Here is a 55,003-nt window from a genome sequence, read left to right as displayed (position 1 = left end):
GCGGCGGCGCGGGCGTGGCGGGCACGGTGCGTGAGTTCGACTACCTCCTCTCCCTCCGCAGCCTCTCCACCCGGGGCACCGACGCCACACCCTCGCGCTTCCAGCGCGACACGCGGGAGAAGGACGGCTTCCGCGGCACCACCGCCACCGCCCGGCTGGGCTGGACGCCGAGCGACCGCTTCCGCCTGGAGGGCCTGGCCAACTGGCGGGAGAACCATGGCGGGCTCGACAACGTGCCGGAGGACGACCCCAACTACTCCTTCGAGGACCGCCGCTACACCGGCCAGATCCGCGCCGAGGGCAAGCCGATCGATGCCTGGACCACGGGCTTCCGCGCCGCCCGCACCGTGGACCGCCGCCGCTACTCCAACCTCGCCGACAGCCTCGACCTCTCGACGACGGACGATCTCTACCGCGGCGAGCGCACGGTGCTCGACTGGGGCAATCAAGTGAGGCTGCCCGATGCCGGCATCCTGGACGCCAGCCAGCTCGCCTTCGGCGTGACGCATGAGCGCGAGGAGGTGCGCCAGGCCTCCGGCAGCGCCTTCTTCCGCACGACGGTGGACGCGGATGCGACGAGCACCGCGGGTCATGCGGGATACCAGGTGCGGCTGTTCCGCCGCCTCGACCTCTCCGCCGGCTTCCGCACGGATTCGGCCGAGGACTACGGCACCCACACCACCTGGCGCCTGGGCGGCGTGCTGGCGGTGCCGGAGGTTTCCGCGCGCCTCCGCGCCTCCTACGGCACGGCCTTCAAGGCGCCCTCCCTCTACCAGCGCTACGGCCGGATCGAGGGCTTCTTCCAGGGCAACCCGAACCTCCAGCCCGAGACCTCCCGCGGCTGGGAAGTGGGGGTGGAGTTCGACATCCCGCTCGCGCAGCAGCGCGACGCCGTGACGCTCGGCGCCACCTATTTCAGGAATCGCGTGCGCGACCTCATCAACTTCAACGCCGGCTTCGACACGCTGGAGAACGTGGACCGCGCGCGCATCAAGGGGGCGGAGTTCACCGCCACGCTGCGCCCCGCGCGCTGGCTGACGGCGAACATCGCCTACACGATCACCGACGCGCGCGACGCCCTCACCGGCGAGCGCCTGGCCCGCCGGCCGGAGCAGCAGCTCGCCCTCAATGCGAGCATCCGCCCGGTGGAGGGCGTGACCATCGCGCCGGAGCTGATCCTCTACGGCCGCTCGCGCGAGGGCGCCTTCGCCTCCTATGCCGACAACGGCACGGCCTTCACGGCGGCGCGGGACAACAAGGCGGGCGCGGTGTTCAACCTAACCGCCACCTGGCAGGTAACGGAGCCGGTGGCGCTGTTCCTGGAAGGGCGCAACCTGACGGACAGCGACTTCGAGCCGGCGAACGGCTTCGCCATCGCGGGGCGAACCGCGCTGGTGGGGACGCGCTTCCGGTTCTGACCGGCCCCGGGACGGGGAGGCGCAGCCTCCCCGGAACCGGCGCCACGGACCATCCGGAAAGGTGGGAGGCCGCGCGGTTTCAGAACGCCTTCCTACTTTTCTTCTCAAATCGGAACTTTTTGCTCAGCCTCGACGCGGATCATTGCAAGCGCGCGAACGACACCTGGGGGCACCAGATCGGGGAAGCGGTCCTGCGGCTGGTGGCGAAGTATCTCGACGCGCAGATGCGCCCGAGCGACCTCACGGCCCGCTAGGGTGGCGAGGAATTCGCTGTTCTCCTGCCGGGCACCGCCCTGGATCGCACCGCAAGGGTGGCGGAGCGCGTTCGCGGGGCGGTGGCCGCGAGCCGGTTAGCGGTTTGGCAGCATCGGCCGCGCTACGACGGGCAGGATGCGCCGCCCTCGATCCGCCGCCCTGGCCCTCTTCCTCCTCGTCCCGGCCGCGGCGGGGGCGCAGGAGGTGGCGGGCGACGTCTTCCCGCACCGCGCACCGCCCATGCTCGTCTGCAACGCGGCGCGGGAGGGCATCGTGGCCTGCCTCGCGGGAACGCTCTGCGCGTGCCGCTTCGAGCGCGGCGGAAGCATCGTGGGGCGCCCTGACGGCTTTCGGTGGGATTGCGGGGCCCTCCGCCCGGGTTGCGGCCCCGCGCCCGCCGACCTCGCCGCGCCGCCCCTGCCCATGACCATCTTCCCGCAGATCACGGTGCCACAGCCCGGCGGCTACCCGGACCTCCCACCCGGCTTCGGGCGCTGATCCGCCCGGCGAGGCCCGCTCCCGGCGGGGCAGGCCTCCGCCGCACCGGGATCAAAGGGTCTCCAGCAGCCCCACGATCACCTGCCCGCGCGGGGCGAGGTCCCGCCAGAGGATGTGCTCGTTCGGCGCGTGCGCGCCCGCGCCGGTGCAGCCCAGCCCGTCCAGCGTCGGGACGCCCATGGCGGCGGTGAAGTTGCCGTCCGAGCCGCCGCCGCGATGCTGCTTCGGCAGCTCGTAGCCCGCCTCGCGCGCCAGCCTCCGCGCGCGCTCGTAGAGGTTCAGGATATCCGGGTTCTCGGCGAAGGAGGGGCGGTTCATGCCGCCCTCGATGGTGATGGTGATGCCGTCCCTCTCCCCGGCCAGGGCCATGATCTCCCGCTCCATCCGCTCCCCGTCCGCCACGGTGGCCACGCGGAGGTCGATCTCGCAGCCGGCCTCGGGCGGGATGACGTTGGGGCGCGTGCCGCCCCAGACCGGGGCGACATTGGTCGTGGTGCCGCCGGCCAGGTCCACCATGGCGTGGACCTTCCCGATCAGCTCGGCCAGGGCCACCACGGCGCTGCGCCCCTCCGTCCAGTTGCCGCCGGCATGGGCGGAGACGCCCTGGATCTTCACCACGAACCGCCCCACGCCCTTGCGCGCGGTGACGCAGGCGCCGCCCGGATTGCCCGCGGGCTCGGGGATCAGCACGGCGGCGGCGCCGCGCGCCTCGCGCTCGATGATGTCGCGCGAGGTCGGGCTGCCCACCTCCTCGTCCGGGGTGAGGAGCAGGGTGATCGGGCTGCGCGTGGCGACCCCCTGGCGCAGGATCTCGCGCAGCGCGTGGAAGGCGAGGAAGGAGCCCGCCTTCATGTCGTAGATGCCGGGGCCGTAGGCGCGCTCGCCCTCGATCTTCCAGGGCATGGATGAGGCGAGCGTGCCGTTGTCCCACACCGTGTCGAGATGGCCGGCAATGACGACGGGCGGGCGGTTGCCCGTCGCAGGGTTCGGGGGCGTGCGGGCGATGAGGTTGTCGCCGTAGCCGTCCCGCCCGGGAATGCGCTCCACCACCGCGCCGGCGGCGCGCAGCTCGGCCTCGGCCCTGTCCATCAGCCCGTTCACGGCGGCCGGGTCGGTGGTCGGCGTCTCGTACAGGACCCAGCCGCGCAGCTCCTCCAGCAGGGCCTCGCTGGTGCCGATCCGGGTCTGGGGCATGGGCGCGTCGTCCTTTCGCGTGGAGGGGGTCCGTGGGTGGCGGCGGTTCTCGCGCCGGGGCTGGCGCTTGTCCATGCCGCCCCCCTCCCATTCGTTCCCCCTCCCCGGCTGGATAGCGGCCTTCCGCGGTGCCACATTGGCCAGATGAGCATCGAGATGAAGAAGGTCTGCGTCTTCTGCGGCGCGAACCCCGGCACCGACCCCGCCTTCGCCGAGGCCGCCCGGGCGCTGGGCCATGAGATCGCCGCCCGCGGCCTCGGCCTCGTCTATGGCGGCGGCAAGGTCGGGCTGATGGGCGTGGTGGCCGATGCCGCGCTGGAAGCCGGGGCGGAGGTGGACGGGGTGATCCCGGAGCACCTGATGCAGCGAGAGCTCGGGCACGGCTCCGTCACCCGGCTGCACGTCGTCTCCTCCATGCACGAGCGCAAGGCGCTGATGGCGAAGCTGTCGGACGGCTTCGTGGTGCTCCCCGGCGGCTTCGGCACGCTGGAGGAGGCCTTCGAGGTCCTCACCTGGTCCCAGCTCGGCCTGCACCGGAAGGGAACCGTGTTCCTCGACGTGAAGGGCTACTGGTCCGGGCTGAACGACATGCTCGACGGGATGGTGACGGCGGGCTTCGTGCGGGCGGAGCACCGCCTCCTTTCCCTCACGGCGGACAGCCCGGCGCAGTCGCTCGACATGCTCGCCGCCTTCCGCCCGCCGGAGGTGACGCGCTGGATCGAGCGCGTGGCGCAGGCCTGACCCTTCCGGCCATGACTTGTCATGTCTGGACGGACTGGCGCGCGCTGCCGCAGGCCGCGCGGGGCGGGACCGTGGCCCTGGGCAATCTCGACGGGGTGCACCGGGGGCACCGGGCGGTGCTGGCCGCCGCCCATGGGGGCCGGCCGGACCTCCCCCTCGCCGCCCTCACCTTCGAGCCGCATCCGCGCGAGCACTTCCGCCCGCAGGACCCGCCCTTCCGCCTGACCCTGCTGCCCGCCAAGGCAGCGGCCCTGGCGGCGGCGGGATGCGCCCATGTCCATGCCGTTCCCTTCGATTCCGCCCTCGCGGCCATGGAGGCGGAGGAGTTCCTCGACGCCGTGCTGCGCCGGGGGCTGGGCGCGCGCCACCTGGCCTGCGGGGCTGATTTCGCCTTCGGCCACCGGCGCGGCGGCGACGTGGCCTTCCTGGCGGGATGGGCGGAGCGGCACGGGATCGGCCTCTCCGTCGTGCCGCCGATCGCGGATGCGGCGGGCCCGATCAGCAGCACCCGGATCCGCCGCGCCCTGCAGGACGGCTATCCCGAGCGCGCCGCGGCCCTGCTCGGGCGCGACTGGGAAGTCCGGGGAACGGTGTTCCACGGCGACCATCTCGGGCGGGAGCTGGGCTGGCCGACGGCGAATATCTGGCTCGGCCGCCACCTGGAGCCGGCGCGCGGGGTCTATGCCGTCCTCGCCTCGCTGCCGGACGGGTCGGTCGTGCCGGGGGTGGCGAATGTGGGGCGCCGCCCGACCCTGGGCGGCGATCCCGAGACGCGGCTGGAGACGCATCTCTTCGACTGGTCCGGCGATCTCTACGGCCAGGAGATCGGGGTCCGGCTGCACCGCTTCCTTCGCGAGGACGCCGTCTTCGCGGGGCTGGACGAGTTGAAGGCGGCGATCGCGGCGGATGCGGCCCAGGCCCGCGCCGTGCTGGCGGGGACAGCTCCGTCAAATGGCTGACCGGGCCGCCGCTCAGGCCGCCTCGGCCAGGCTCGCGCAGTTCCGGCCGCCCGCCTTCGCGGCATAGAGCGCCGTATCGGCCCGGGCGAGCAGGATGGCGGGACTGCCCGCCTCATCCGGCACGAGGGAGGCCACGCCGACGCTGACCGTGACCCGGCCGAAGGGCGCGCTCGGATGCGCGATCCGCAGTTCCTCCACCGAGAGCCGAAGCCGCTCTGCGATCCCCATCGCGGCCTCCGCGTCCATGCCGGGCAGGAGGACAGCCATCTCCTCCCCGCCATAGCGCGCGACGATGTCGCCCCCCTGCCGCACGGCGCCCTGCAGCGCCTGGCCGAGGGCGCGCAGGCAGGCATCCCCCGCCGGGTGGCCGAGCCGGTCGTTGAACTGCTTGAATCGGTCCACGTCGATCAGCGCGAGGGCGAGATGGCTTCCGTCCTGCGCGGCGCGGCTCCAGAGGGCCTGCAGGGCGGTGTCGAAGCCGCGGCGATTCGTCAGCCCCGTCAGCGCGTCGGTGCTCGCGATCGCCTCCAGCCGGGCGTTCGCCTCGGCCAGCCCGGCATTCGCGCGGCCGATCTCCCGGACCAGTTCGGCTTTCTCCTCGTTCGAGAGGAGGAGCCCCACCGTCTGCCTGCCGAGGAAGCGGGCCACGCCGATCCCTGCCATGAGGTGCAGGAAGACGAAGCAGCCGAGGAGGAGGTAGGTCGGCTCGCCGTTGACGAGGCAGGCGAGCAGCATGGGCCCGAGGCCGAGGGCGAGGGTTCCCTGCGCGGCGGCCGGCAAGGGGCTGTTGCGCGCGGCGGCGCCGGCGAAGAAGCCGCCCTGCACCGCGAGGACGAGGAGATGCGTGAGCGGATCGCCTTCCGTCACCATGACAACGCTGATGACGGCCCAGAGGATGCCCGTGCTCCAGGCGCCGATGGTGAAGCGCCGGGCCCAGAGTTCCGGGTCCTGCCGGGGTTCCTGCCGCCAGTAGGCGCGGGCCAGCAGAAGGCGCGCGAGGAGGACCACGAGGGTCGCGGCCGACCATCCCGCCAGCCAGGGCGCCCCGGTCCGGACATAGCAGGCGGTGCCGAGCATGGTCATGGCCAGGCTGCCGATGACCAGGGAGCCCGGCTGCCCGAAGGTGGCGTCGGTGCGGCGCCAGGCAACGACCTCCGGCAGCGGCTCGGATTTCCGGATTCGCGCCCCGATCAACCCTTTCGCCCCCCGCTCTCTCGCCTGGCCTCAGGCTAGGTTGGGACTGGTTATCAAATAATGGAGAGCACGTGGGAATGGTGCGCCGCCTCCGCCCATCGCGGGTGGCTACTCTCTCCGCAGGATGAGGATGCGCGCCGCCCCGTGCGCCCGCTCCGCGAGAAGCCGCCAGTCCGGAAGCGGCGGCGGCGCCTCCTCCCTGCCGATCTCCAGGCAGGCCAGCGCGCCGGGCGCGACCCAGCCCGCGCCGCAGAGGGCGGCCAGGGCGGTGCCGCCGAGATCCCGGCCATAAGGCGGATCGAGGAAGACCAGCCCGCAGGGCGCATCGGCCCGCGGCGGGCGGCGGAGATCGCCGGGGATGACGCGTGCGAGGGGCTCGGCCTTCAGCGCGGCGATGTTGGCGCGCAGTGCTGCCAGGGCCGCGCGGTCCTCCTCCATGAACACGGCGCGCGCCGCCCCGCGGGAGAGGGCTTCCAGCCCGAGCGCGCCCGTCCCGGCGAAGGCGTCGAGCACCGTCGCGCCCTCGATCGCGCCGCGCCCGGCCCAGGGAGCGTGCCAGAGCGAATCGAAGAGGGCCTGGCGCACGCGGTCGGCCGTCGGCCGGGTGGTGGCCCCCGACGGCGCCTGCAGGGCGCGGCCCCGCCAGCGGCCGGAGACGATCCTCACGGCCCGCCTCCCGGGCGTGCGCAGGGGAGAGACAGGCTCACTCCGTGCGCGGCTTCGCGCCCCAGGGCGTCCGGTGCGGGTCGCCGGCGCGGCGGGCGCGCGGCGGCCGGGCGCGGGGCGGGGCGGGCTCGGGCGGCAGTTCCGTGCGCTCGGTGCCGCGCTGGATGCGGGGCGCGGCGGAGCGGATGCCGAGCTGCTCGCGCATGGTGCGGGCATTCACCTCCTCCACCGCGCCGGGCGGCAGGGTGCCGAGCTGGAAGGGGCCGTAGGCCACGCGGATGAGGCGCGTCACATGCAGCTCCAGGTGCTGCATCACGCGGCGGATCTCGCGGTTCTTGCCCTCCTGGAGGGAGACGGTCAGCCAGGCATTCGTCCCCTGGCGGCTGTCCAGCCCCGCCTGGATGGGGCCGTACTTCACGCCATCCACGGTGATGCCGCGGGCGAGCCAGGCGAGCGCGCCCTCGTTCACGCGGCCATGCACGCGCACGCGGTAGCGTCGGAGCCAACCGTTGGAGGGCAGCTCCAGCCGCCTTGCCAACGCGCCGTCATTCGTCAGCAGCAGCAGCCCCTCGCTCGTCAGGTCCAGCCGGCCGACGGAGACGAGGCGGGGCAGGCCGGCGGGCAGCTTCTCGAACACCGTGGGGCGGCCCTGCGGGTCCTTGTGGGTGGTCACCAGCCCGTCCGGCTTGTGGTAGCGGAAGAGGCGCGTGGGCTCGGCCGCCCCCACGCGCTGGCCGCGGACGAGGACGACATCGCCCTCCGCGACGAAGGTGGCGGGCGTCTCCACCCGGCGGCCGTTGAGGGTGACGAGGCCCTCCTCGATCAGCGCCTCGGCGTCCCGGCGGCTGGCCACGCCGGCGCGGGCCAGCCACTTGGCGATGCGCTCGCCGCGCTCGGGATTGCCCGTGTCCTCCTCGCTCATGCGGCGGCGGCCCGGGCGGCGCCGGTGTGGCGGGCGGCCTCGACGAAGGCGTCAAGGATCGCCTGGTCCCGGGGGTCCACCGTGTATTCGGGGTGCCACTGCACGCCGAGGCAGAAGCGGTAGCCCGGGTGCTCCAGCCCCTCCACCACCCCGTCCGGCGCGCGGGCGTTGACGATGGCGCCCTCCCCCGGCCGGTCCACGGCCTGGTGGTGGGCGGAGTTCACCGCCATGGCGGGCGCGCCGATGATGCGGGAGAGAAGGGTGCCGGGCGTCAGCTCCACCTCGTGCCCGGGCTCGGTGCGGGGATTGGGCTGCTCATGGGCCAGGGCGTCCGGCACCGCGTCCGGGATGTGCTGGATGAGCGTGCCGCCCAGCGCCACGGCCAGGAGCTGCTCCCCGCCGCAGATGCCGAGCACGGGGATGTCCCGCCGCAGCGCCCCGCGCAGGATGGCGATCTCGAAGGCCGTGCGCCCCTCCTTGAGCACCACCGTGTCGTGGCGGGGGCCGCCGCCATACATGGCGGGGTCCACGTCGAAGGCCCCGCCGGTGACGAGGAGGCCGTCGAGCCGGTCGAGATAGTCGTCGGCCAGCGCCGCGTCGTGCGGAAGGGCGATGGGCAGCCCTCCGGCGGCGGTGATGGCCGCGAAGTAGTTCTGGCGCAGCGCGTACCACGGCAGCTTGGAGTATCCGCCGGGTTCCTCGGCATCGAGGGTCAGGCCGATCAGGGGTCGTGCGGTCATGGAGCGGTTGGTAGAGCCTGGAAGGGCGCGGCCACAAGCCGCGCGTGCGGGGGAAGGCGCGGAGGGGAGCGATGGCGGAGGGGGCGCCGATGGCGCTGGCGATGGAGGAGGCACGCGCGGCCGCCGCGCGGGAGGAGGTTCCGGTGGGCGCGGTGGTGACGGATGCGCGCGGCGCCGTGCTGTCCCGCGCGGGCAACGAGGTGGAGGCCCGCCACGATCCCTCCGCCCATGCCGAGATGCTCGCCCTGCGCGCCGCCGCGGCGGCGAGGGGGCGCAAGTGGCTGGAGGACTGCACGCTCTGGGTGACGCTGGAGCCCTGCCCCATGTGCGCCCAGGCGGCCTCCTTCTTCCGGGTGAGGCGCGTCGTCTTCGGGGCCTATGACCCGAAGGGCGGGGGCGTGGAGCACGGGGCGCGGGTCCTCTCCGCCCCCTCCTGCCATCACGCCCCGGAGGTGGTGGGGGGCGTGAGGGAGAGCGAATCCGCCGCGCTGCTCCGGGAATTCTTCCTCGCGCGGCGGGGCGGGACGGGGGTCAGCGGAGGCTGAGCTCCGTCAGCGTCATGCTGAAGGGCTGCACGGGGCAGAACAGGATCGCCCGGTAGGAGTAGCCGACGTCCTGCGCATTGCCCGGGGCCGCGCCACCGCCCTCCGAAGGCGTGAACTCCACGACGTGAAACGAGGGCTCGGGGCCGAGGGTGACAGGGCTGCCGGGCACGTCCACCACGGCATCGCCCGGGCCGATGCGGCGAAGCGTGGAGTTGAGCACCAGCGGCTCGGGCGAGCTACCCCGCAGGAGAAGGGAGAGCTTGCGCTTCACCCTTACGGCGGCCGCGCTCCATTCCATCTCGATCGTCACCCAGCCGCTGCTCGTGCGCTGCCGCAAGGTGATCTCAAGCGCTCCCTCCGCTGCCGGGCGCAGCTGGAGGTCCGGCCTGGAGTCCTGCTGGAAGCCGAAGATGATGCCGGGCACCAGCTCCTCATAGGGCTGCGACAGGCGCCGGGGGCCGGTGGCGGCGAGCGAGGCGGCAACGGCCCGCGCGAGGTTCGGCGTGGCGGCATCGGCCCAGTGCCCCGCCTGCGCCACCTCGCGCTTGAGGGCGAGCACCATCTCCAGGAGGTCGTCCACCCGGTCGCTGATACGGTGCGCCATGACCACTCCTGGGATTCGATGCCGGACAATTCTACATCGCAACGAGAATGGCCGCAAACGGGCGGGGCGGCACGGGTCCTGGCGGCGGGGCGGGCGGCGTGGCATGGGCGGCGAGCCCAATGGGCCGTGAGGGAGGGGTCGCATGCGTGTGCTGGGGCTGGACGGGGCGCTGGCGCGCGCCTCCGCGGCGCTGTGGCAGGACGGCTCGGTGCTGGCCGAGGCGCGGCGGGACGGCGCGCGCGGGCAGCCGGCCGCCCTGCCGGCGCTGGTGGACGCCGTTCTCCGCCAGGCCTCCCCTCCCCTCCCCGATGCGGTGGCCGTGTCGGTGGGGCCGGGCGGCTTCACCGGGATTCGCGCCGCGATCGCGCTCGGGCGCGGCCTCGCGGACGGGTGGGGCGTGCCGCTGCTCGGCGTGACGACGGGGGAGGCCCTGGCCGAGGCGCTTTTCCCCGCCCTCTCCGAGGGCCGGGCCGTTTGGTCCGTCACCTTCGCCGGGCGCGGCGGGCTGGTGCTGGAGCGCGCCGGCGAGCCCCCGGTGATGCTGGAGGAAACCGCCCTTCCCCTCCCCGCCGGGCCGGTGGTGCTGGTGGGCGATGCGGCGGCGCCGGCCGCGGCGAGGCTGCGGGCAAGGGGCGCGGACGCCCTGCTCTCGGGCGAACGCCTGCCCGCCGCCGCGGCGGTGGCGAGCGCCGCCGCGCGGCGGATGGCGCGGGGCGAGGCGCCGCGCGCCGCGGTGCCGCTCTATGCCGAGCCGCTGGCGCTGCGGGCCGAGCCGCTGGCGCTGCGGGCCGCCCCGGGGTGAGCGCCCCCTCCCCGCCGGGGGCCGCGATCCGGCCCGTCGCCGCCTCGGACCTGCCGCTGCTGGCCGCCCTGCACGCGCGCGCCTTTCCGCCGGACGAGCGATGGGGCGTGGTGGCGCTGGGGACGATGCTGGGGCTGGAGGGCGGATTCGGGCTGGTGGCGGGGGACGGGGCGCCCCTCGGCTTCGTCCTGGCGCGCAGCCTGGCTGGGGAGGCGGAAATCCTCACCATCGCCGTCGATCCCGAGGCGCGGCAGCGCGGGCTGGGCACGGCGTTGCTGGCCGCGGCGGCAGGGGAGGCCGGGCGCCGGGGCGCTGAGGTTCTCTTCCTCGAAGTCTCGGAGGCGAACGCGCCGGCGCGCGCCCTCTATGCCCGCGCAGGGGCTGCGGAGGTGGGACGGCGGCGGCGCTACTACACCGACGGCACCGATGCGCTGGTCCTGCGCATCACCCCGCCTTCCTGATCCAGAGGCGCGCGGTTCCGTCCGGCCCCTCCTCCTCGGCCAGCACGGCATGGCCCTGCTCCGTGGCGGTGCGGGGTACGTTGCGGCGGGGCTCCTCGCCGCGGAGGGTAACCAGGAGAACCTCGCCCGCCGCCATGCGGTCGAGGGCGAGGCGGGTGCGGACGAAGGTCATGGGGCAGGTCTCGCGGGAGATGTCCAGTTCGCAAGTCGCGCCGTGGTTGTGTTCCATTCTGGACAGGGTCATTTCTTGCTCCTCATGGGGCAGCATTCAATCTTCTCTGTCCCGGTGTCCATAAAAGCGGTAGATCTTCTCCGAATCGGGCAGAGTGACAAGGGCTCGTTATTTCGGGGTGTCGTTTACCCCCGGGGTGCACTCACCCCCGGGGTGCATTCACCCCGCGCAATCGAGAGGAGTGGCTATGGCGGCGGACGGCGCGTCTTCGGCGCGGGAGAGCGCGGAGGGAAGTGTCCTGGGGCTGACGGCGCAGATCGTGGCCGCTCACGTCTCCAACAACCCCGTGCCAGTGTCGGAACTCTCCGGGCTGATCGAGAATGTGCACCGCACCCTCGCCGGCCTCGGCCGCCCCGTGGAGGTGGCGCCGCCGAGCCGGCCGGAGCCGGCGGTGTCCGTCAAGCGGAGCGTGACGCCCGAGTATCTCGTCTGCCTCGAGGACGGCAAGAAGCTGAAGATGCTGAAGCGCCACCTCAAGACCGCCTACAACATGACGCCGGAGCAGTATCGCGAGCGATGGGGCCTGCCGCCCGACTACCCCATGGTCGCGCCCGCCTATGCCTCGCACCGCTCCTCGCTCGCCAAGAAGATCGGCCTCGGCACGCGCCCGCGCTCGGCCCGCCGCGGCCGGGCGGCGAAGGACTGAAACCCGGACGGGCGGCAGGGCGCCCGGCCTCCCCCGCCGCGCAGCGGGCAGGAAGGCGCCCGCGGAGGCGCCTCCCCGGCCCGTTTGGCGCCGGAGCCATGGGCGATGTAGTCTGCGCCCGAACGGGATGACCATGGATCACGCCAGCCCAACCAGCGCCAAGGCGCCGCCGCGCAAGGACCCGCAGAAGGCCGACCCGACCCGGATCGAGCGGCTCTGCATCGAGCGCGGCCTGAAGATGACCGGCCAGCGCCGTCTGATCGCGCGCGTCCTCTCCGAGGCGGAGGACCATCCGGACGTGGAGGAGCTGTACCGCCGCGCCATCGCGCTCGACAGCAAGGTCTCCATCGCCACGGTGTATCGCACCGTGCGGCTGCTGGAGGAGAAGGGCATCCTGGAGCGGCGGGACTTCGGCGGCGGGCGCTCGCGCTACGACCCCGCCGACCGCGGGCAGCACCACCACCTCATCGACATCGAGACGGGCACGGTCATCGAGTTCGAGGACGAGGAGTACGAGCGCCTCGTCCAGTCCATCGCGGCGCGCTACGGCTTCACCCTCGTCCAGCAGAGGCTGGAGCTGTTCGGCCGCAAGGACCCCGCCCTCGCGGCGGCGGAGGCGAAGCGCCGCTCCGCCGCCCCGGCCTCGAAGAAGGACGGGGAATGAGCGAGCCGGCCCTCGCCTTCGAGGAACTCCGCAGCGGCAGCCTGGGCATCCGGATCGCGGAGAGCGCGGCGGAGGTGCGGGCGGCCCAGGCGCTCCGCTGGCGCGTCTTCTACGAGGAGATGGGCGCCCGCCCCGACGCCGTCACCGCCAGCACGCGGCTGGACGCCGATGCCTATGACCCCGTGGCCGACCACCTCCTCGTGCTCGACCATGCCCGGGGCGAGGGGGCGGAGGCGGTGGTCGGGACCTACCGGCTGATCCGCAGCCCGGCGGCGGAGCGGGTGGGGAGGTTCTACTCGGCCTCCGAATACGACCTCTCGCCGATCCTCGACCTCGATGGCGGGCTGCTGGAGCTCGGGCGCTCCTGCGTGGACGAGGGCTACCGCACGCGCGGCACGCTGCAGCTCCTATGGCAGGGCATCGCGGCCTATGTCTTTCACCACCGGATCGCCCTGATGTTCGGCTGCGCCTCCCTCCCGGGCACGGACCCGGATGCGCTGGCCGAGCCGCTGACCTACCTCCACGCGAACCACTTGGCGCCGCCCCATCTGCGTCCGCGCGCGCTGCCCGACCTCTACGTCCCGATGGACCGCATGGACCCCGCGGCGATCGATTCGCGCCGCGTGCTCGCTGATCTCCCGCCGCTGGTGAAGGGCTATCTCCGCCTGGGCGGCTTCGTGGGGGATGGCGCGGTGGTGGACCGGCAGTTCAACACCACCGATGTCTGCGTGGTCGTGAAGACTGATCAGGTCACGGCCAAGTACTACAGGCACTACGAGCGCAAGCTGGGCGGCACGGGCGAATAGCCCGCATCACAGCGGTCCGAGTAGCCCGTCGTCACGGCGGTCCGAATAGCCCGCGTCACGCCGGTTTCATCCGCCCGCCATGGACGTGCCCCGGGCACCGGGCTAACCCGGACGACATGGACGCCGCTATCCGCGACCCTGCCGAGGCCCTGGTCCCGCCGAGCCGGCTTCGCCGGCGCAAGCCCCTCCGCTTTCGCCGCATCGTGCCGGGCGGGCGCCTCTTCGACGTGATGGGGGACCGCCCGCTCGGCGGCCGCTTCCGCGCCATCAGGCGGATGATCATGGCAACGCTCTGGACCCTGCTCGCCATGCCGGTCCAGGCCCTGCTGATCGCCCTGCCCGGGCGGGGGAAGGTGGTCTTCGCCCGCGTCTACTGGCGGGTCTTCTGCTTCCTGATCGGGATGCGGATCCGCGTGGTGGGGGAGCGGAGCGAGGCGCCGCGCACCCTCTTCCTCGCCAACCACTCGTCCTGGCTCGACATCCTCGTCCTCGGCGCGACGCTGGACGCGGCCTTCGTCTCCAAGGCCGAGGTCGGGCGCTGGCCGCTGATCGGGCTGGTGGCGCGGCTCGGGCGCACCGTCTTCGTCTCCCGCTCGCGCGGGCGCACGGGGGACGAGGCGAAGGAGATGCGGGACCGGCTGGGCAAGGGCGATTCCCTCATCCTCTTCCCGGAGGGCACGAGCTCGGACGGCACGCGTGTGCTGCCCTTCCGCTCCTCCTTCCTCGCGGTGGCGGATGCGGCGGCGGCGATCCAGCCCGTCTCCGTCGCCTATGACCGGCTCGGCGGCCTGCCGGCCTGCCGGCGGGACCGGCCGCTCTTCGCCTGGTACGGGGACATGTCGATCGGCCCGCATGCCTGGCGCCTCTGCCGCCATGCCGGGCTGCGCGCGACGATCCTGCTGCACGAGCCGCTGGAGCCCGGCGCCATCCCGAACCGAAAGGCGCTCTCGGCCGCGGCGGAGGCGACGGTGGCGGAGGGCGCCGCCACCCTGCGCCAGAATCGCGAGCCGCATCCCCTTCCCGTGCGCACGGCGCTTCCGGCTTGACGGGAATCGTCCGGCCCCGCAACGCTCCCCCCATGGACGCGCCACTCACGCCGCGCCCGGGCTTTTCTTGACCTGGAAGGCCCAGCGCCGCACATCCCCCCGGCCCAGGACCCCCGGTTCTGGAACGAGAGGGTCTTTCTCCGCATGAGCAGCTCCACCGGCCCCATTCCGGCCGGTCCGGCCCCCGTAAAGGGGGCGGCCGCACCCGCCGGCAAATCCACCCGCAAGCTCCTGATCCGCACCTGGGGCTGCCAGATGAACGTCTATGACAGCGGGCGGATGGCCGACATCCTGGCCCCGCTGGGTTACGCGCCGACCGAGAGCGCGGAGGAGGCCGATATGGTCATCCTCAACACCTGCCACATCCGGGAGAAGGCGAGCGAGAAGGTCTTCTCCGATCTCGGCCGCCTGCGCGAGACGAAGAAGGCCCGCGCCGCCGAGGGACGCCAGACCGTGATCGCGGTGGCCGGCTGCGTCGCCCAGGCCGAGGGCGCGGAGATCACCGCGCGCGCGCCCTGGGTGGACATCGTGCTCGGCCCGCAGACCTATCACCGCCTGCCGGAGATGGTGGCGCGCGCCTCCCGCGCGGCGGGCGCGGTGATCGAGACGGACTTCCCGGCCGAGGACAAGTTCGACCACCTGCCCGAGGCCCGGGCATCCCAGGGCCCCGTCGCCTTCCTCACGATCCAGGAGGGCTGCGACAAGTTCTGCTCCTTCTGCGTGGTGCCCTACACCCGCGGGGCCGAGTTCTCCCGCCCGGCCGCGGCCATCATCGCGGAGGCGCGGCAGCTCGCGGCGGGCGGCGCGCGGGAGATCGCGCTGCTCGGGCAGAACGTGAATGCCTGGGAAGGAGAGTCGCCCGGCGGCAACAGCTGGCGCCTCGCGCGGTTGTTGCGGGAACTGGCCGAGATCCCCGGCGTTGCCCGTCTGCGCTACACGACGAGCCACCCGCGCGACATGGACGACGATCTCATCGCGGCCCACGGGGAGATCCCCGCCCTGATGCCCTACCTGCACCTTCCCGTGCAGAGCGGATCGGACGGGGTGCTGGCCGCGATGAACCGGGGGCACAAGGCGGATCTCTACCTCCGCCTCGCGGACCGGCTGCGCGAGGCCCGGCCGGACCTGGCGCTGACCTCCGACTTCATCGTGGGCCATCCCGGCGAGAGGGCGGCCGATTTCGAGGCGACGATGCGGCTGGTCGAGCGCGTCGGCTTCGCGGGCGCCTATTCCTTCAAGTACTCCGCCCGCCCGGGCACGCCGGCCGCCTCCATGGCGGGGCTCGTGCCGGAGGCGGAGAAGGACGCGCGCCTCCAGGCCCTCCAGGCCGTGCTGCGGGAGCAGCAGGACGCCTTCAACCGCGCCTGCGTCGGGCGCGTGGTGGATGTGCTCGTCACCGGCGCGGGGCGGCATCCCGGCCAGGTGGCGGGCCGCAGCCCGTGGCTCCAGCCGGTTCATGCAACCGGCGCAGCCCCGGTGGGCGCCGTGGTCTCGATGCAATTGCGGGCCGCGCTCCCCAATTCTCTCTCCGCAACCATGGCGCATGAGGAGTCCGCCGCCGCTTGACCCAGATCGCCGCCCCCGCCGGGGGGATCGCCCTCCGGCCCGAGCCCCGCTCGCCCGGTCTTCGTGACCTGGCCCGCCCCGGCTTCCCGCCGGACGCGCCGCGGACCGTGACCCTGAGCTTCGACGACAACGCGCTGTTGCCGATGCTCTACGGGGAGCACGACCGGCACCTCTCGCGCATCGAGCAGCGATTGGGTGTCCGGATCGCGTCCCGCGGCAACCGGGCGACGATCAGCGGCGGGGCCGAGGCGACGGGGCTGGCGGAATCGGTGCTGCGGTCGCTCTGGCAGCGAATCGAGAGAGGGGACGTGACGGGAATGGCCGAGGTCGAGGCGGCGCTTCGCATGGCGGACGGGCCCGCGGAGGACCCGCGGCTGCCGCTGGCCGACATGCCGGCGATCCGCACGCGCAAGGGCGCCATCGCCCCGCGCAGCCGGACGCAGGCGGGCTACATGGACATGCTCCAGAACCAGGAGATGGTCTTCGGCGTCGGGCCCGCGGGCACGGGCAAGACCTACCTGGCCGTGGCGCAGGGCGTCGCGCTGCTGATGGCGGGGCGCGTGGACCGGATCATCCTCTCCCGCCCCGCGGTCGAGGCCGGGGAGCGGCTGGGCTTCCTGCCCGGCGACATGAAGGAGAAGGTCGATCCCTATCTCCGCCCCCTCTACGACGCGCTGCACGACATGATGCCGGCCGACCAGGTGGCGCGCCGCCTCGTCTCGGGCGAGATCGAGATCGCGCCGCTGGCCTTCATGCGCGGCCGGACCCTCGCCCACGCCTTCGCCATCCTGGACGAGGCGCAGAACACCACGCCGGCCCAGATGAAGATGTTCCTCACCCGCATGGGCGAGGGCACGCGGATGGTGATCACGGGCGACCCCTCTCAGGTGGACCTGCCGCCGGGGCAGAAGTCCGGGCTGGTGGAGGCGCTCTCCATCCTCGACGGGGTGGACGGCATCGGCATCACGCGCTTCGGGGAGGCGGATGTGGTACGGCATCCCCTGGTCGGGCGGATCGTCTCGGCTTATGGCCGTGCGGAAGCGGAGGGGCGGATCAGCTCCTCCGACAGCCGCCCCGCCCCGCGCGGGAAATTCAGGGAGTAGGGAAGAGGTGGGCAGTCGCCCGCCCGGCGGTGAAGCCGCTGGGCCGATCTACGGAGCACCCGGCGAGGATGCCGGGTGCGGTTTCGACATCGAGGTGGTGCTGGAGGACCCCGCATGGCGGTCCGCCGTGCCCCGCGTGCAGGAGGTCGCGCGCCGCGCGGCCGCGGCCGCCTTCGCCGAGGGCGGGCCGGATGAGGACGGCATCGCTGCCGTCACCGTCCTGCTGACGGGCGATCACCAGGTGAAGCGCCTGAACGGCGATCACCGGGGCAAGGTGAAGCCCACCAACGTCCTCTCCTTCCCCCCGCTCCATCCCGGCCTGCCCGGGGACGTGGCGCTGGCGCTCGGCGTCGTCCGGCGTGAGGCGCGGGTGGCCGGGCGGAGCGTGATGGCGCATCTCTCCCATCTCGTCGCCCACGGCGTGCTGCACCTGCTGGGCCACGATCACCTGCATGCGGGCGAGGCGCGGCGTATGGAGAGGGCGGAGGCGCGGATCATGCGCCGGCTCGCCTTGCCCAATCCCTGGAGGGGCGTGGCATGAGCGATCGCCAGGCACCGGACCGCAACAGCCTGCTCTGGAAGTTCCAGGGCCTGCTCCGCCGGCGCGAGGCCGAGAGCGTGCGCGACCAGGTGGAGGCGCTGGTCGAGGGCGAGGAGGAGGGCGAGCCCACCGCCGACGCGCTGGACATGAACGAGCGCGTCATCCTCGGCAACGTGCTGAAGCTGCGGAACAAGACCGCGGTGGACGTGATGATCCCCCGCGCCGACATCATCGGCATGCCCTGCGACCTGACGCTGGACGAGGCGATCCGGCTGATCCAGCGCGAGGGCCACAGCCGCTTCCCCGTCTATAACGGCGATCTCGACGACATCCGCGGCATGATCCACATAAAGGACGTCTTCGCCGCGGTGGGGCAGGATGGCGAGCCCTTCTCGCTGGAGGCGGTGCTCCGCCCCCTCCTTTTCGTCGTGCCCCAGGTGCCCGTGCTGGACCTGCTGCTGCAGATGCGCGAGGGGCGCACGCATATGGCGCTCGTCGTCGACGAGTACGGCGGCATCGACGGGCTGGTGACGATCGAGGACCTCGTCGAGACGATCGTCGGCGACATCTCGGACGAGCACGACGAGGAGGTGCAGCCCCAGTTCACCGAGCGGCCGGATGGCAGCCTCGACCTCGACGCCCGCATGAAGGTCGAGGACTTCGAGGCCCGGATGGGCGAGGTGCTGACGACCGAGGAGCGCAACCAGGACATCGACACGGTGGGCGGGCTCGTCTTCACCCTGGCCGGGCGCGTGCCCGCGCGGGGGGAGCTGGTCTCGCACTCCACCGGGCTGGAGTTCCGGGTGCTGGAGAGCGATCCGCGCCGCATCCGGCGCATCAGGGTGCGCCGCCCGGCCGCGCCGGCGGGTGATCTCTCCGGCGGCGCCGCACCGGGCCTCGCGGGCCCGGACGGGACGGGGCAGGCCGCGTCGCGGGCGGCGGAGTAAGCAGAGAGCCGTGCAGCGATTGATCCGGCACTTGGAGTCGCGCGCCGGCTGGCGCGGGCTCGTCACGGCTTTCGGCCTGGGCGGGCTGGCCGCGCTGGCCATGCCGCCGCTCCATCTCATCCCCTTGCTGCTGCTCGCCCTGCCCGGCCTGCTCGTCCTGCTCGGCCGGGCGGAGGGGTGGAAGCGCGCGGCGCTGATCGGCTGGGCCTTCGGATGGGGACACCACACCGTCGGCCTCTACTGGATCACCTACTCCATCCTCACGGAGGCGGAGCGGCTCTGGTGGCTCGTCCCGCTCGCGGTGCCGCTGCTCGCCCTCTGGATGGGGATCTACAGCGCGATCCCGGCGGTGCTCGCCTGGCGCGCCCGGCCGGGCTGGCCGCGGGCGCTGGTGCTGGCGGGCGGCTGGGTACTGGCGGAATTCGTGCGCGGCTGGGCCTTCACGGGCTTCCCCTGGAACCTGCTCGGCTCGGTCTGGGCCTTCGCCGCCCTGCCCGTGCAGGCGGCCTCGGTGATCGGCGCGCACGGGCTCTCCCTCGTCACCGTGCTGCTGGCCTGCACGCCGCTGCTCGGGCGGCGGGCGATGGCGGGCGGGCTGGCGGCGATGCTGGCCTTCGCGGGCTTCGGCGCCGCGCGGCTCTGGCCGGCGGAACCCGAGCCGCTCCCGGTCACCCTCGTGCTCGTGCAGGGCAATGTGGCGCAGGAGGCGAAGTGGCGGGAGGAGACGCGCTGGCCGATCTTCCGCCGCTACCTCGAGCTGAGCCGCGAGGGGGCGGAGGCGGCGTTGCGGGAGGCGCCGGGCACGCGCCCCGTCATCATCTGGCCGGAGACGGCGAGTCCCTTCCTCCTGGCGGACGATCCCGAGGCGCGGCGGATCGCGGCCGCGGCCCTGCCGCCGGACGGACTGCTGCTGGCCGGCACGGTGCGCGCGGAATGGGGCCCGGACCGGCGGGCGAGCAAGCTGTTCAACAGCCTCGTCGCCCTGGGGCCGGACGCGGAGGTGGCCGCGCTCTACGACAAGTCCCATCTCGTGCCCTTCGGCGAGTACATGCCGCTCTCCGGCCTGCTGCCGATCCGGGTAATCCGGGGCGGGGTGGATTTCGGCGCGGGGCCGGGGCCGGTGGCGCTGCCCCTGCCCGGCCTGCCGCCGGCGGGACCGCTCATCTGCTACGAGGTGATCTTCCCCGGCGCGGTGGTCGGGGCGGAGCGGCCGGGCTGGCTGCTGAACATCACCAACGACGCCTGGTTCGGCATCTCCGCCGGCCCTTACCAGCACCTCGCCGCCGCCCGGCTGCGCGCGGTGGAGGAAGGGCTGCCCCTCGCCCGGGCCGCACAGACCGGCATTTCCGCAAGTTTTGACTCCCGCGGACGGGAGGCGGCCCGCCTCCCCCTAGGCGAAACCGGCGTTGCACTCTCGCCCTTGCCAAGAGCGGGAGAGCCCACAGCTTTCTCCCGCTTCGGTCTGATAGTTCCCGCGGCGCTCACCCTGCTGGCCCTTCTCGGCGGCCTTCTCGCCTCGCGCCGCCGGGGGTGACTTAGACCTTCATTCCTAAATTAACGTCAAACACAAGGTCGTGTCCATTTATTTAGAATTCTCGAAAGAGTTGACAAATCGTTAGGACGCCCCCAATCTTATTAAGGATTGCAGGGTTCTATGGGGTGTGTGGCTTTGCTGCTTGACCCATGGTGTGCAGGACGTGCGCCGCTCCCCTGCCTGGTCAGACGAAGGAATGGCGCCAATGTCGGGTGAGGAGGCGCTTGAGCGCAATGAAAAGGTTGAGCATCGGCCGAGCCCGATCGATGTTCATGTGGGCAGCCGCGTAAGGCTGCGCCGCACCTTATTGGGGATGAGCCAAGAGAAGCTTGGCGAAGCGCTGGGGCTTACCTTCCAGCAGGTTCAGAAATACGAGCGCGGTGTTAACCGGATCGGTGCGAGCCGGCTGTTTGACTTGGCGCGCGTCCTCGATGTTCCGATCGGGTTCTTCTTCGATGACATGCCCGACAGCATGGGCGGGGCCGCCTCCGGCTTCCGGTCGCGCCTGGCGGGCTTCGCCGAGACCCAGGAAGGTTTCGAGGACGATACACTTCATAAGCGCGAGACGCTCGAACTCGTCCGAGCTTACTACCGGATTACCGAGCCGGCGGTGCGCAAGAGGGTCTTCGACCTCATCAAGAGCCTCGCGCCGACCGAATAGTTTCCCAAATCCGGGGCAGCGCGGCCCCGGAATCCTTCCCCTCAGCCGCGGGTCTGCGGATTGTCGAAAACCGGGCTGCGGTAGCTGTGCAGGGCTCTCTCGAGGGCCTGTGCGAGGTCCGTTTTGTTCTCCTCACCGAGGAAGTGCCCGATCTCCGTCGAGCGCGCCCGCGCGGAGAGGCGCAGCTCGCTCACCCGCCCCGGTCGAGGGGTGAGGGTGACCCGGGCCCAGTAGGCCTCGAACTCCAGCGCCTGCTGCCGGCCACGGCGATCGGTGCGGTCCACGCGCAGGCGGCCGTCGGCCAGGGTGATCCGCTCCGCCATGCGGGAGGACCATCGGCGGTGCGCGCGCAGCAGCCCGAGCACGAGCAGCACCTCCCCGCCCATGAAGCCGGCCACCGGCCAGGCGCCGAGGGACCAGAACAGCGCCGTCAGCCCGGCCGAGCCGAGCGTCACCAGCCCGGCAACGACCCGCAGCCCCGTCTGGGTGCCGGACTGGTGCGGGGTGCTCAGGGCCTCGAAGAGGGGACGTTCCTGCGCGCTGCTCATTGGCGATAGATAGCGTGCCCGGGCGGACTTCCTACGGGAAGCGGTGAGGCGTTATGGGAAGTTCCGTGAGCCGCCCCCCGCGCATCCCGCCCCCTCCCCTCCACGGCACCGCCCGCCAGCCCCGCCGGGCGAGGCGGATGGCGGCGGCGCAGGCGGCGGGGTTCATCCGCGCGCTCGCCGAGGCGAATCCGGCGCCGCAGCCGGAGTTGGAGTACCGGGATCCCTTCACCCTGCTGGTCGCCGTCGTCCTCTCCGCCCAGACGACCGACATCGCGGTGAACAAGGCCACCGCCACCCTCTTCGAGGAGGCGCCCGACGCGGCCTCCATGGCGGCGCTCGGGGCGGAGGGCATCGCGCGCCACATCCGGCGGCTGGGGCTGTGGCAGGCGAAGGCGAAGAACGTGGCGGCGCTCGCCTCCCTGCTGCTGGAGCGCCATGGCGGCGAGGTGCCGCGGGAGCGCGAGGCGCTGGAGGCGCTGCCCGGCGTCGGGCGCAAGACCGCCAATGTCGTGCTGAACGTCGCCTTCGGCGAGAACGCCATGGCGGTGGACACCCATATCTTCCGCCTGGGCAACCGCACGGGGCTCGCGCCCGGCGACACGCCGCGGGCGGTGGAGGACGCGCTGGTGAAGCGCTGCCCGCCGGAGCTGCTGCGGGACGCGCATCACTGGCTGATTCTGCACGGGCGCTATGTCTGCAAGGCGCGGCGGCCGGAGTGCTGGCACTGCGTCGCGCGCGCCTTCTGCAACTATCCCGACAAGGTCTCCGGGCCGAGCGACTAAGGGCGCGTCTCAGGCGGGCGGCTCGGCGCCGACCTGCTCCACGATGCGGCGATAGTGCTCGGGCCGGCGATGGGCGGCGAAGTTGAACATCTTCTCCTTGCCCTGGCGGGTGAGGTCGAGGTCGCAATCGGCCACCAGCACCTCGTCCCCCAGTGTCCGCGCCTGGGCGACGATGACCCCGTTCGGGTCCACGATCACCGAGCCGCCGATGAGGCCCGACCCGTCCTCATTGCCCGCCTTGGCCACGCTCACCGCCCAGGTGGCGTTCATATAGGCGTTGGCCTGGGCCGCGAGGGTGGAGTGGAAGGTGCGGATCTCCTCGTTCTCGGTTGAACCGCCATTGGGGTCATAGGCCGCGGAGTTGTAGCCGACCACCATCAGCTCCACCCCTTGCAGGGCATAGACGCGCCAGGCCTCGGGCCAGCGGCGGTCGTTGCAGACGAGCATGCCCATGACCGGCGCGCCCCATTCCGCCGGGCCACGGAAGGCGGGGAAGCCGAGGTCGCCATACTCGAAGTAGCGCTTCTCCAACTGCTGGAAGCGGTCCCCCGCGCGGGGCTCGACGGAGCCGGGGAGGTGGACCTTGCGGTACTTCGCCAGGACCGAGCCGTCGGGCGCCACCGTGATAGCGCTGTTGTAGCGCCTGCCCTCCGGCGTGCGCTCGGCATAGCCGACATAGAAGCCCACCCCGAGTTCCCGCGCCCGGTCGAAGAGCGGCTGCACGGCGGGGTTGGGCATCGCCGCCTCGTAATAGGCGTCCAGCTCCGCCCCTTCGAGCAGCCAGCGCGGGAAGAAGGTGGTGAAGGCGAGCTCGGGGAAGACGACGAGTTCCGCCCCCTCCCCAGCCGCCCTCTCCAGCAGCGCGATCATGCGGGTGAGGACTGCCTGCCGGGAATCGGCGCGCTGGTTCGGGCCCATCTGGGCGGCGGCGAGGCGGAGAATGCGGGGCATGGTCATGGGTCCTGCGCGGGTCGGGCCCGTGGCGGAGGGCCCGGGGAAGCGCTGCTCGCGATCCCCCGGGGATCGCGACAGAGATCCCCGGGTCTGGCAATCCCTATGCCGTCAGGCACGGCCCGTACTCAGGCAAGCCCCGGGCGGGTCAGTGGATCCGCCCGCCATCCTCCCCCATGCCGTGCGCCACGCCCACCGGATCGCGCCGGCCGATACCCAGGAGCTGGTAGAGCGCGATGGCCGCGATGGTGGCCGTGCCGATGCCCGCGATGGAGAAGCCGCCGATGGAGACGGTGAAGTTGCCGGAGCCGAGCACGAGGGAGGCGCCCACCGTGAGCAGGTTGCGGGGGTCGGAGAAGTCCACGCGGTTATCCACCCAGAGGCGGATCATGGCGGCGGCGATGAGGCCGAACACCACCACCGCGAGCCCGCCGAGCACGGGGCCAGGGATGGTGCGGAGAAGGGCGCCGAACTTGGGCGAGAAGCCGAGCGCGATCGCGAAGACGGCGGCGACCACGAAGAGCAGGGTGGAGAAGACGCGGGTGACGGCCATGACGCCCATGTTCTCGACATAGGTCGTGACACCCGTGCCGCCGCCGGCGCCGGAGACCATGGTCGCGATGCCGTCCCCGATGAAGCCGCGGCCGATATAGGGGTCGAGGTCGCGCCCGGTCATGGCGCCGATGGCCTTGATGTGGCCGAGATTCTCCGCGACGAGGATGAAGGCGACGGGGGCGATGAGCGCCATGGCGCCGAACTCGAAACTCGGGCTGCGGAAGGCCGGCATGCCGAACCATGGGGCGGCGGAGAGCTCGGCGAAGGAGATGGGCGGCAGCAGGCCCATGACGTTGCCGATGACGAGGTAGAGAGCGTAGCCGCAGGCGATCCCCGCGAGGATGGAGACGCGGCGGATGGCGAGCGGGGCGTAGACCGCGATCATCGAGGTGGCGACCAGCGTCGCGAGCGCCACCAGCACATGCGGGCCGGTGCCCTCGATGCCCTTCACCGCCACGGGGGCGAGGTTGAGCCCGATGGCGGCGCCGACCGCGCCGGTGACGGCGGGCGGCATCAGCCGCTCGACCCAGTTCGAGCCGGTGAAGGTCACCAGCACGCCGATGAGAGCGTAGAGCGCACCGCAGGCGATGATGCCTCCCAGCGCCGGGCCGATATTCGGGTTCGGCCCGGTCCCGGCATAGCCGGTGACGGCGATGACCACGGCGATGAAGGAGAAGGAGGAGCCGAGATAGCTCGGCACCCGCCCGCCCACGAGAAGGAAGAAGATAAGCGTCCCGATGCCGGAGAAGAGGATGGCAAGGTTGGGATCGAAGCCCATCAGCAGCGGGCCGAGGATGGTGGAGCCGGACATGGCCACGAGGTGCTGCACGCCGAGCAGGGTGGTGGTGCCCCAGGGCAGCCGCTCATCGGGGGGGACGACGGGGCCGCGGGCAAGGGGCCAGCTGGGGAAGAGGGACATGCGGGTGTGGGTCCTCGGAAACCGGAAGGGTGACCCATGCTGTCCCAGACGGGGTTGCTCCCCAAGCGGCCGGGCGGCGGAATGCCACAGGTGATGCTCTGATGTGACGCCGTTCCGGTTCAGCAACGGCAAGATCACCTCGTCTTCCGCGGCAGCTACGAAGCGGGTGATGGTGCGTGGGATCTGCAACGCGAGGGACCGGCCGGGAATGGGTGACGTTCTCGACGGCTATGCGGCGGCGGCAAAGGGCCTGATCGCGCGCTTCGAGGTTCTGGTGCCGGGCGCCGCCTTCGCGCCCGTGCTCGACCTGCTGCCGGTGCGCCCGGTGCGCGTCGCGGATCTCGGGGCGGGGACGGGCCGCGACGCGGCCTGGTTCGCGCGGCAGGGGCATCGGGTGCTGGCGGTCGAACCCGTGAGGGAGCTTCGGGAAGCGGGCGAGGCCCTGCACCGCGAGAGCGGCCTGACCTGGCTGGACGACCGGCTTCCCGGCCTCGCGGAGACGCGGGAGCGTGGCCCCTTCGATCTCGTCACCCTCTGTGCCGTCTGGCAGCACCTGGACGAGGCGGCGCGCGAGGCCGCGCTGGCGAGCCTAGCGGCGGTCACGGCGCCGGGCGGGATGGTGGTGATGTCGCTCCGGCACGGGCCGGGCGCCGCCGGCCGGCCCGTCTTCGAGGCACCGCCAGAGGCGACGGTGGCGGCAGCCTCCCGGGCGGGGTTCAGGCTCTTGCGCCGGGCGGAGGCGGAGTCCCTCCAGGCCGGGAACCGGGCGAGCGGGGTGCGCTGGACCTGGCTCGCCCTCGAAAGGCGCTGCTAGGCCGGCACGGCCGCCCGGGGAGGGCCGCTCTCTACGCCGCGCGCCGCACGGCGGGTACGCCGCGCAGCCGCCCGCCGGGTGTCCCACCCGGAACCTGCGCGGCGAGGTCGGCGGCTTCGAGCAGCCTGTTCCAGTCGATCCCCGTCTCCACCCCCATGCGGCGGAAGAGCCAGGCCACGTCCTCGGTCGCGACATTGCCGGTGGCGCCGGGCGCGAAGGGGCAGCCGCCCAGCCCGCCGGAGGCGGAGTCGAAGATGCGGATGCCCGCATCCCAGGCCGCGGCGACGTTGGCGAGGCCCATGCCGTAGGTGTCGTGCCCGTGGAAGGCGAAGCGCTCGCCCCAGGAGCGGAGCGCCTGCTCGCAAATCCGCCGCACCTGGTCGGGCGCCGCGTTGCCGGTGGTGTCGGCCAGCGCGATCTCCATCGAGGGGTCGATGGCGGTCACGCGCTCGATCAGGTCGAGCGCCTCGGCATCCGGCACCACGCCCTCGAAGGGGCAGTGGAAGACGCAGGAGAGATTGAAGCGGACCAGCAGCCCGGCCGCCGTCGCCTCCCGCGCAATGGCGGAGAGGTCGGCGAAGGACTCCTCGCGCGTGCGGTTGAGGTTCGCCTTGTTGTGGCTCTCCGTCACCGACATGAAGAGGCCCAGGCGCTGGGCGCCCGAGTCCCGCGCCAGCTCGAAGCCCCGCCGGTTGGGGACGAGGACGGTGCATTCCAGCCCCGGCAGTTCCAGCGCGGCGCGCAGCACCTCGGCGGTGTCGGCCATCTGCGGCACGGCGCGCGGCGAGACGAAGGAGCCGATCTCCATGCGCCGGATGCCGGCGGCGTGGATGGCGCGGACGAGGGCGATCTTCGTCGCTGTCGGCACGAAGGGGCCGATGGATTGCAGCCCGTCGCGCGGGGCGACATCGCTGATGATGGCGGTGCCGGTCATAGGGTCTTCTCCTCTTCCCCCAGTAGCGTGCGGAAGACGTGGTCGTTGTGCTGGCCGATCGCGGGGCCGGGCCAGCGGATCATGTCGCGGGGAGCGATGCCCTCGAAGCGGAAGGGTGCGGCGGGATGCGGCACCTCGGCGCCCAGCAGCGGGTCCTGCACGGGGAGCATCATCTCGCGCGCCCTGAAATGCGGGTCCTCCACGCAGTCCCGCATGTCGTAGAGGCGGGAGCACGGGACCTGCACGGCCTCCAGCGCCTCCTGCGCGTCCTTGGCCGGCAGGGTGCGGGTCCAGGCGGCAATGGCGGCGTCCAGCTCGGCGGCATGGGCGCAGCGGCCGGAATTGCCCGCCATGCGGGGGTCGTCGGCCAGGTCCTGGCGGCCGATGCGGGTCATCAGGCGGCGGTAGATGAGGTCGGAATTGCCCGCCACCGCCAGCCACTTCCCGTCGGCGCAGGGATAGGTGTTGGTGGGCGCGGCGCTGGGAAGGGCGGCGCCCATGGGCTGGCGCACGCGGCCGAGCAGCCCGTATTCCGGCAGCATCCCCTCCATCAGCGAGAAGACGGAGGTGACGAGGTCGAGGTCGATCGTCGTCCCCTTGCCCTCCGGCCCTCGGTCACGCCCCCAGCAGGCGGAGACGAGGGACAGCGCGGCATACATGCCGGCGAGGTCGTCGCTGATGGAGACGCCGCAGCGCGGGGGCGGCAGCTCCGTCTGACCCGGATTGGCGGTGAGGTGCCGCAGGCCGCCGATCGCCTCGCCGATCGCGCCGAAGGCGGGCTTGTCGCGATAGGGCCCGTCCTGGCCGTAGCCGGAGACGCGGGCGATGACGAGGCGCGGGTTCTCCTCGCGCAGCACCTCCGGCCCGAGGCCGATCCGCTCGAGGTAGCCAGGGCGGAAGTTCTCCACGAGCGCGTCGGCGCGGGCACAGAGGGCGCGGACGCGGCGCCTCCCCTCCTCGCTCTTGAGGTCGAGCGTGACGGAGAGCTTGTTGCGGCCGTGGACGCTGAACCACACGGCCTGCCCGTTCAGCTTCGCGCCCCAGTCCCGGTGCGGGTCGCCCTCGGGCGGCTCCACCTTGATCACCTCGGCGCCGAGATCGGCCAGCAGGCGGGTGGCGAAGGGGGCGGCGATGTAGTGGCCGAGCTCCACGACCCGCAGGCCGGTGAGCGGCAGGCGCGGGTCTTCCGGCGGCGCGCCGGAAGCCTTGCTGCTATCCGGGCCGGTAGGGTCCGGCATGGGCGATCCTCCTGGATACGGCGCCGATGTTCCCTGGCAGGGCGGCTCTGGCAAGGGGGTGTCTTGCCCGAGGGGATGGGAAGAGGGCCCTCCAACGAGGGATGCTTACTGCGGCAAAACTGCAACAGGCATGCGCAGCGCATTCCGCAACCCAGAATTGTGTTGAAGCGGGCGATCACATCTGCGAGAAGGATCACGACGCCGTGATGATTGACGGTGTCGCTTTCTTGGACGTTTCCTCCCTAAACTCGGCGGCGGCCTCTGGTCGCCGCCCTTTTTTTGTGCGGGCCGCCCCGTTCCGGATCACACCGGTCGCTTGACCTGCGTCAAGGCTCCCCCATCGACCGGGCCCTATTCCGGGGCCATGACGCTCTCCACCGCAACCGCCCCTTCACGCGCACTCCTTGCCCTCGCCGAGGCGCGGGTGCCCCGTTACACGAGCTATCCCACCGCGGCCCAGTTCGGGCCGCTGGACGAGGCGACGCTGCGCGGCTGGCTGCGCGAGGGCGTGCGGCCCGGGATGCCCCTCTCCCTCTACCTGCACGTGCCCTTCTGCCGGGAGATGTGCTGGTACTGCGCCTGCCACACGAAGGCGACGCGCTCCGAGGCGCGGGTCGCGACCTTCGCCGATGCCCTGGAAGCAGAGGCCGCGCTGCTGGCGGCGGCGCTGCCCGGCCATGGCGGGGTGTCGCACCTGCATTTCGGCGGCGGCACGCCCTCCATCCTCGGGCCGGCGCGGATGAGGTCCGTCATGGCCTCGCTGCGCTCCCGCTTCGGCCTGCGCGCCGGGGCGGAGGTCGCGATCGAGCTGGACCCCCGCACCCTGGACGAGCCGATGGTCGAGACCCTCGCCTCGCTCGGCTTCACCCGCGCGAGCCTGGGCGTGCAGGACATCTCGCCCGAGGTGCAGGCCCGCATCGGCCGGATCCAGCCGGCGGAGATGGTGACGGTCGCGGCCGAGCGGCTGCGCGCCGCCGGCCTGGGCGGGCTGAACATCGACCTCATGTACGGCCTGCCCGGCCAGACGGTCGCCCATGTGGAGGCGAGCGCCCGCTTCGTCTCCTGGCTCGGCGCGGACCGTGTGGCCGTGTTCGGCTACGCCCATGTGGACTGGATGAAGCCGCACCAGAAGGCGATCGACGCCGCCGCCCTGCCGGGGGTGGAGGAGCGGATGGAGCAGGCCGAGGCCGCCGAGGCGGTGCTGGCCGCCGCGGGCTATGTCGCGCTGGGGCTGGACCATTTCGCCCGGCCGGAGGACCCGCTGGCGCGAGCCGCCGCCGCGGGAGGGCTCCGGCGGAACTTCCAGGGCTACACCACGGACGACGCGCCGGCGCTGATCGGCCTCGGCCCCTCGGCCATCGGCACTCTGCCGGGCGGCCACGCGCAGAACCTGCTGGACGAGCGGGCCTATGCGGCGGCCGTGGCGGAGGGCCGGCTGCCCGTGGCGCGCGGCGTGGCGCTCACCGAGGAGGACCGCTGGCGCGGCCGGGCGATCGAACGGCTGATGTGCGACTTCGCCCTCGACCTCGGCCTCGTTCCCCCCGGCGCGCTGCCGGCGGCGCTGGAGCGGATGGAGCCGCTGGTGGAGCAGGGCCTGGTCCGCGTCGGGGATGGGCGGGTGGAGGTGACCTCCATGGGCCGGCGCTTCGTGCGGCAGGTCGCGGCCTGCTTCGACGCCTATCTCGCCCCGGCTGCCCGACGGCACTCCTCGGCCGTCTAGAGCAAACCCCGAACGGGCCGCGTCACCGGAAGGGGGAATTTGCTCGCTCGACAAAAGTCTGGAGCGCTTGCCGTGAGCCAAGGCGAACGGAAAACGCTCTCGGCCTACCCGCGCCGCAGCGCGACCAGTAGCCCGAGCAGGCTGAGAACCAGCCCCGCGAGGAAGACGGGCGGGTGCGCCTCCCCCATGGCGGCGAAGAGCCAGGCGAAGGCATAGCCCGTCCCGGCCTGCGCCGCCGCATAGACCGCCGTCGCCCGCGCCCAGGCCCGCCCCGTGCCCGCGCCGGTGAGGCCGCGCAGCCGCCCGAGGGCGACGGCGGAGATCCCCACGCCGGAGAAGCCCGAGAGCAGGGCGGCCCCCGGCACGGCGGCGGCGTGGGGCAGAAGGGCGAGGCCGAGCGCCGCGACCTGCGCCGCCATCCAGAGCGGCATGGCCCGGCGCCCCAGCTTGTCGGCCAGGCGCCCGCCGCCGAGCGTGCCCGCCACCGCCCCCAGCCCGAACAGGGACCAGACGAGCCCACCCGCGGCGAGGCCCATCCCGTGCCCGCGCACGGCGAGATCGGCGAGATAGACCATGGGAGCGGCCATGCCGGCCGCCGAGAGGCCGTAGGCCAGGGTGAGGGCCGCCACCGTGCCGGCCGGGCCTGCCGGGGCTTGGGCCGGTCCGGCCGGGGGAAGGGGCGGGTCGGGCCAGCGGGGATGGGCGAAGGCCCAGAGCGCGGCGGAGAGAAGGCCGAGCCCGATCCAGGCCGCCGCCACCCCCGCGCCGAGCAGGGCCGGCAGGAGCAGCGAGGCGAGGGCGACCCCTGCCCCCACCCCCGCCATGACGATGCCACCCGCCCCGCCCCGCGCCCCCTCGGGCGTCACGGCCTGCACGGCGGGGCCGGCGAGGGAGATGGCGATGCCCCCGGCCACCCCGGCCACCCCCCGCCAGGGCGCCAGCCAAGGAAAGCCGAGCGGCAGGGCGCAGGCGAGGAAGGAGAGGGTGGCGAGGGCCATGGCGAGGTCCAGCGCCCGCCGCGTGCCGAGCCGCCGCCCCAGCACCGGCGCCGCGAGAGCGCCGACGAGATGCCCGGCGAAGGTGGTCGCACCGAGCGCCCCCGCCTCCCCTCCCCCCACCCAGCCCGCGGCGACGAGGGCGGGGAAGAGCGGCACGTAGCCGAAGCGGGCGAGGCCGATGGTCGTGCAGAGCGCCGCCGAGCCGGCCAGGGCTGGCCTGAGGGCGGGGGTGCGGGCCGTCACGCCCCCCCCGCCGGGGCGGGCGGCCCCTTCTCGATGACGAGGATGGCCGCGAGCCCCGGCGGGCTGAGGCCGGGATGGGCGTCGGCAAGGATCAGCTCGCCGCCATGCAGCCCGGCCACCGCGCGCACGAGGGAGAGGCCGAGGCCGTAGCCCGGCGTCGCGCGCGCGCTGTCGGCGCGGAAGAAGCGCTCCCCGGCGCGGGCGCGGTCGTCGCCGGCCAGCCCGGGCCCCTCATCCGCCACGGTGATGCGGAGCGCGGTGCCGGCCTCCTCCGCGGAGAGGCGGATGCGGCCGCCGGCGGGGGAGAACTTCACGGCGTTGTCCAGCAGGTTCGCCACGGCCTGGAGCAGGAGGTCGCGGTCCCCCGTCAGCGGCAGGCTGGGGGGGAGGTCCGCCCGGAGCGTGACGGCGCGGCTCTCGGCGATGGCGTCGTAGAGCTCGGCGGCGTCCGCCAGCAGGGGGGTGAGGTCGAGGGGCGCGAAGGCGGCGCGGCGGGCCCCCGTCTCGGCCTCGGTGATGCGGAGGACGGCGTGGAAGATGCGGGTCATGCCGTCGAGATCGGCGATGCCCTGCTCGATGGCCCGGCGCATCGTCGCGGCATCGCCCTCCAGCGCCTCCTCCAGTCGGCCACGGGCGCGGGCGACGGGGGTGCGGAGGTCGTGGGCGATGGCGTCCGACACGCCGCGGATCCCGGCCATGAGGGTGCCGATGCGGTCCAGCATGGCGTTGAGCGTGCGGCCGAGGCGGTCGAACTCGTCCTCCCGCCCGGAGAGGGGGACGCGCTGCGAGAGGTCTCCCCCGGCGATGGCCGTCACGGTGTCGGCGGCCGGGCGCAGCATGGATTGCAGGGCGCGGCGCAGCAGCAGGGCGCCCACCAGGGCGATGATCGCGGCGGCGCTGGCGGCCCAGCCGAGACCGCGCGCCAGCAGCTCGCGCAGCCGCAGCCGCTCCTCCACGTCGCGCCCGACGATCAGCCGGTCCCCGTTCGGCAGGTCCGCGCGGTAGAGCCGGGCCTCGGTCAGCAGGCCCTCCCGCATCAACGGGGCGCGGAGCCAGCGCAGGGGCTCGCTCTCCGGCGGGGGGCCGTCCAGCTCGTCCGGCGTGGTGTCGAGATTGCCGGCGAGCTGGCGCCCCTCGACGTCCGTCAGGCGGTAGAGGTCGAGGGAGTCGTCGTCGCGGCCGAGGCGGAAGGCGATGGTCTCGATCACGCCGTTGCGCCCGCTGTCGCGGAAGCGCGCGGTCAGGGCGGAGACATCGGCGCGGATGGCGGCGTCCGTCTGCCGGTCCAGCCCGCCGGCCGTGTTCCACCAGACGATCCCCGCGAAGGCGACGCCGCCGAGGAGGAACATGACGGCGAAGAAGACGGCGAAGCGGAAGCCCGCGCTCTCCACCAGCCGCGGGACAGGGGCGCGGCGAAGCTCCTCGACCGGCACGGGCGGGCCCTAGCCCGCATCCTCCGCGCGGATCATGTAGCCGGCATTGCGGACGGTGTGGATCAGCGGCTTATCGAAGCCCCGGTCCAGCTTCTGGCGGAGCCGGGAGACATGGACGTCGATCACGTTCGTCTGGGGATCGAAGTGGTAGTCCCAGACCTTCTCCAGCAGCATCGTGCGGGTGACCACCTGGCCGGCATGGCGCATCAGATGCTCCAGCAGGCGGAACTCGCGGGGCTGCACGTCGATCCGCTTGCCCCCGCGCGTGACGGTGCGGGAGAGGAGGTCCAGCTCGAGATCCGCCACGCGCAGCCTGGTGGCCGGCACCTCGGCGGCCGGGCGGCGGCCGAGCGCCTCCACCCGGGCGAGAAGCTCGGCGAAGGCGAAGGGCTTGGTGAGGTAGTCGTCCCCGCCCGCCTTCAGCCCGCGCACGCGCTCGTCCACCGCCGAGAGGGCGGTGAGGAAGAGGACGGGGGTGCGGTTGTCCTGAGCGCGCAGCGTCTCCACCAGGCGCAGCCCGTCCACCCCGCCCGGGAGCATGCGGTCCAGCACGAGCAGGTCGAAGGGCTCGCCGGCGGCGGCGAAGAGGCCGTCCCGGCCATTGTCGCGGTGCTCGACGCTGTGGCCGGCCTCGGTCAGGCCGCGGCGGACGAAGCGGGCAACCTCGGGGTCGTCCTCGACCAACAGGATACGCACGGGGGTTCTCTGCTTATTGTGGGTGGGCCGGCGCCCTGCGGCCCGGCCCTGCTCGACCCCATAGCGTCACGGCGCGGCCCCGCGCGCAAGGTGGGCGGGTTATTGCGGGTTACTGGGGCGTCCCCGTCCCGGCCGGGCGGCGCCCGACCTGGACGTTGACGTCCTGGCTCCGCCCCTCCCGCGTGAGGGTCAGCCGAACGCTCTGCCCAGGCGTCACCCCCGCGATCGTGCGGATGAGGGCGCGGGAGGTCTCGATGCGGTCGCCATTGAGGGCGGTGACGAGGTCGCCCTGGCGCAGCCCCGCGCGGGCGGCGGGGGAGTTGCGCTCCACCCCCTGGATCTGCACGCCGCGCCGGCCGCGTGGGGCATCGGTGCCGACGTCCTGCACGGCCACGCCGAGCCAGCCGCGCTCCACCCGCCCGTCGCGGCGGAGCTGGTCGATCACCCCCTTGGCGAGGTCCGAGGGGGTGGCGAAGCCGATGCCGGCCGAGGCACCCGAGGGGGAGTAGATGGCGGTGTTGATGCCGATCACCTCGCCGGCCGTGTTGAAGAGCGGGCCGCCGGAATTGCCGGGGTTGATGGCCGCGTCCGTCTGGATGAAGTCGTCGAAGGGCCCGGCGCCGATCTCGCGCCCGCGGGCGGAGACGATGCCGGTGGTGACCGTGCCGCCGAGGCCGAAGGGGTTGCCCGCGGCCATCACCCACTGGCCGACGCGGACGGGGGTGCTGCCCCAGGGCACGGCGGTCAGCGGCACGCGGGACTCGATCCGCAGCAGGGCGAGGTCCGTCAGCTCGTCCGTGCCCACGACCCGGGCCGGGTGCTCCGTGCCGTCCTGGAGGGAGACGACGACGCGGGCGGCCGAGCCGACGACGTGGTTGTTCGTCACCACATAGCCCGCGGGGTCGATGATGAAGCCCGACCCCGCGCCCTGCACCTGCTGCCGGCCGCCCCGGCGCTCGCGGAAGTAGCGCTCGAAAGGGGTGCCGCGAAGCTCGGGCGGGATCTGGGAGGACTGCTCGCCCATGACGGCGATGTTCACCACCGCCGGCAGCACGGCCTGGGCGAGGTCGGCGAAGTCCGGCAGCACCGTCATGCGCGGCGTCTGGGCCAGGACCTCGCCGGGGCTGCAGCCGGGCGCGGCGGCGAGGGCCGCGAAGCCGAGCAGGGCGACGCGGCGAGGCAAGGGCTGGGGCATGGGCGGGTGTTGTTCTCCGGGACTCGCCAGGGATTTCTCCCCCATAGAGGGGAATGATCCGGCCGCGTTCAAGGCTCAGGCACCCCGCGAGGGGTCCTCGGGCCATGCGTGCTTCGGGTAGCGCCCGCGCATCTCCCGCCGCACCTCCGCCCAGCCGCCCCGCCAGAAGCCCGCGAGATCGGAGGTGACGGCGACCGGGCGCCCGGCGGGGGAGAGGAGCGAGACCTGGAGCGGGATGCGCCCGCCCATCAGCGGCGGCGTGGCGGCGAGACTGAAGAGGTGCTGCGCGCGGGCCTCCAGCGCCGGCACCTCCCGGTCGTAGTCGATGGCGGCGCTGCGGCCCTCGGGCAGGTCCACGCGCGGGGGAAGCTCGGCGTCCAGGCGCCGCGCGAACTCCCAGGGAACGAGGCCGCGCAGGATCGCCACCGCGTCCAGCGTCTTCAGCTCCGATAGGCGGGAAAGGCCGTGGAGATGGGGGGCGAGCCATTCGGCCACGCCCGCGGCCAGGGCGGCATCGGAGATGTCCGGCCAGGGGGCGCCCTCCGTGGCATGGGCCCAGCGCAGGCGGGCGCGGAGCTGCGTGGCCGCCTTCGTCCAGTCGAGGTCGCGGAAGGCGCGGGAAGCGGCGGCGCGGGCCAGGGCCTCGGCCACAGCGGCGGGATCGGCATGGGGGAGGTTCGATTCCTCCAGCACCAGTGGGCCGAAGCGCAGGCGGCGGCGGGCCACCACGGCGCCCGTGCGGGCGTCGAACTCCGTCACCTCCTCGCGCACGAAACGCTCGGGGAAGCGGGCCTCCAGCACGGCGCGGTCCAGCGGGGCGGCCATGCGGATGCGGGCCTCGGTGCCGGCCAACTCCAGGGCGGCGACGGCCAGCAGCGGCGCCTTGCGCAGCGGGTCGGTCGCGGCCAGGCGCGCGCCCTGGCCGGATGACAGCCGAAAGGCCCCCTCCATCACCCCGCGCCGGGCGGCGATTCGGTCGGGGAAGCCGGCCGCCAGCAGCGCGGCGGGATCGCCCTCGGGCGGGGTGCGCTCGGGCACGGAGAGGCGGCGGCGATGGAGCTGCGCGGTGCGGCGGATGCGGGCGACGGTGGCGCGGTCGGCCTCCGGGTGGTCTCCGCCCTGCAGCAGGTCCAGCCGGACGTGGAGGTCGGTGGGCGCCTCGCGGCTGCGGATGGGGTCGCGCTCCTCCAGCAGGGCGGCGAGGTCGGCGGCCAGCGCGCCCTCCCCCGGCGTGCGCGTCTCCACCATCACCCGGGCGAGGCGGGGATGGGCGCCCATCCGGGCCATGCGGCGGCCGATCGGGGTGATGCGGCCCTCGCCGTCCAGCGCGTCGAGGTCGTGCAGCAGGGTGCGGGCGGCGGCGAGCGCGCCCTCGGGCGGCGGGTCGAGGAAGGAGAGCGCGCGCGGCTCCGCGCCCCAGGCGGCGCAGTCCAGGGCGAGGCCGGACAGCTCGGCCTCCAGCATCTCCGGCCGGTCGGCGAGCGGCAGGCCGCGGTGCAGCGCCTCGGTCCAGAGGCGGATGGCGACGCCGGGCTCGGTGCGGCCCGCGCGCCCCGCGCGCTGCTCGGCCGCGGCGCGGGAGATGCGGATGGTGGCCAGGCGGGTGAGGCCCGTCGCCGCGTCCAGCCTCGGCGCCCGGCGAAAGCCGCCATCCACCACGATCCGCACCCCGGGCACGGTCAGCGATGTCTCGGCGATGGAGGTGGCGAGCACGACCTTGCGGTTGGGCGAGGGGTTGAGGGCGCGGTCCTGCTCGGCGGGCGGCATCTCGCCGTGGAGGGGCAGGATCTCGGCCGCGATCCCGCCCAGCCGCTCGGCCGTGCGGCGGATCTCGCCCCAGCCCGGAAGGAAGGCGAGGACGTCGCCGGGATGCTCGCGCAGCGCCTCGCGGATGGCGGCGGCCATGGCTTCCGGAAGGTCGCGGGGTTCCTTGATGTCGCGCGGGCGGTGATGGACCACCACGGGAAAGGCGCGGCCCGCGCTCTCGATCACGGGGGCGTCGAGCAGCCCCGCGAAGCCGACGGCGTCCAGCGTCGCGGACATGGCGAGGAGGCGCAGCTCCGGCCGCAGCTCCCGCTGCATGTCGAGACAGAGGGCGAGGCCGAGATCGGTGTCGAGATGCCGCTCATGCGCCTCGTCGAAGAGAACGGCGGAGACGCCTTCCAGCCCGGGGTCGGATTGCAGCCGGCGCACCAGCAGCCCCTCCGTCACCACCTCCACCCGCGTCCGGTCGGAGACGGCGCGGTCGAGCCGGGTGGAGAGGCCGACCAGCCCGCCCGGCCCGCCCTCCCCGGCCAGGTCGGCCATGCGGCGCGCGGCGGCGCGGGCGGCCACGCGGCGGGGCTCCAGCACGAGGATCTTGCCCGTCACCCAGGGCTCCCCCAGCAGGGCGAGGGGCACGATGGTGGTCTTGCCCGCGCCGGGCGGGGCGACGAGCACGGCGTTGGGCCGCTCGCGCAGCGCGGCCAGGAGCGCGGGCAGGGCCTCGGAGACGGGCAGTTCGGGCAGGTTCATGCCCTGCCCGTCTCGGGGCGGGGGCGCGGCTTGTCAAACGCCGGCAGCGCCGCTCACCCCCGCTCCGGCGAGAGGGCGGGCCTGCCGGGCTCCGGCTCCACCCCGGCCGTGGCGATGGCGGCGACGTCCCGGGTCTCGGGCATGAAGAGCCAGAACAGGACCGCCCCCAGCGCGGCGAAGGCAGCGAGGGCGAGGAAGGCGGTGTCGTAGCCGGCCATCACCACGAGCTGCCCGCTGAGCGCCGCGCTGAGGACGCCGCCGACGCCGTGCACCGTCCCCACCACCCCCTGCGCGGCCGCGAAATGCCCGCTGCCCCGGGTGAGATCGGCCACCACCACGGGGAAGAGCGCGCCGATCAGCCCGGCGCCCACCCCGTCCAGCAACTGCACCCCGATGGTCCAGACGATGTTGTCCGAGAGGGTGTAGAGCACCGCGCGCAGCGCCAGGGCGAGGAAGGCGGCCATGAGCAGCGGCTTGCGCCCCCAGCGATCGGCCCGCATCCCGGCCAGCGCCGCCACCGGCACCATCACCGACTGCGCCGCGATGGCCGAGGCCGCCGTGAGGGTGATGCCCTGGCCGACATGCGCGAGCGCGAGCTTCTGGGAGACGAGCCCGAGCATGGAGGCGTTGGCGAGGTGGAACAGCGCCCCGCAGCCGGCGAAGATCAGCAGCGGGCGCGAGGCCAGCAGCACGCGCCAGGCCGAGGGCCGGACGGCATGCGCCACGTCGCCCGGCGGCAGGCCGCGGGCGACCTCGTGGTCGATGGCGCGGCCCGGCACCATCGCCGCCGCCACGACGCTGGCCAGGGCCGTGAGACCCATGGACCAGAACAGCATCGGGCTGCCCAGGAAGGGCGCCGTGACCAAGATCATCAGGCTGAGCATGCCGTCGCCGAGATGGAACAGGGACTCGTTCCGCCCCGCGCGCCGCGCGAAGCGCTCGGGCCCGACGACGCCGAGGGAGATGGCGGCCAGGGTCGGCCCGATCGTCACCCCCGCGAGCGCGCCGACCAGCCCGGCCAGCGCCACCGGCCAGAACTGCGGCGCGAAGGGGATGGCGATGCAGGTCGCCGTGACCACCACCACCGCGCCGGCGATCAGCGCGCGCTTGGCCCTGACCGCATCGACCAGCGCGCCGAGCGGCGCCTGGGAGACGAGGCCGGTCAGGCCGCCGATCGAGAGGGCCGCGCCGATGCTGCCCGCATCCCACCCGTGCTCGGTCATGAGATAGACGCCGAGGAAGGCGCCCAGCCCGTAGCGGGCGTCAGAGACGAAGAAGCTCAGCGCGTCCAGCGCGCGCTCGGCACGCTGTTCCTGCCGCATGGAACGTTCCCCCGATCGAGCTGCCTTCTCCGGGGCTAACCGGCGCGCCCCCGCCGCGTTTCAGCTCACCCGTCCCTTCGCGGCGGCGATGCGGCCGCCCCCTGGGCATCCCGGCGGGAAGGCCCCAACTCGGGCTTCACGGAAACAAGGACTTACCCATGCAGAAGCGCCCGCTCGGCCGATCCGGCCTGGAGATCGCCCCTCTCGTTTTCGGCGGCAACGTGTTCGGCTGGACGATCGACGAGCGGACGAGCTTCTCCCTGCTCGACGCCTTCGTGGATGCCGGGCTGAACGCGATCGACACCGCGGACGTCTATTCCCGCTGGAAGCCCGGCAATCAGGGCGGCGAGTCCGAGACGATCATCGGCAACTGGCTGCGCGCGAATCCCGGCAAGCGGGAGAGAGTGCTTATCCTCACCAAGGTTGGCTCCGACATGGGCCAGGGCCACAAGGACCTCTCGCCCGGCTGGATCGAGAAGGCCGTGGAGGATTCGCTCCGCCGGCTGAACACCGACGTCATTGACCTCTACCAGTCCCACTGGCCCGACCCGAGCACGCCGCAGGAGGGGACGCTGCGGGCCTACGAAAAGCTCCTGCGCGCGGGGAAGGTTCGGGCGATCGGCACCTCCAACTACGATGCGGCGCTGCTGGAGGAATCGCTGAAGGTCTCGGCGGAGAAGGGCCTGCCGCGCTACGAGGCCCTGCAGCCGGGGTATAACCTCTACGACCGCTCTGGCTTCGACGGCCCGCTGCGCGACCTCGTGATGCGCGAGGGGATCGGCGTGATCACCTACTACTCCCTCGCCTCCGGCTTCCTCTCCGGCAAGTACCGCTCGAAGGAGGATCTCGCGAAGAGCCAGCGCGGCCAGGGGGTGGCGAAGTATCTCGACGAGCGCGGCATGAGGATCCTCGGCGCGCTGGACGAGGTCTCCGCCCGGCTGGACGCGAAGCCCGCCGAGGTGGCGCTCGCCTGGGTGATCGCGCGGGAGGGGGTGACGGCGCCCATCGCGAGCGCGACGAGCCCCGACCAGCTCGCCAGCCTCGTGCGCGCGGTGCACCTCGCCCTCTCGCCGGAGGACATCGCGGCGCTCGACACGGCGAGCGCCTGAACTCGTCATTGCCGGGAACCGCGCATCGGCCCTATGCCGTGGCGATGCGCGCCCTCGCCCTTCTCCTGGCGGTCCTCCTCGCGCCCTTCGCCGCGGGCGCGGTGGAGAGCGGCGCGGTGGAGTCGCCCCGTGCCCGCGTGACGCTGGTGGCCGAGGTGGCGTCGGTGGCGCCGGGCCAGCCCTTCCGCCTCGCCCTGCGGCAGGTGCTGGCGCCGGGCTGGCACTCCTACTGGACCAATCCGGGCGATGCCGGCGAGCCGCCCGCCCTCGACCTCGCCCTGCCCGATGGCGGGGAGGCCGGGGCCATGGCCTTCCCGGCACCGCAGCGCATCCCCTTCGGGCCGCTCGTCAACTTCGGCTATCTCGGCGAGGCCGTCTTCCCGCTGAAGGTCACGCCGCCCGCCGACCTCGTGCCCGGCCGGCTCTTCACGGTCGAGGGCCAGGGGCGCTGGCTCGTCTGTGAGCAGATCTGCGTGCCGGAGGAAGGCGCCTTCCGCCTGGACCTCCCGGTGGAGGCCGCCGCGCGGCCCGATCCGGCCGCCGCCGCGCTGTTCCGCGCGGCCGAGGCGGCGCTTCCCCGCCCCTCCCCCTTCGCGGCGCGGATGGGCTTCGAGGGCCAGCGCGGCGCCATCGAGATCGCCGGCCCCGGCCTTGCCCCCGGTGCGGTGCGGGAGGCCTTCTTCTTCCCCGAGGCGTCGGGCGCGCTGGACAACACGGCGCCGCAGCCTCTCTCCCTCAGGGAGGGCGCGCTGGTGCTCGGGCTGACGCGCGCGAAGGGCGCCCCGCTGCCGGCGGAGCTGCCGGGGGTCGTGACCCTCACCGACGCGGCGGGCGTGCGCAGCGCCTATGCCGTCGCCCCCGCGATCGGCCCGATGCCCACCACTCCCGCCGGCACCCCGCTCCTGCAGGCCGTGCTCTGGGCGGTGCTCGGCGGGCTGGTGCTGAACCTCATGCCCTGCGTCTTCCCCGTGCTGGCGATGAAGGCGATGGGGATCGCGCGCCTCTCCGGCGCCTCCCGCGCGGCGGTGCGGGGGGAGGCGCTGGCCTATCTCGCGGGGGTCATGGCGGCCTTCCTCGCCCTGGGCGGGCTGCTCATCGCACTGCGCGCGGCGGGGATGGCGGCGGGCTGGGGCTTCCAGTTCACCTCGCCCGGCTTCGTCGCGGCCATGGCCCTGCTGATGCTCGGGGTCGGGCTGAATCTCTCCGGCGTCTTCACCGTGGGCGGACCCTCGCTCGGCGGGCGGACGGGGAGCTTCGGCACGGGGCTGCTGGCGGTCGCGGTGGCCACGCCCTGCACCGCGCCCTTCATGGCGGCGGCGCTCGGCGCGGCGCTGACCATGCCCCCCGCCGCCGCGCTGCTGATCTTCGGGGCCCTGGGGCTCGGCATGGGGCTGCCCCAGGCGGCGCTGGCCCTCGCCCCCTCTCTCGCCCGGCTGCTGCCGCGCCCGGGGGCCTGGATGGAACGACTGCGCCAAGCCCTCGCCTTCCCGATGTACGCGGCTGCGGCCTGGCTCGCCTGGGTCGTGTCGGTGCAGGCGGGGCCGGATGGGCTGGTGCCGGTGCTGGCGGGCGCGGTGCTCGTGGCCTTCGCGGCCTGGGCGCTTGGGGCGGCGCAGGCCTCGGGCGGGCGCGGCTGGGCCGGGCGAGGGCTGGCCGCCCTGGCGCTGCTGGCCGCGCTCGCGATGCTGCCGCGCGTCCTCTCCGCTCCGGCGCCCGACATGGCGGCGGAAGCGGCGGGCGAGGCGTGGTCGGAGGCCCGGGTCGCGACGCTCAGGGCCGAGGGGCGGCCGGTCTTCGTGAATCTCACCGCCGCCTGGTGCATCACCTGCCGGGTGAACGAGCGCGTGGCGCTCGACACCGCCGCCACCCGCGCCGCCTTCGCGCGGGAGGGGGTGGTGGTGCTGACCGGGGACTGGACGCGCGGCGATGCTGCGATCTCCGCCCTCCTGCGCTCCCAGGGGCGGGATGGCGTGCCGCTCTACCTCTTCTACCCCGCGGGCGGTGCGGCGCCGGTGGTGCTGCCGCAGATCCTGACGGAACGGATGCTGATCGAGGCCGTGACCGCCGGCCGGGACCCTTCCCGCCCCGCCGCCTGAAGGTGGCGTGACGCCGCCTCCAGGCGCGCTATGCTACGGGCGGCCCCCCTTGGCGGAACGGTAGACGCAGGCGACTTAAAATCGCTCACCCCTGGGGTGTGCCGGTTCGAATCCGGCAGGGGGGACCAGGGCCGCTGCTGGTACTTGGCCGCTACTGGGCCGAGGCGATGGCTCCCGATGGCGGCGTGGTCATGCTGCGATGGACCCAGCCCTCGGGCCCCGCCTCACCCACCTGGAACCAGCCTCCCGGCGCCGTGCCGAAAACCTTCAGGACGGCCCCGTTCGGCGCCACGCGCAGGACCGTGCCGCCGCCCGTGGGCGATGAGCGGATATTGCCGTTCTGGCGCATCGCCAGCGTGCCGGCCGGCATCATGCTGCCCGATCCAGGCGGTACCGAGGCGGCCGAGGGGGAAGTGGGGTCCAGCACCTTCGGCGGCTCGGGCGTCACCTCGTTGAGAAGGGGCAGCCCGTTCGGCAGGGGCGGCGTGAGGCCGGCGACGGGGGTGCCGTTGGCGCGCATCTGCGGCCCGCCGCCCTCGAAGCAGCGGCCGACCAGCTCGACATAGACGCGCGTCGCCTCGACGTTGTTGCGCGCGACATACTGCTCGACCGCCAGATCATTGCCGGACGCCGTCACGACGGAGACGAAGGGGATGAAGATCGTGTCGCCCGCCAGCGTCGCCTGCCCGCAGACGGCATAGGTGTCGGCCACCGCCTGCCGATAGGTCTCGACGGCGCGGAAGCGAAGGTTCTCGCGGTCGCGCGCGAGGCCGCGGATCCGCTCCTCCGCCGCGGCGCGGGCCTTGCTCATCACGTCATTGCCCGAACCGGCCTGCCCCTTGGCCGGCGTGTCCTCCCAGCAGCCGCCGAGAGCCAGCAGCCCGAGGAGGAGAAGCCCCTTACGCATGATCGTGTTTCCAGCGGGAGTTCATATTCGGGGTTAAAACGCGCGACCGCCCGGAGCCTCCGCTTCACGATCCCGTAGACCGTCCCTCGCCCCGGCGGCTACCGCTCCAGCGCCCGCGCGGCGCGGCGGCCGGAGCGCACGGCGGCGTCCAGTGTCGCGGGCAGGACGGGCTCCATCCAGTCCCCGGCCAGGGCCAAGTTCGGCAGGGCCAGCACGGGCGGAGGCGGCGGATCGCCGGGGCGGTGCCGCGGCGTCGCGCGGCGCTCCTTCACCGCGCGGCAGGGGGGCGGCTCCTCGGGCCACTCGCCCGGGAGGCCGAAGGCGGCGGCGAGGGCGCGGATCTCGCCCCAGGCACGAGGGGCGAGGTCGGGCGTGGCCTCCCGCGCTTCGGCATCGGCGGCGCTGACCGTAACGGCGACCGTGCCGGGCCGCACCAGCACCCACTGGCACAACCCGCCGAGCAGCCCGAGGAAGCGCACGGGGCCGGGCGTGGCGTGGGTGAAGTGGAGGTTCAGGATCGGCGCGTGCTCCGCCGGCGCGCGGAGGTCCGGCAGCAGCCGCGCCGCCTCCCAGGGCGGCAGGGCGAGGACCGCCCGGTCCCGCGGCGCGAGCGCCACCACCTCCTCCCCGAAATCGAGGGCCGAGAGGCGCCCGCCCTCGATCCCGAGGGACCGGAGCCGTGCGCCGTGGCGCACCGCCCCGCCGCGCGCGCGGATGGCGGCGAGGGCGGGCTCCACCAGATCCGGCCCGAGCCCGCGCCGCGCCACCAGCAGCCGCGCGGCCCCGGGCGCCCCGACCCGGCGCAGCACGGCGGCGAGGCGGCGGGAGGAGGCCTCCCCCACCGGGGTGTTCAGGGCGGCGATGACCAGCGGCTCGACGAAGCCGCGCAGGAAGGCGGGATGGGCGGAGAGGGCCGGGCCGACCGCCCGGTCCCCAGGCCCGGCGAGGCGTGCGAGCGCCAGCAAGGCGCGCGGGGTCAGCCCATCAGGCCGGTTCGCGGCGCGCGCCCAGCCGAGGGGGGAGAGCGCGATTCGCCGGGCACGGCCATCGGCGAGGTCCAGCACCGGCAGCCCCTCCGGCTCCGGCTCCACCCAGTGCTCCAGCGCGCCGATGCCGCGCAGGAAGTCCAGCGCGGCGCGGTTGGCGCCGAGCAACGCGTGGGTGCCGTTGTCCGTGCCATCGGGCAGGGCCCGCGCCCGCCCGCCCGCCGAGGCGGCGGCCTCGTGCACCACCACGGGGCCGCGGACCGCCAGCGCCGCGGCGAGGCCGGCCAGGCCGGCACCGATCACATGCGTGGTCATGGCCTGGAGCCGGTCACCAACCCAGCGCCATGGCGGCGAGGCGGAGCTTCTCCGCCGGGCCCAGCCGGGGCCGCAGGCGCGGGGGATGGAAGCCGCGGGCGGCGAGGCGCTCCAGGATGCGGCGATAGGCCCACATCATCACCCGCGCGGGGCGGAGCGGCCTCGCATCCGCCCCCGCCAGCGCCGCCTCGGCCGCGGCGAAGCCGTCCTCGGCGCGGGCGAGGAGGCGGTGGCAGGCCTCGTAGAGATCGGGCCGGGAGAGGAGCGTGGCGGCATCCGCATCTGGCCCGAGCCAGGAAAGGGGGATGTAGACGCGGTCCCTCGCCGCATCCTCGTCGATGTCGCGCAGGATGTTGACGAGTTGGAGCGTGCGTCCCAGGGCGAGGCCGAAATCCTCCGCCTCCGGCGCGCCGAAGATCCGCACGGAGAGGGCGCCGACGCTACCGGCGACGCGGCGGCAGTAGAGGTCCAGCGCCGCTTCGTCGGGGAGGCGGAGGCGGGCGGTGGAATCCGTCTCCATCCCCGCGATCATCGCCTCGCACTCCGACTTCGGCAGGTCGAAACCGGCGCGGGCGCGGGCCAGCTCGCGGGAGACGGCGCAGTCCGGCTCGTCCAGCTTCGCGCGCCACTCCATGAGGAAGGCGCGCTTCTCCGCCTCCGGCGCGGCGCCGTCGGCGATGTCGTCCACGGCGCGGCAGAAAGCGTAGACGGCGTAGAGGGCGCGGCGCCGCTCCCCGCGCAGGCTCGCCATCCCCTTGGAGAAGGAGGAGCCGGCGCGAACCACGCGGGCGCGGACGAGAGCGGCGTCCGAGGGGCCGTTGCCCGGCGCGGCGGCGAGGGCGGCGAGGAAATCGGCCTTGGTCAGCGCCACCCGCCCCGCCATGGGATCGGCGGCGCGCAACCGCGCCAGCAGGCGCCGGGCGCAGCCGATGGTGGTGGCGGACTGGAAGGCGAGGCGGCGGCTCCGCAACAGGCGCGGCAGGGCGGCCGCCACGTCCAGCAGCGTGTCCGTGCGATCCAGCAAGGCGTCCAGCACGGCGCGGCGGGGGCCGGGCCGGGTGAAGACCGCCTCCTCGCCCCCTGCCTCGTCCATCCAGGAGCGCGGGATGTAGACCCGGCCGATCGTCTCGCGGTCCACGCCCATGTCCTGGATGTGGTTCAGGATCTGGAGCGAGGTGCAGAGCGCGTCGGCGGCGCGGATCGCCGCGGGGTCGTCGTCCCCGTGGATGCGGAGGAGGAAGCGCCCCACGGGATCGGCGGAATGGGCGCAGTAGTCGGCCAGCGCCTCCCAGTCGGCGCAGCCCTCGCTGCGGGAATCGCGGCGGAAGGCGATGAGCATCTTCCGCGCCTCCTCCACCCCCGCCCCGCTCTCCCGCAGCGCCGCCGCCTCCGGCACACCTTCCGGACCGGGGGGAGCCCCGTCCAGCGCCGCCTCGATCACGTCCAGGCGGCGGAGCTTCTCGGCGGGGTCGAGATCGGGCGCGTCCGCGATGTCGTCCGCCAGCCGCACCACGCGGTAGAAGGCGAGGACCAGGCCGCGGATCGCGGGCGCTAGCAGGCGCGAGGCGACGGGGAAATTCTCGGAATCCGGCCCGCGCGTCGCGGGGCCGGCGGCAATGCTGGCGCTCATCTCGCCCCGCTTATGCCCCATCCGCCGCGGAGTAGGCGCGGCCTTTCCACCCGGCCGGGCGGCCGAGGGCCGAGCGGGCGAGGGCTGTCCACTGGATGGCGAGGGCGACGGCGACGGTGGCGGGGTGCAGGGGAATGGTCCAGCTCGGCTCCCGCGCGCGCCAGGTGATGGCGGCCCGGGTCAGGTAGGTGAGGACGAGGGCGGCGGCGGCCAGCGGAGCCGGCAGCAGCAGCCAGGGCAGAAGATGGCCGCCCGCGAGCAGGACTGTCCAGACCGGCAGGCCGAGCGGCGTCGCCATCCCCTCCCGCGCGTTCTTCAGGAAGCCGTTCCAGGACTCCCGGAAGCCCGAATACATGCGGCAATCCGCGAGCGGCGCGCCGTTCACCACCTCCGTCCGGTGCCCGCCGGCGCGCAGGTTGCGGGCGAGGGCGAGCCCGTCATGCAGCCGCTGGCGGAAGGCGGCGTGGCCGCCCACGGCCTCATAGGCCCCGCGCTCGACGAGGATGAGCTGGCCGCAGGCCGCCGCCATGGCGGGATGCCCGGTGAAGGCCCGCCCGGCCCCGGGGAGGTAGCCCATCATCAGCAGGTTGATGGCGGGAACCGTCAGCCCCTCCCCCAGTGTGCCGATCCGCTGGCGGGGCACGCCGGTGACGAGGGCGATGCCGCCGGCCTGGGCATGGCCCGCCATCCGCGCGGCCGCATCGGGGGCGAGGCGGACATCGGCGTCGATGAAGAGAAGGTGGGTGCCGCGGGCGGCCTCGGCGAGGCGGGCGCAGGCATGGACCTTCCCGGTCCAGCCCGGCGGCAGGGGCGGGGCGCGCAGCAGGCGCAGGCGAGGATCGAGGGCGGCGCGGGCGGAGACGATCTCGGGCGTGGCGTCGCGGGAGGCGTCGTCCATCACCAGCACCTCCACCTCCACCCCCGTGCTGGCCAGGGCAGCGTCGAGGCAGTCGGCAATGTTGGCGGCCTCGTCCCGCGCGGGGATGAGGATGGAGACAAGGGTATCCGGCGCGGGCTCCCCCCCTGCCCTGCCGAGCAGGATCAGGTTCGCGGCCGCCATGCTGGCGGGAAAGGCGGCGAGCGCCAGGGAGAGGGCATCCATCACCGGCGTCGTGCCCCTTCGCGTTTCCTCGTTCTCAAGCCCTTGTCCTAGCCGGATTTGGTGCCGTGCGCGTGGCGCGGCTCGAAGCGCCGGCCGCGGGCCCAGGCGGCGGCGCGGCGCCAGAGGTCGTAGATGCCGCCCATGCCCTGCGCGCCCTCGGCGATAATGGCGAAGCGGGAGGGGTCGCGGAGAACCGCCTCCTCCGCCAGCCGGTCCATCGTGGCGGTCAGCGCCTCCCCGATCCGGGCCTCCCGCGCCTCGCGGTCGAGCGCCAGGAGGTCGCCGGCCGGGATCGGCTCGCCGAAGGCGGCGAGCATCTCCGGGCGCCGCTCGGTCCAGAAGACGTAGTCGAGGGCGAGGGGAAGGACCACCGCCTCCGGCGCCATCTCCACGAGCCGGGTCACGCCGGGGGCGATGGCCACCGGGCGCTCCCGCACGTCCTGGAAGCGGCCGGGGGCGTTCATCCAGAGCATCGTCCGGCGCGCGCCCAGCACCTCCTTCGCGGTGCGGAGGAAGGCGACGGCCCCGCGCGGCCCCGGCTCGATCCCGAAGACGCCGAGGCGGCGCATGAAGCGGTACTTCGCCAGCGCCGCCGCCTCCATCGGGATGAAGACCTGGCGCCCGGGGAAGAGGCGAGCGGCGAGGAGCATGAAGGCCACCCCGTCCCACCAGGAGGGATGGTTGGCCAGCACGATCAGCGGCCTTCCCGCCTCCTCCCGCGGCATGCCCCAGGGGGGGATGCGCAGCGCGCCCATGTGGCGGCGGAAGAAGCGGGTGAAGACGAGGTGGAAGAAGGCGAAGAGCCGCGCGTCCCGGAGCGCGAGCGGGGACGCCTCCGCCATGGCGGCTACTCCGCCGCCTGGGGCAGGGGGGCGTCCCGCGTGCCGGCGAGGCGCGCGGCCTCGCTCATGCCCCGGCCGCCCATGTCTTGGTCCATCGCGTCGGCCGCGATCCAGCCGGACATCATCACCATCGGCATGCCCGGCCCGGGATGCGCGGCGCCGCCGGCGAGGTAGAGCCCCTTCACCGCCTTCGAACGGTTGCCCGGCTTGAAGGCGCCCGTCCAGGCTCCGTGGGAGGCCAGGCCGTAGATGGCGCCGTCCAGCACCTTGTAACGGTCGTGGATATCCTGGGGCGTGAGGGCGCGCTCGACGACGATGCGCTCCTCGATGTCCTCCATCCCTGCCGTGCGCTTCAGCTTGTCGAGGATCGTCTGGCGATAGGCCGGGAACATTTTCGACCAGTCCTGGCCGGGGCGCAGGTGCGGCGTGTGGACGAGGACGTAGAGCGCCTCCCCGCCATCCGGCGCCACGGTCGGATCGGTGGCCGAGGGGGCGGCGAGATAGGCGGTGGGATCGGGCGCGGGAATGCCCTTCTTGTAGATCGCGTCGAACTCCTCCTCCGCGTCGCGGGAGAAGACGAAGTCGTGATGCGCGACGTGGTCGTAGCGCTTGTTCAGCCCGAGATAGAGCACGACGCCGGAGCAGGCGGGCTCGAAGCCTTTCTTCTCGTACTTCCGGCCCGTCTTGCCCCCCACCAGCTCCTTGTAGGTGCGGATGGCGTCCATGTTGGAGATGACGGCGTCGAAGGGGATCGTCTGCCCCTTCGCCACCACGCCCGCCACGCGCGTGCCGCCCTCGCGGAGGTCGAGGCCCGTGACCTCCGTGCCCGGGCGCAGCTCGGCGCCGAGGGATTCGGCCAGCTTGGCCAACCCCTCCGCCACCGCGCGCGTGCCGCCGACGGGGTACCAGATCCCCTCGCTCGCCTGCATGTCGCCGATGCTACACAGCACGGCGGGGGCGAGGTAGGGGGAGGAGCCGACATACTGGCAGTAATGGTCCAGCATCTGGGCGAGGCGCGCATCCGGCACATGGCCGCGGATCACCTTCGCCACGCGCTTGCCCATGCCGAGCGCCATCACGTCCTTCAGCGTGTCGGCGCGCATGTTGGCGCGGAAGTCGATCGTGTCGCCGATTCCCTCCACGGACTTCCAGAAGAAGAAGCCCTCGGAAATGCGGTGCAGGTTCTCCGACATGCGCTGGAATTCGCGGTAGCCGGCGCCGTTGCCCGGCGCGAACTCATCCATGTCGCGCGCCATCGCCTCCACGTTCTCGCGGAGGTCGATGCGCGTGCCGTCCTCGAAGAAGCAGCGCCACTGCGGGTCGAGGCGGATCAGCGGCAGGTCGCGCGCCTGCTCGCGCCCGGCCTCGGCGAAGATGCGGCGCAGCACGCGGGGGACAGTGAGGATCGTCGGCCCCATGTCGAAGCGGAAGCTGCCGCCGTTGCGCCCGCCCGGCTCGTGCGGCGCGTCGAGATGCAGCACCGCCGCCTTGCCGCCGAGCCACTCGTTCTTGTCGAAGAGCGTGACCTGATGGCCGCGGGCCTGGGCGACGCAGGCAGCGGCGAGGCCGCCGAGACCGCCGCCGATGATCGCAACCTTGGACATCGTCAGATCCTCGTGGAGACGGGCGCGCGCCCGAGGTCGCGCAGCAGGAGGTTGGCGCTGATCCGCGCGCCCTCGTAGATCACGGGCAGGCCGGAGCCGGGATGCGTGCCGCCACCGACGAGGTAGAGGCCCTGCGTGTCGCCGAAGCGGTTGCCTGGACGGAACATCAGCATCTGCCGGAGATCATGCGCCAGGTTGAAGGTGGCGCCATAACCCACGGCAAATTCGTCGCGCCAGTCGCGCGGCGTGACCACCCTCTCGAAGCGGATGCGGGATTCGATGTCGGGCACGCCCAGGGTGCGCAGCCGGTCGAGCGCGAGCCTGCGGTAGCGCGCGGTGTCCGCCTCGCTCCACTCGTGCCCGTGCGTCAGGTTCGGCACGGGGACCAGCAGGTAGAGGCTGGAATGGCCGGGAGGCGCCATGGTCGGGTCGGTGACGACGGGATTGTGCAGGTAGAGCGAGGGCACGTCAGGCACCGTGCCGTCCTCGATCTCCTTGATGTTCCGCTGGTAGTCCTCGGAGAGGAGGATGCTGTGGTGGGCGAGGTCCGGGAAGGTTCCCTCCACGCCGAGATAGAGCATGAAGGTGGAGCAGGAGTAGCGCGCGCGCCCGATCTTGCGATCGGACCACTTGCGGCGGATCGCATCGGGCACGAGGCGCGGCATGGCATGGGCGAAGTCGGCGTTCATTACCACGGCCTCGGCGTCGAGGCGGCGCCCGCCGGCCTCCACCCCCGTCGCGCGGTTGCCGTCGAAGTGGATGCGCTCGGCCGGCGTCTCGAAGCGGAACTCCACGCCGAGATCGGCCGCCACCCGCGCCATGGCCGAGGCCACGCTGCCGCAGCCGCCGCGGGGATGGAACACGCCGTGCTCGTATTCGAGGAAGGAGAGGATGGTGAAGAGGCTGGGGCAGCGGAACGGACTCATCCCCAGGTATTTCGACTGGAAGGAGAAGGCGAGCCGCGTCCGGGGGTCGCGGAAGAAGCGGCGCAGGTCGGCATCGACCGAGCGGCCGGGCTTCAGCAGGGGCAGGGCGCGCAGCATGTCCGCCCCCATCACGTCGGCCGCGCGGGTGAAGGCGCGCTCCAGCACGGGGCGGAAGGCGGCGAGCTTGCGGCGGTTCTCCTCCATGAAGGGCCGCACGCCGGCGGCGTCGCGCGGGTCGATCTTCGCGACCTCCGCCTCCATCCGCGCGAGGTCGGGCGTCGCGTCCAGCGTGACGTGGCCGGCGGCATTCTCGAAGACCAGGCGGTACTGGGGGTCGAGGCGGATCAGCTCCACCTCGTCCTCCAGCCGGGTGCCGCACTCGGCGAAGATCTCGCCGAGAATGCGGGGATAGAGGAAGAAGGTGGGGCCGAGGTCGAAGCGGTAGCCGCCCTCCCCTTCCACCGTGCGGCTGCGGCCGCCGATGACCCGGTCCTTCTCCAGCACCGTCACGCGCAGCCCCCGCGCGGCCAGCAGCATGGCGGAGGCGAGTCCACCGGGACCGGCCCCGATGACGACGGCATGCGGCCGTTCGGGGCGCAAGGCGGGGCGGCTCAGGGCGTTCACACGGACTCCGGCAGCAGGGGGCGCGCAGGATGTTTGGGCGGATGGGGAACGCGCAAGGTGTTCATCGCACCGCAATCCCCGGATGGCGAAGGCGTGAAAGCTCAGGCAGGCGCCATGGCCTCCAGCAGCCGGGCCGTGGCGCGCGGCAGGAGCCGGCGCAGGAAGAAGCCGGCCTCCCGCGCAAGGCCGGGCTCCGCGGCGGCAGCGCGGGCGAGCCAGGCACCACCCAGCACCCATCCCGCGGCGTCGAGGAAGGGCGCCGCGGCGGCCCCGACCTGATCGGGCCCGGCCTCGGCGAGGTAGCGCGCCGTGTCGGCCAGGGCGCGGGCGGGGGTTTTCAGCACGGGGTCGGCAGCGGCCGCCTCGTCCAGCAGGGCGAGGAAGGCGGGGAGGTCGCGCGGCAGCTTGCGGGCCACGAGGTCCATGGCCTGGATGCCGTTCGTGCCCTCGTAGATCGGGGCGATGCGCGCGTCCCGCCAGATCTGGGCGGCGCCCGTCTCCTCCACGTAGCCGGCGCCGCCATGGACCTGGATGCCGAGCCCGGCCACCTCCACGCCGCGGTCGGTGCACCAGGCCTTGGCGATGGGGGTGAGGAGCGAGAGGCGCGTCTCCGCCCCCTCATCCCCGGCCCTCGCGCGGTCCAGGGACACGGCGCAGTCCAGCGCGAGGAGCCGGGCGGCGGCCGTCACCGCGCGCATCTCCCCCAGCATGCGGGCGACATCGGGGTGCTCGGCGATCGGGCGGCCGGACTGGACGCGGGTAGCGGCATAGGCCTCGGCCAGCGCCGTCGCGCGGGCGCACTGGCCCACGCCCTCCACCCCCACGGCGAGGCGGGCGGCGTTCATCATGGCGAACATGGCGGGCAGGCCGCGATGCGGCTCCCCCACCAGCTCGGCCTCGGCCTCCTCGAAGACCATGGTGCAGGTGGGCGAGGCGTGGATCCCCGGCTTGTGCTCGATCCCGCCGCAGCGAACGCCGTTGCGCCGCCCGTCCGGCAGGATCTTCGGGCAGGCGAAGAGGGAGATGCCGCGCGAGCCCGCCGGCGCGTCCGGCAGGCGGGCGAGGACGAGGTGGAGCGTGTTCTCCGCCAGCTCGTTCTCGCCCCAGGTGATGTAGATCTTGCTGCCGGTGATGCGGAACGCCCCCTGCCCGTCCGGCACGGCCCGGGTGCGGACGGCGGAGAGGTCGCTCCCCGCCTGCGGCTCGGTGAGGCACATCGTGCCGTTCCAGCTGGCGGCGATCAGGGGCGGCAGGAAGCGCGCGGCCTGGTCCGGGCTGGCATGGTGGGAGAGCAGCTCGACCGCGCCGGCCGTCAGCATGGGCATGAGCGCGAAGGCCATGTCGGCGGAGCTGGCCAGCTCGAAGACGGCGGCCCAGAGGGCGTGGGGCAGGCCTTGGCCGCCATGCTCCGCCGGGGCGGCAACGCCCTGCCAGCCGGCCTCCTGCCAGTCCTTCAGCAGGGCGGCATAGGCGGCCGGCGTGCGGACGCGCCCGTTCTCCAGCCGGCAGCCCTGGCGGTCCGCCTCCATCCGCCCGGGAGCGATGCGCTCCTCCGCGAAGCGCGCGGCCTCGTCGAGGATGGCGGCGATGTCCTCCTCCGCCAGCGGCGTGCCGAGGCGGGCGGAGAGCCCGGGCAGATCGTGCAGCCGGTTGAGGGCGAAGGTGAGGGATTCGGCGGCGTTCATGCGGCGACGTCCTGCTCTCTCGCTTCCCCCGCCGCCCAGCGCGGCAGGGCGGCCATGCGGGCGGGATCGGCCAGCGCCGCAGCCACGGCGCGGCCGAGCAGCGGGCCGAACTTGAAACCGTGGCCGGAGAAGCCGCTCATGACCACGCAGCGCTCCGACAGGGGCTCGACCACGAAGCGCTCCTCCGGCTCCACGTCGTAGTAGCAGGCGCGCGCCTCCAGCACGCGGTAGGACGCCGCGTCGCGCAAGCGGGGCATCGCGAGCGCGAGGATGCCGTCCCGCTCCTCCGCCGTGGCGGGGCGCGGGTCGTCCGGGTCGCCGGCGAGGGAGAAGCGGTGGTCGCCGATCTTCAGCCCGGTGCCAGCGACGGGCGGCACGGCGTAGAAGCCGCCATCCTCCGAGAGGTCCAGGATCATGGGCGCGGCGGCCCAGGCCTCCCGCTGCGCGGGCGGCGGATCGAGATAGACGACGATCTGGCGGGAGGGCGTGACGCGCGCGGCGAGGCCGGGGACCAGACGCGGCGCCCAGGGCCCGGCCGCGACGACGAGCCGCCCGGCCTCCAGCACCCGGCCGTCCGAGAGGGTGAGGCGGGCACGGGCGGGATCGATCCCCGTGGCGCGCGCGCTGACGAAGCACGTGCCGCGCGCCTCAAGATGGCGCGCGAGGGCGGCGACGATGCGCCGGGCCATCAGCACGCCGCCGCGCGGGGTGCGGAAGGCATCGGACAGTCCGTCAGGATTCAGCCAGGGGTAAAGGTTCGCGAGGCGCCCGGGCGCGAGGTCCTCCACGGCGTGGTCGTCGCCGCGCAGCGAGCGGCGGCTGGCGGCGATCCAGCCCGCATCGGAAGCGGCGCCGGCCGCCAGGGCGAGCACGCCCGTCTCGGCATAGGGGCGCTCGCCGAGCGCGTCGAATAGGGCGTCCCAGGCCGAATAGGCCCTCTCGACCATGCGCATGTAACCGAGGGAGGCGCCGTAGGCGTGGCGGATGAGGCGGTGGTCGTCCACCGACGAGCCGCGCGGGTTGGGAACCGGATCGCCCTCGATCACCGTGACGCGGTAGCCGGCCGCGTCGAGCGCGAAGGCGGTCGAGAGGCCCATGATCCCGGCCCCGAGGATGAGCGCGTCCTCCATGAGGGCATCCTGCGCCATGGAGGAGGCGGGTGGAACCCGCCGCGCCGCCGTGTCAGCGACGCGGCGTTCCAGATGTGGGGCGGCGGGCGGAGGGTGCCTTGTGGGCCGACGAGGACCGCGGGGCGGGTTTGGCGGCGGCTGTGCGGCCACCCGCTCCCTTCGCGGGGGCTGCCGCATCCTTGGCCTTGCGGGCCGGAGCCTTCGCGGGGGCCTTGCGGGCCGGAGCCTTCGCAGGGGCCTTACGGACCGGGGCCTTCGTGGTGGCCTTGCTGGCCGGGGCCTTCGCTGGGGCCTTGCGGGCCGTCGCGGACTTGGCGGCAGGCCTGGCCGCGGCAGGACGGCCCTTGGCCTTGCCGGGAGCCGCCGGCTTGCCCGTCCCCGCCGCCTTGCGTGCCGCCGTTCCGGCCGCGCCGCTCTTCGCTGCGCGGCGACCGGAGGAGGCAGCGCCGCCGCGCCCGGCAGCCCCCGCCGGCTCCTTCCCGGGTGCCTTGCGCGCCGCCGCGGGCTCCGCCACCGAGCGCGCGGACGGGGCCGCCGGCTTGCGTGCCGCCGTTCCGGCAGGCTTGCGCCCGGTTCTCGCGACCGCCTTGCGCGGGGCCGGCTCCGGCGCCTCGCGAGCCGTCCGCCGCGTCACCGTCGCGCGTGCCGCCCCCGTCCCGCGCGCCGGGGCAGGCGCGCGCCTGGCGCGGGCCGGCTTCGCGGGGGCGGCGTCCTTCAGGGGATCATGGCCCCAGTTCATCAGGCTGTAGCGCCAGCGCGTGTGCTCGACATCGCCTTCGGGCCGCTGGGCGAGATGGCGGTGCACGTAGCCCACCACCTTCCGCATATGCGCCAGATCCTCCTCAGAGGGATCCGAGAGCCCGGCCTCGAGCAGCCGCACGATATGCACCCCGCTCTCATGCCCAATGGACTCGTGCTCGCCCTCCGGCGTGATGCCGACCGAGCGGCTCTCCTCGGTGCCGAGCCACTCCTTGAGCGCCGAGGCGGACATATTCACCGCCTCGCGGAAAGCGCCGAGGATCTCCCGGGGGTCGTCCGTCTCCGTCATGGGCGCTTCGTCCTCGGCGAGGCAGGGCGCGTGCCGCGCGCGGCCGGGGTGGAGGAGGAACGGCGTGCCGCAGGCTTCGCGGCCGCCGGCTTCTTCGTGGCTGCCTTCCTCGTGGCCGGCTTCGCGCCGGTTCCGGCGGCCGGCGCCGCCCGTCGGGCTGGCGCTGCCTTGCGCCCGGCCGGTGCCGCGGCGGGCTTGCGCGCGGCGGCGGACTTGGCGGGCGCCTTGGCCGCCGGGGATGCCTTGCGGGCCGGGGACGCCTTGGCCGCGGCGGCGCGCCGGGGCGGCGCCTTACGCGCGGTCGTCGAGGCCGTGCGCGATGTCTTCGTCTTCGCCGCCCCGCGCGCGCGGGGCGGCGCGGCAGGCTCCTTCTGAGTCTTGCCCGCGCGACTGGCAGGCGCGGAACGGCCGGTGTCCCGCGCCTTCGCCGTCTTGCGCGCCACATCCGCCGGCTGGCGGGAGAACTGCTCGCCCTTGGCCGTGTCGCGCCGCTTGCTGGCCGTGGTGCGGGCGTACTCCTCGTCGCTCAACGACTCCCGCGCCTTGCGGGGGAGATAGCGCTCGCCGGTGTCCTTGCTCTTGCGGCCGGACTTGGTGCCCCACTCCTCCTTCTCCCACTGGACGAGGTGGTTGTCCTCCTTCTTGCCACCCTCGTAGCCCCCGCCCGCCTTCTTGTACTCCTGCACGGCGAGCTGCGCCTTGCGCGCCGACCACTCGCCGGCGTCGCCGCCCTTGGTGCCGCGCATGACGCGCGCCTTCACCTTGTCCCAGAGCTTCGGGTCGGTCCTCTTCGCCGTGCCGGACGCCATGCCGCGATCCTCCGTGAGATCGCTGACGAACGCCGCGCGAATCCCCAGGGTTTCGGCAGCGTCACATCCCCGCGCGCAGCACCGCGCGGCCCGTGATCGACTCGCCACGCGCGAGGCGACGCATCGCGCCGAAGCGCGCGAGCTGCGGCCGGTTCGCCGCGTCCGGCACGTGGCTCACCGGCTCGGCGCAGAGAATGGTGGCGCCGCGAGGGGCGAAGACCTGGATGTTGCGGGACCACGCCTCCTCGCCGATCAGGGTGAAGGGCATATCGCCGAGTTGCAGGCGCGCGTTGCCGTCCCATCCGACGAAATGCGTGTCGAGGCCACCGAAGACCTCCTCCCCGCCGTCGAGGCCGTCCGAAGGAGCGCAGCCGGTGGGCAGGTTGCGCGCGTCGCGGGTCAGCGTGCCGCCCGCACGGAAGGACAGGCGCGTGCCGGGCGGGCGCGTGAAGAACGGATGCCAGCCCGTGCCGAACGGCGTGCCCTCCGCCCCGGTGTTGGTGACGGCGAGCGCGATGGAGAAGGTCTCGCCCAGCGCCACCTCGACGCGCGCCTCGTAGCAGTAGGGTCCGTCGGCAATGGA

53 protein-coding genes and 1 tRNA gene (2 of these 54 only partly in view) are annotated in these 55,003 nt (G+C 73.5%); 24 read left to right on the top strand and 30 right to left on the bottom strand.

The genetic code is table 11. The annotated features are described in order from the left end of the window. The 3 genes from FHS87_RS02470 to FHS87_RS02460 all read left to right on the top strand — a co-directional run. Positions 1-1,418, top strand: the 3' portion of a protein-coding gene (locus FHS87_RS02470; RefSeq protein ID WP_184513530.1) for a TonB-dependent receptor plug domain-containing protein. It extends 562 nt beyond the left edge of the window; only the last 1,418 of its 1,980 coding nucleotides appear in the window; the start codon falls outside the window, past its left edge; its stop codon occupies positions 1,416-1,418. 119 nt (positions 1,419-1,537) lie between these two features. After that, positions 1,538-1,672 (top strand): diguanylate cyclase, encoded by a 135-nt coding sequence (locus FHS87_RS02465; protein ID WP_184513528.1) that lies wholly within the window; start codon positions 1,538-1,540, stop codon positions 1,670-1,672. A gap of 136 nt (positions 1,673-1,808) precedes the next feature. Further along, complete coding sequence (locus FHS87_RS02460) at positions 1,809-2,171, top strand: hypothetical protein (protein ID WP_184513526.1); 363 nt, start codon at positions 1,809-1,811, stop codon at positions 2,169-2,171. Between the two features lie 51 nt (positions 2,172-2,222). Here the strand turns inward: FHS87_RS02460 and FHS87_RS02455 are convergent, their stop codons facing one another. Next, positions 2,223-3,365, bottom strand: coding sequence for a M20 family metallopeptidase (locus FHS87_RS02455; RefSeq protein ID WP_184513524.1), 1,143 nt, complete (start codon positions 3,363-3,365; stop codon positions 2,223-2,225). Positions 3,366-3,509: 144 nt separating this feature from the next. Between FHS87_RS02455 and FHS87_RS02450 the strand changes: the two genes are divergently transcribed. Next, positions 3,510-4,106 carry an LOG family protein gene (locus FHS87_RS02450; protein WP_246417780.1) on the top strand — a complete coding sequence of 199 codons (597 nt, stop codon included), beginning with the start codon at positions 3,510-3,512 and terminating at the stop codon, positions 4,104-4,106. An 11-nt stretch (positions 4,107-4,117) separates the two neighbouring features. After that, a complete protein-coding gene (gene ribF, locus FHS87_RS02445) occupies positions 4,118-5,065 on the top strand; it encodes a riboflavin biosynthesis protein RibF (protein ID WP_184513522.1) in 948 nt (315 codons plus the stop codon). 12 nt (positions 5,066-5,077) lie between these two features. Here ribF and FHS87_RS02440 read toward each other — a convergent pair whose 3' ends face one another. From FHS87_RS02440 to FHS87_RS02425, 4 genes are all read right to left on the bottom strand, one after another. Then, positions 5,078-6,259: a GGDEF domain-containing protein gene (locus FHS87_RS02440; protein ID WP_184513520.1), complete on the bottom strand. Its 1,182-nt coding sequence runs from the start codon at positions 6,257-6,259 to the stop codon at positions 5,078-5,080. Positions 6,260-6,367: 108 nt separating this feature from the next. After that, entirely contained in the window at positions 6,368-6,925 is a 558-nt protein-coding gene (gene rsmD, locus FHS87_RS02435) for a 16S rRNA (guanine(966)-N(2))-methyltransferase RsmD (RefSeq protein ID WP_184513518.1), read from the bottom strand. 37 nt (positions 6,926-6,962) lie between these two features. Then, entirely contained in the window at positions 6,963-7,847 is an 885-nt protein-coding gene (locus tag FHS87_RS02430; RefSeq protein ID WP_184513516.1) for a pseudouridine synthase, read from the bottom strand. Beyond that, the gene (locus tag FHS87_RS02425; protein WP_184513514.1) at positions 7,844-8,587 is read right to left on the bottom strand and encodes a gamma-glutamyl-gamma-aminobutyrate hydrolase family protein; all 744 of its coding nucleotides are present in this window, start codon (positions 8,585-8,587) and stop codon (positions 7,844-7,846) included. The genes FHS87_RS02430 and FHS87_RS02425 overlap by 4 nt, the downstream gene beginning before the upstream one ends. An 89-nt stretch (positions 8,588-8,676) precedes the next feature. On the opposite strand from FHS87_RS02425, the gene FHS87_RS02420 reads away from it, so the two are divergent. Further along, a complete protein-coding gene (locus FHS87_RS02420) occupies positions 8,677-9,132 on the top strand; it encodes a nucleoside deaminase (RefSeq protein WP_184513975.1) in 456 nt (151 codons plus the stop codon). On the opposite strand, the gene FHS87_RS02415 is transcribed toward FHS87_RS02420, so the two are convergent. Beyond that, positions 9,119-9,736: a hypothetical protein gene (locus FHS87_RS02415; protein ID WP_184513512.1), complete on the bottom strand. Its 618-nt coding sequence runs from the start codon at positions 9,734-9,736 to the stop codon at positions 9,119-9,121. The two genes, FHS87_RS02420 and FHS87_RS02415, sit on opposite strands and share 14 nt — an antisense overlap. A 142-nt stretch (positions 9,737-9,878) precedes the next feature. Here FHS87_RS02415 and tsaB point away from each other — a divergent pair, with 142 nt between their 5' ends. Continuing rightward, the gene (tsaB, locus tag FHS87_RS02410) at positions 9,879-10,538 is read left to right on the top strand and encodes a tRNA (adenosine(37)-N6)-threonylcarbamoyltransferase complex dimerization subunit type 1 TsaB (protein ID WP_184513510.1); all 660 of its coding nucleotides are present in this window, start codon (positions 9,879-9,881) and stop codon (positions 10,536-10,538) included. After that, a complete protein-coding gene (locus tag FHS87_RS02405) occupies positions 10,535-10,999 on the top strand; it encodes a GNAT family N-acetyltransferase (protein ID WP_312861856.1) in 465 nt (154 codons plus the stop codon). Before tsaB ends, FHS87_RS02405 begins: the two co-directional genes overlap by 4 nt. Here FHS87_RS02405 and FHS87_RS02400 read toward each other — a convergent pair. Beyond that, positions 10,983-11,243: a sulfurtransferase TusA family protein gene (locus tag FHS87_RS02400; RefSeq protein WP_246417779.1), complete on the bottom strand. Its 261-nt coding sequence runs from the start codon at positions 11,241-11,243 to the stop codon at positions 10,983-10,985. The genes FHS87_RS02405 and FHS87_RS02400 overlap by 17 nt on opposite strands. Positions 11,244-11,418: 175 nt before the next feature. On the opposite strand from FHS87_RS02400, the gene FHS87_RS02395 reads away from it, so the two are divergent. From FHS87_RS02395 to FHS87_RS02350, 10 genes are all read left to right on the top strand, one after another. Continuing rightward, positions 11,419-11,877 (top strand): MucR family transcriptional regulator, encoded by a 459-nt coding sequence (locus FHS87_RS02395; protein ID WP_184513508.1) that lies wholly within the window; start codon positions 11,419-11,421, stop codon positions 11,875-11,877. A 238-nt stretch (positions 11,878-12,115) separates the two neighbouring features. Beyond that, positions 12,116-12,541: a Fur family transcriptional regulator gene (locus FHS87_RS02390; protein WP_376766418.1), complete on the top strand. Its 426-nt coding sequence runs from the start codon at positions 12,116-12,118 to the stop codon at positions 12,539-12,541. After that, positions 12,538-13,347: a GNAT family N-acetyltransferase gene (locus FHS87_RS02385; RefSeq protein ID WP_184513504.1), complete on the top strand. Its 810-nt coding sequence runs from the start codon at positions 12,538-12,540 to the stop codon at positions 13,345-13,347. Before FHS87_RS02390 ends, FHS87_RS02385 begins: the two co-directional genes overlap by 4 nt. Before the next feature lie 116 nt (positions 13,348-13,463). Beyond that, a complete protein-coding gene (locus tag FHS87_RS02380) occupies positions 13,464-14,393 on the top strand; it encodes a lysophospholipid acyltransferase family protein (protein WP_184513502.1) in 930 nt (309 codons plus the stop codon). 144 nt (positions 14,394-14,537) lie between these two features. Next, complete coding sequence (gene miaB, locus FHS87_RS02375) at positions 14,538-15,959, top strand: tRNA (N6-isopentenyl adenosine(37)-C2)-methylthiotransferase MiaB (protein WP_184513500.1); 1,422 nt, start codon at positions 14,538-14,540, stop codon at positions 15,957-15,959. Between the two features lie 143 nt (positions 15,960-16,102). Further along, a complete protein-coding gene (locus tag FHS87_RS02370; RefSeq protein WP_184513972.1) occupies positions 16,103-17,062 on the top strand; it encodes a PhoH family protein in 960 nt (319 codons plus the stop codon). Positions 17,063-17,069: 7 nt separating this feature from the next. Next, entirely contained in the window at positions 17,070-17,603 is a 534-nt protein-coding gene (ybeY, locus tag FHS87_RS02365; RefSeq protein ID WP_312861855.1) for an rRNA maturation RNase YbeY, read from the top strand. Continuing rightward, the gene (locus tag FHS87_RS02360; RefSeq protein ID WP_184513496.1) at positions 17,600-18,550 is read left to right on the top strand and encodes a hemolysin family protein; all 951 of its coding nucleotides are present in this window, start codon (positions 17,600-17,602) and stop codon (positions 18,548-18,550) included. Before ybeY ends, FHS87_RS02360 begins: the two co-directional genes overlap by 4 nt. Positions 18,551-18,560: 10 nt before the next feature. Beyond that, positions 18,561-20,084 (top strand): apolipoprotein N-acyltransferase, encoded by a 1,524-nt coding sequence (lnt, locus tag FHS87_RS02355; protein WP_312861854.1) that lies wholly within the window; start codon positions 18,561-18,563, stop codon positions 20,082-20,084. A gap of 205 nt (positions 20,085-20,289) precedes the next feature. Next, a complete protein-coding gene (locus FHS87_RS02350) occupies positions 20,290-20,745 on the top strand; it encodes a helix-turn-helix domain-containing protein (RefSeq protein ID WP_184513494.1) in 456 nt (151 codons plus the stop codon). Between the two features lie 41 nt (positions 20,746-20,786). Here FHS87_RS02350 and FHS87_RS02345 read toward each other — a convergent pair whose 3' ends face one another. Next, a complete protein-coding gene (locus FHS87_RS02345) occupies positions 20,787-21,293 on the bottom strand; it encodes a DUF2244 domain-containing protein (protein ID WP_184513492.1) in 507 nt (168 codons plus the stop codon). Between the two features lie 137 nt (positions 21,294-21,430). Here FHS87_RS02345 and nth point away from each other — a divergent pair, with 137 nt between their 5' ends. Continuing rightward, the gene (gene nth, locus FHS87_RS02340) at positions 21,431-22,075 is read left to right on the top strand and encodes an endonuclease III (protein WP_184513970.1); all 645 of its coding nucleotides are present in this window, start codon (positions 21,431-21,433) and stop codon (positions 22,073-22,075) included. Positions 22,076-22,084: 9 nt separating this feature from the next. On the opposite strand, the gene FHS87_RS02335 is transcribed toward nth, so the two are convergent. Next, positions 22,085-23,026, bottom strand: coding sequence for an N-carbamoyl-D-amino-acid hydrolase (locus FHS87_RS02335; protein WP_184513490.1), 942 nt, complete (start codon positions 23,024-23,026; stop codon positions 22,085-22,087). A 148-nt stretch (positions 23,027-23,174) separates the two neighbouring features. Then, positions 23,175-24,500 carry a solute carrier family 23 protein gene (locus FHS87_RS02330; protein WP_184513488.1) on the bottom strand — a complete coding sequence of 442 codons (1,326 nt, stop codon included), beginning with the start codon at positions 24,498-24,500 and terminating at the stop codon, positions 23,175-23,177. A 208-nt stretch (positions 24,501-24,708) separates the two neighbouring features. On the opposite strand from FHS87_RS02330, the gene FHS87_RS02325 reads away from it, so the two are divergent. Beyond that, the gene (locus FHS87_RS02325; RefSeq protein ID WP_184513486.1) at positions 24,709-25,314 is read left to right on the top strand and encodes a class I SAM-dependent methyltransferase; all 606 of its coding nucleotides are present in this window, start codon (positions 24,709-24,711) and stop codon (positions 25,312-25,314) included. 31 nt (positions 25,315-25,345) lie between these two features. Here the strand turns inward: FHS87_RS02325 and FHS87_RS02320 are convergent, their stop codons facing one another. Together FHS87_RS02320 and FHS87_RS02315 are read right to left on the bottom strand one after the other, a co-directional pair. Further along, positions 25,346-26,248 carry a hydroxymethylglutaryl-CoA lyase gene (locus tag FHS87_RS02320; RefSeq protein ID WP_184513484.1) on the bottom strand — a complete coding sequence of 301 codons (903 nt, stop codon included), beginning with the start codon at positions 26,246-26,248 and terminating at the stop codon, positions 25,346-25,348. Next, positions 26,245-27,486, bottom strand: coding sequence for a CaiB/BaiF CoA transferase family protein (locus FHS87_RS02315; protein ID WP_184513482.1), 1,242 nt, complete (start codon positions 27,484-27,486; stop codon positions 26,245-26,247). Before FHS87_RS02315 ends, FHS87_RS02320 begins: the two co-directional genes overlap by 4 nt. Before the next feature lie 424 nt (positions 27,487-27,910). On the opposite strand from FHS87_RS02315, the gene hemN reads away from it, so the two are divergent. After that, on the top strand, positions 27,911-29,206 hold the full coding sequence (gene hemN / locus FHS87_RS02310) for an oxygen-independent coproporphyrinogen III oxidase (protein ID WP_312861853.1): 1,296 nt from the start codon (positions 27,911-27,913) through the stop codon (positions 29,204-29,206). A 104-nt stretch (positions 29,207-29,310) separates the two neighbouring features. Here hemN and FHS87_RS02305 read toward each other — a convergent pair whose 3' ends face one another. The 6 genes from FHS87_RS02305 to FHS87_RS02280 form a co-directional block, all read right to left on the bottom strand. Further along, positions 29,311-30,447: an MFS transporter gene (locus FHS87_RS02305; protein ID WP_184513478.1), complete on the bottom strand. Its 1,137-nt coding sequence runs from the start codon at positions 30,445-30,447 to the stop codon at positions 29,311-29,313. Then, positions 30,444-31,880 (bottom strand): sensor histidine kinase, encoded by a 1,437-nt coding sequence (locus FHS87_RS02300; RefSeq protein ID WP_312861852.1) that lies wholly within the window; start codon positions 31,878-31,880, stop codon positions 30,444-30,446. Before FHS87_RS02300 ends, FHS87_RS02305 begins: the two co-directional genes overlap by 4 nt. A 9-nt stretch (positions 31,881-31,889) precedes the next feature. Continuing rightward, a complete protein-coding gene (locus FHS87_RS02295) occupies positions 31,890-32,576 on the bottom strand; it encodes a winged helix-turn-helix domain-containing protein (protein ID WP_184513476.1) in 687 nt (228 codons plus the stop codon). Between the two features lie 109 nt (positions 32,577-32,685). Then, positions 32,686-33,771: a trypsin-like peptidase domain-containing protein gene (locus FHS87_RS02290; protein ID WP_184513474.1), complete on the bottom strand. Its 1,086-nt coding sequence runs from the start codon at positions 33,769-33,771 to the stop codon at positions 32,686-32,688. Positions 33,772-33,846: 75 nt separating this feature from the next. Next, on the bottom strand, positions 33,847-36,285 hold the full coding sequence (gene hrpB, locus FHS87_RS02285) for an ATP-dependent helicase HrpB (RefSeq protein ID WP_184513472.1): 2,439 nt from the start codon (positions 36,283-36,285) through the stop codon (positions 33,847-33,849). A gap of 53 nt (positions 36,286-36,338) precedes the next feature. Then, positions 36,339-37,607, bottom strand: a complete 1,269-nt coding sequence (locus FHS87_RS02280) for an MFS transporter (RefSeq protein WP_184513470.1) — start codon at positions 37,605-37,607, stop codon at positions 36,339-36,341. A gap of 158 nt (positions 37,608-37,765) precedes the next feature. Here FHS87_RS02280 and FHS87_RS02275 point away from each other — a divergent pair, with 158 nt between their 5' ends. The 3 genes from FHS87_RS02275 to FHS87_RS02265 all read left to right on the top strand — a co-directional run bounded on the left by FHS87_RS02275 (position 37,766) and on the right by FHS87_RS02265 (position 40,940). After that, the gene (locus FHS87_RS02275) at positions 37,766-38,716 is read left to right on the top strand and encodes an aldo/keto reductase (protein WP_184513468.1); all 951 of its coding nucleotides are present in this window, start codon (positions 37,766-37,768) and stop codon (positions 38,714-38,716) included. 8 nt (positions 38,717-38,724) lie between these two features. Next, entirely contained in the window at positions 38,725-40,812 is a 2,088-nt protein-coding gene (locus tag FHS87_RS02270) for a protein-disulfide reductase DsbD family protein (protein ID WP_246417777.1), read from the top strand. A 43-nt stretch (positions 40,813-40,855) separates the two neighbouring features. Next, positions 40,856-40,940 (top strand) — tRNA-Leu (locus tag FHS87_RS02265). A 23-nt stretch (positions 40,941-40,963) separates the two neighbouring features. Here the strand turns inward: FHS87_RS02265 and FHS87_RS02260 are convergent. From FHS87_RS02260 to FHS87_RS02205, 12 genes are all read right to left on the bottom strand, one after another. Beyond that, the gene (locus FHS87_RS02260) at positions 40,964-41,719 is read right to left on the bottom strand and encodes an SH3 domain-containing protein (RefSeq protein WP_184513466.1); all 756 of its coding nucleotides are present in this window, start codon (positions 41,717-41,719) and stop codon (positions 40,964-40,966) included. A gap of 98 nt (positions 41,720-41,817) precedes the next feature. Continuing rightward, the gene (locus FHS87_RS02255; protein ID WP_184513464.1) at positions 41,818-43,020 is read right to left on the bottom strand and encodes an FAD-dependent oxidoreductase; all 1,203 of its coding nucleotides are present in this window, start codon (positions 43,018-43,020) and stop codon (positions 41,818-41,820) included. 13 nt (positions 43,021-43,033) lie between these two features. Next, a complete protein-coding gene (locus FHS87_RS02250; protein ID WP_184513462.1) occupies positions 43,034-44,650 on the bottom strand; it encodes a squalene/phytoene synthase family protein in 1,617 nt (538 codons plus the stop codon). A 10-nt stretch (positions 44,651-44,660) separates the two neighbouring features. Next, positions 44,661-45,752 (bottom strand): glycosyltransferase, encoded by a 1,092-nt coding sequence (locus tag FHS87_RS02245; protein ID WP_184513460.1) that lies wholly within the window; start codon positions 45,750-45,752, stop codon positions 44,661-44,663. Between the two features lie 47 nt (positions 45,753-45,799). Next, entirely contained in the window at positions 45,800-46,594 is a 795-nt protein-coding gene (locus FHS87_RS02240; RefSeq protein WP_184513458.1) for a lysophospholipid acyltransferase family protein, read from the bottom strand. Between the two features lie 5 nt (positions 46,595-46,599). Continuing rightward, positions 46,600-48,198, bottom strand: coding sequence for a phytoene desaturase family protein (locus tag FHS87_RS02235; RefSeq protein ID WP_184513456.1), 1,599 nt, complete (start codon positions 48,196-48,198; stop codon positions 46,600-46,602). A 2-nt stretch (positions 48,199-48,200) separates the two neighbouring features. Next, positions 48,201-49,748, bottom strand: a complete 1,548-nt coding sequence (crtI, locus tag FHS87_RS02230; RefSeq protein ID WP_184514045.1) for a phytoene desaturase family protein — start codon at positions 49,746-49,748, stop codon at positions 48,201-48,203. Positions 49,749-49,849: 101 nt separating this feature from the next. Further along, positions 49,850-51,433, bottom strand: a complete 1,584-nt coding sequence (locus FHS87_RS02225) for an acyl-CoA dehydrogenase family protein (RefSeq protein WP_184513454.1) — start codon at positions 51,431-51,433, stop codon at positions 49,850-49,852. Next, complete coding sequence (locus FHS87_RS02220; protein WP_184513452.1) at positions 51,430-52,563, bottom strand: FAD-dependent oxidoreductase; 1,134 nt, start codon at positions 52,561-52,563, stop codon at positions 51,430-51,432. Before FHS87_RS02220 ends, FHS87_RS02225 begins: the two co-directional genes overlap by 4 nt. Before the next feature lie 52 nt (positions 52,564-52,615). Then, positions 52,616-53,611, bottom strand: a complete 996-nt coding sequence (locus tag FHS87_RS23600; protein ID WP_184513450.1) for a DUF3140 domain-containing protein — start codon at positions 53,609-53,611, stop codon at positions 52,616-52,618. After that, positions 53,608-54,420, bottom strand: a complete 813-nt coding sequence (locus tag FHS87_RS23345; protein WP_221299435.1) for a hypothetical protein — start codon at positions 54,418-54,420, stop codon at positions 53,608-53,610. The genes FHS87_RS23600 and FHS87_RS23345 overlap by 4 nt, the downstream gene beginning before the upstream one ends. 61 nt (positions 54,421-54,481) lie before the next feature. Beyond that, positions 54,482-55,003: the 3' portion of an aldose epimerase family protein gene (locus FHS87_RS02205; protein WP_184513448.1), read on the bottom strand. It continues 318 nt past the right edge of the window; only the last 522 of its 840 coding nucleotides appear in the window; its start codon lies beyond the right edge, outside the window; the stop codon is at positions 54,482-54,484.

Origin of the sequence: Muricoccus pecuniae (assembly GCF_014199205.1) — a bacterium.
Lineage (GTDB): Bacteria > Pseudomonadota > Alphaproteobacteria > Acetobacterales > Acetobacteraceae > Roseomonas > Roseomonas pecuniae.
The sequence above is the reverse complement of the archived record's forward strand: the minus strand, read 5'-3'. Positions and strand labels throughout refer to the sequence as shown.

Excerpts from the sequence above, each read along its gene's own strand:
- FHS87_RS02460 (WP_184513526.1), top strand. The coding sequence starts at position 1,809 with ATGCGCCGCCCTCGATCCGCCGCCCTGGCCCTCTTCCTCCTCGTCCCG.
- FHS87_RS02455 (WP_184513524.1), bottom strand. The coding sequence starts at position 3,365 with ATGCCCCAGACCCGGATCGGCACCAGCGAGGCCCTGCTGGAGGAGCTG.
- FHS87_RS02450 (WP_246417780.1), top strand. The coding sequence starts at position 3,510 with ATGAGCATCGAGATGAAGAAGGTCTGCGTCTTCTGCGGCGCGAACCCC.
- ribF (WP_184513522.1), top strand. The coding sequence starts at position 4,118 with ATGACTTGTCATGTCTGGACGGACTGGCGCGCGCTGCCGCAGGCCGCG.
- FHS87_RS02430 (WP_184513516.1), bottom strand. The coding sequence starts at position 7,847 with ATGAGCGAGGAGGACACGGGCAATCCCGAGCGCGGCGAGCGCATCGCC.
- FHS87_RS02425 (WP_184513514.1), bottom strand. The coding sequence starts at position 8,587 with ATGACCGCACGACCCCTGATCGGCCTGACCCTCGATGCCGAGGAACCC.
- FHS87_RS02420 (WP_184513975.1), top strand. The coding sequence starts at position 8,677 with ATGGCGCTGGCGATGGAGGAGGCACGCGCGGCCGCCGCGCGGGAGGAG.
- FHS87_RS02415 (WP_184513512.1), bottom strand. The coding sequence starts at position 9,736 with ATGGCGCACCGTATCAGCGACCGGGTGGACGACCTCCTGGAGATGGTG.
- tsaB (WP_184513510.1), top strand. The coding sequence starts at position 9,879 with ATGCGTGTGCTGGGGCTGGACGGGGCGCTGGCGCGCGCCTCCGCGGCG.
- FHS87_RS02400 (WP_246417779.1), bottom strand. The coding sequence starts at position 11,243 with ATGACCCTGTCCAGAATGGAACACAACCACGGCGCGACTTGCGAACTG.
- FHS87_RS02395 (WP_184513508.1), top strand. The coding sequence starts at position 11,419 with ATGGCGGCGGACGGCGCGTCTTCGGCGCGGGAGAGCGCGGAGGGAAGT.
- FHS87_RS02390 (WP_376766418.1), top strand. The coding sequence starts at position 12,116 with ATGACCGGCCAGCGCCGTCTGATCGCGCGCGTCCTCTCCGAGGCGGAG.
- FHS87_RS02385 (WP_184513504.1), top strand. The coding sequence starts at position 12,538 with ATGAGCGAGCCGGCCCTCGCCTTCGAGGAACTCCGCAGCGGCAGCCTG.
- FHS87_RS02380 (WP_184513502.1), top strand. The coding sequence starts at position 13,464 with ATGGACGCCGCTATCCGCGACCCTGCCGAGGCCCTGGTCCCGCCGAGC.
- miaB (WP_184513500.1), top strand. The coding sequence starts at position 14,538 with ATGAGCAGCTCCACCGGCCCCATTCCGGCCGGTCCGGCCCCCGTAAAG.
- FHS87_RS02370 (WP_184513972.1), top strand. The coding sequence starts at position 16,103 with ATGCTCTACGGGGAGCACGACCGGCACCTCTCGCGCATCGAGCAGCGA.
- FHS87_RS02360 (WP_184513496.1), top strand. The coding sequence starts at position 17,600 with ATGAGCGATCGCCAGGCACCGGACCGCAACAGCCTGCTCTGGAAGTTC.
- FHS87_RS02350 (WP_184513494.1), top strand. The coding sequence starts at position 20,290 with ATGTCGGGTGAGGAGGCGCTTGAGCGCAATGAAAAGGTTGAGCATCGG.
- FHS87_RS02345 (WP_184513492.1), bottom strand. The coding sequence starts at position 21,293 with ATGAGCAGCGCGCAGGAACGTCCCCTCTTCGAGGCCCTGAGCACCCCG.
- nth (WP_184513970.1), top strand. The coding sequence starts at position 21,431 with ATGGCGGCGGCGCAGGCGGCGGGGTTCATCCGCGCGCTCGCCGAGGCG.
- FHS87_RS02335 (WP_184513490.1), bottom strand. The coding sequence starts at position 23,026 with ATGCCCCGCATTCTCCGCCTCGCCGCCGCCCAGATGGGCCCGAACCAG.
- FHS87_RS02330 (WP_184513488.1), bottom strand. The coding sequence starts at position 24,500 with ATGTCCCTCTTCCCCAGCTGGCCCCTTGCCCGCGGCCCCGTCGTCCCC.
- FHS87_RS02325 (WP_184513486.1), top strand. The coding sequence starts at position 24,709 with ATGGGTGACGTTCTCGACGGCTATGCGGCGGCGGCAAAGGGCCTGATC.
- FHS87_RS02320 (WP_184513484.1), bottom strand. The coding sequence starts at position 26,248 with ATGACCGGCACCGCCATCATCAGCGATGTCGCCCCGCGCGACGGGCTG.
- FHS87_RS02315 (WP_184513482.1), bottom strand. The coding sequence starts at position 27,486 with ATGCCGGACCCTACCGGCCCGGATAGCAGCAAGGCTTCCGGCGCGCCG.
- FHS87_RS02290 (WP_184513474.1), bottom strand. The coding sequence starts at position 33,771 with ATGCCCCAGCCCTTGCCTCGCCGCGTCGCCCTGCTCGGCTTCGCGGCC.
- hrpB (WP_184513472.1), bottom strand. The coding sequence starts at position 36,285 with ATGAACCTGCCCGAACTGCCCGTCTCCGAGGCCCTGCCCGCGCTCCTG.
- FHS87_RS02280 (WP_184513470.1), bottom strand. The coding sequence starts at position 37,607 with ATGCGGCAGGAACAGCGTGCCGAGCGCGCGCTGGACGCGCTGAGCTTC.
- FHS87_RS02275 (WP_184513468.1), top strand. The coding sequence starts at position 37,766 with ATGCAGAAGCGCCCGCTCGGCCGATCCGGCCTGGAGATCGCCCCTCTC.
- FHS87_RS02260 (WP_184513466.1), bottom strand. The coding sequence starts at position 41,719 with ATGCGTAAGGGGCTTCTCCTCCTCGGGCTGCTGGCTCTCGGCGGCTGC.
- FHS87_RS02255 (WP_184513464.1), bottom strand. The coding sequence starts at position 43,020 with ATGACCACGCATGTGATCGGTGCCGGCCTGGCCGGCCTCGCCGCGGCG.
- FHS87_RS02250 (WP_184513462.1), bottom strand. The coding sequence starts at position 44,650 with ATGAGCGCCAGCATTGCCGCCGGCCCCGCGACGCGCGGGCCGGATTCC.
- FHS87_RS02245 (WP_184513460.1), bottom strand. The coding sequence starts at position 45,752 with ATGGATGCCCTCTCCCTGGCGCTCGCCGCCTTTCCCGCCAGCATGGCG.
- FHS87_RS02240 (WP_184513458.1), bottom strand. The coding sequence starts at position 46,594 with ATGGCGGAGGCGTCCCCGCTCGCGCTCCGGGACGCGCGGCTCTTCGCC.
- FHS87_RS02235 (WP_184513456.1), bottom strand. The coding sequence starts at position 48,198 with ATGTCCAAGGTTGCGATCATCGGCGGCGGTCTCGGCGGCCTCGCCGCT.
- FHS87_RS02225 (WP_184513454.1), bottom strand. The coding sequence starts at position 51,433 with ATGAACGCCGCCGAATCCCTCACCTTCGCCCTCAACCGGCTGCACGAT.
- FHS87_RS02220 (WP_184513452.1), bottom strand. The coding sequence starts at position 52,563 with ATGGAGGACGCGCTCATCCTCGGGGCCGGGATCATGGGCCTCTCGACC.
- FHS87_RS23600 (WP_184513450.1), bottom strand. The coding sequence starts at position 53,611 with ATGACGGAGACGGACGACCCCCGGGAGATCCTCGGCGCTTTCCGCGAG.
- FHS87_RS23345 (WP_221299435.1), bottom strand. The coding sequence starts at position 54,420 with ATGGCGTCCGGCACGGCGAAGAGGACCGACCCGAAGCTCTGGGACAAG.